Origin of the sequence: Larkinella soli (genome assembly GCF_003703975.1) — a bacterium.
In the GTDB taxonomy this organism is placed as follows: domain Bacteria; phylum Bacteroidota; class Bacteroidia; order Cytophagales; family Spirosomataceae; genus Larkinella; species Larkinella soli.
Genome location: NZ_QTJY01000015.1, coordinates 57,672 through 115,342 on the forward strand (window position 1 = coordinate 57,672; position 57,671 = coordinate 115,342).

49 protein-coding genes and 1 pseudogene (2 of these 50 cut by a window edge) are annotated in these 57,671 nt (G+C 58.2%); 26 read left to right on the forward strand and 24 right to left on the reverse strand.

Translation table 11 applies throughout. The annotated features are described in order from the left end of the window. From DX909_RS22720 to DX909_RS22770, 11 genes are all read right to left on the reverse strand, one after another. Window positions 1-278, reverse strand: the 5' portion of a protein-coding gene (locus DX909_RS22720) for a hypothetical protein (protein WP_128547525.1). It extends 52 nt beyond the left edge of the window; 278 of the gene's 330 nt are visible here — the first part of the coding sequence; it begins with the start codon at window positions 276-278; its stop codon lies off the left edge, out of view. A gap of 89 nt (window positions 279-367) precedes the next feature. Further along, the gene (gene argH, locus DX909_RS22725) at window positions 368-1,702 is read right to left on the reverse strand and encodes an argininosuccinate lyase (protein ID WP_128547526.1); all 1,335 of its coding nucleotides are present in this window, start codon (window positions 1,700-1,702) and stop codon (window positions 368-370) included. A gap of 58 nt (window positions 1,703-1,760) precedes the next feature. After that, complete coding sequence (locus DX909_RS22730; RefSeq protein WP_128547527.1) at window positions 1,761-3,005, reverse strand: MFS transporter; 1,245 nt, start codon at window positions 3,003-3,005, stop codon at window positions 1,761-1,763. A 61-nt stretch (window positions 3,006-3,066) separates the two neighbouring features. Continuing rightward, window positions 3,067-3,705 carry a 3-keto-disaccharide hydrolase gene (locus tag DX909_RS22735; RefSeq protein ID WP_128547528.1) on the reverse strand — a complete coding sequence of 213 codons (639 nt, stop codon included), beginning with the start codon at window positions 3,703-3,705 and terminating at the stop codon, window positions 3,067-3,069. 68 nt (window positions 3,706-3,773) lie between these two features. Beyond that, on the reverse strand, window positions 3,774-4,358 hold the full coding sequence (locus tag DX909_RS22740) for a PD-(D/E)XK nuclease family protein (RefSeq protein ID WP_128547529.1): 585 nt from the start codon (window positions 4,356-4,358) through the stop codon (window positions 3,774-3,776). 15 nt (window positions 4,359-4,373) lie between these two features. Then, window positions 4,374-5,351 carry a type I phosphomannose isomerase catalytic subunit gene (locus DX909_RS22745; RefSeq protein WP_128547530.1) on the reverse strand — a complete coding sequence of 326 codons (978 nt, stop codon included), beginning with the start codon at window positions 5,349-5,351 and terminating at the stop codon, window positions 4,374-4,376. Between the two features lie 21 nt (window positions 5,352-5,372). Beyond that, on the reverse strand, window positions 5,373-6,455 hold the full coding sequence (locus tag DX909_RS22750) for a M20 family metallo-hydrolase (RefSeq protein ID WP_128547531.1): 1,083 nt from the start codon (window positions 6,453-6,455) through the stop codon (window positions 5,373-5,375). Window positions 6,456-6,502: 47 nt separating this feature from the next. Then, a complete protein-coding gene (locus DX909_RS22755) occupies window positions 6,503-7,390 on the reverse strand; it encodes a S1 family peptidase (protein WP_128547532.1) in 888 nt (295 codons plus the stop codon). A gap of 130 nt (window positions 7,391-7,520) precedes the next feature. Then, window positions 7,521-8,306 (reverse strand): DUF937 domain-containing protein, encoded by a 786-nt coding sequence (locus DX909_RS22760; RefSeq protein ID WP_128547533.1) that lies wholly within the window; start codon window positions 8,304-8,306, stop codon window positions 7,521-7,523. Between the two features lie 92 nt (window positions 8,307-8,398). Further along, on the reverse strand, window positions 8,399-9,298 hold the full coding sequence (gnd, locus tag DX909_RS22765) for a phosphogluconate dehydrogenase (NAD(+)-dependent, decarboxylating) (RefSeq protein ID WP_128547534.1): 900 nt from the start codon (window positions 9,296-9,298) through the stop codon (window positions 8,399-8,401). A 231-nt stretch (window positions 9,299-9,529) separates the two neighbouring features. After that, window positions 9,530-10,699, reverse strand: coding sequence for an alpha/beta hydrolase family protein (locus DX909_RS22770; protein WP_128547535.1), 1,170 nt, complete (start codon window positions 10,697-10,699; stop codon window positions 9,530-9,532). A 204-nt stretch (window positions 10,700-10,903) separates the two neighbouring features. Here DX909_RS22770 and DX909_RS22775 point away from each other — a divergent pair, with 204 nt between their 5' ends. After that, complete coding sequence (locus DX909_RS22775; RefSeq protein ID WP_128547536.1) at window positions 10,904-11,170, forward strand: hypothetical protein; 267 nt, start codon at window positions 10,904-10,906, stop codon at window positions 11,168-11,170. 33 nt (window positions 11,171-11,203) lie between these two features. Here DX909_RS22775 and DX909_RS22780 read toward each other — a convergent pair whose 3' ends face one another. Continuing rightward, the gene (locus DX909_RS22780; protein ID WP_128547537.1) at window positions 11,204-12,604 is read right to left on the reverse strand and encodes an RtcB family protein; all 1,401 of its coding nucleotides are present in this window, start codon (window positions 12,602-12,604) and stop codon (window positions 11,204-11,206) included. A gap of 60 nt (window positions 12,605-12,664) precedes the next feature. Then, complete coding sequence (locus tag DX909_RS22785; RefSeq protein ID WP_128547538.1) at window positions 12,665-14,143, reverse strand: gluconokinase; 1,479 nt, start codon at window positions 14,141-14,143, stop codon at window positions 12,665-12,667. Window positions 14,144-14,289: 146 nt separating this feature from the next. On the opposite strand from DX909_RS22785, the gene DX909_RS22790 reads away from it, so the two are divergent. Both DX909_RS22790 and DX909_RS22795 read left to right on the forward strand, forming a co-directional pair. Then, the gene (locus DX909_RS22790) at window positions 14,290-14,871 is read left to right on the forward strand and encodes an SET domain-containing protein (protein ID WP_128547539.1); all 582 of its coding nucleotides are present in this window, start codon (window positions 14,290-14,292) and stop codon (window positions 14,869-14,871) included. A gap of 79 nt (window positions 14,872-14,950) precedes the next feature. Further along, window positions 14,951-16,531 carry an FG-GAP repeat domain-containing protein gene (locus DX909_RS22795; RefSeq protein WP_128547540.1) on the forward strand — a complete coding sequence of 527 codons (1,581 nt, stop codon included), beginning with the start codon at window positions 14,951-14,953 and terminating at the stop codon, window positions 16,529-16,531. Between the two features lie 66 nt (window positions 16,532-16,597). On the opposite strand, the gene DX909_RS22800 is transcribed toward DX909_RS22795, so the two are convergent. Beyond that, a complete protein-coding gene (locus tag DX909_RS22800) occupies window positions 16,598-17,092 on the reverse strand; it encodes a hypothetical protein (RefSeq protein ID WP_128547541.1) in 495 nt (164 codons plus the stop codon). A gap of 286 nt (window positions 17,093-17,378) precedes the next feature. Between DX909_RS22800 and DX909_RS22805 the strand changes: the two genes are divergently transcribed. The 9 genes from DX909_RS22805 to DX909_RS22845 all read left to right on the forward strand — a co-directional run bounded on the left by DX909_RS22805 (window position 17,379) and on the right by DX909_RS22845 (window position 28,651). Beyond that, window positions 17,379-18,095 (forward strand): porin family protein, encoded by a 717-nt coding sequence (locus tag DX909_RS22805; RefSeq protein WP_128547542.1) that lies wholly within the window; start codon window positions 17,379-17,381, stop codon window positions 18,093-18,095. A gap of 8 nt (window positions 18,096-18,103) precedes the next feature. After that, entirely contained in the window at window positions 18,104-19,978 is a 1,875-nt protein-coding gene (locus DX909_RS22810; RefSeq protein ID WP_128547543.1) for a M43 family zinc metalloprotease, read from the forward strand. Between the two features lie 31 nt (window positions 19,979-20,009). Continuing rightward, complete coding sequence (locus tag DX909_RS22815) at window positions 20,010-21,425, forward strand: alpha-L-fucosidase (protein ID WP_128547544.1); 1,416 nt, start codon at window positions 20,010-20,012, stop codon at window positions 21,423-21,425. Between the two features lie 149 nt (window positions 21,426-21,574). Beyond that, entirely contained in the window at window positions 21,575-23,338 is a 1,764-nt protein-coding gene (locus tag DX909_RS22820; RefSeq protein WP_128547545.1) for an FAD-dependent oxidoreductase, read from the forward strand. Window positions 23,339-23,346: 8 nt separating this feature from the next. After that, window positions 23,347-25,344: an FAD-dependent oxidoreductase gene (locus tag DX909_RS22825; protein WP_128547546.1), complete on the forward strand. Its 1,998-nt coding sequence runs from the start codon at window positions 23,347-23,349 to the stop codon at window positions 25,342-25,344. A 76-nt stretch (window positions 25,345-25,420) separates the two neighbouring features. Continuing rightward, the gene (locus DX909_RS22830) at window positions 25,421-26,194 is read left to right on the forward strand and encodes an SDR family NAD(P)-dependent oxidoreductase (protein ID WP_128547547.1); all 774 of its coding nucleotides are present in this window, start codon (window positions 25,421-25,423) and stop codon (window positions 26,192-26,194) included. A gap of 66 nt (window positions 26,195-26,260) precedes the next feature. Beyond that, a complete protein-coding gene (locus DX909_RS22835; RefSeq protein WP_128547548.1) occupies window positions 26,261-26,785 on the forward strand; it encodes a hypothetical protein in 525 nt (174 codons plus the stop codon). Between the two features lie 209 nt (window positions 26,786-26,994). Continuing rightward, complete coding sequence (locus DX909_RS22840) at window positions 26,995-27,657, forward strand: 3-keto-disaccharide hydrolase (RefSeq protein ID WP_229311159.1); 663 nt, start codon at window positions 26,995-26,997, stop codon at window positions 27,655-27,657. Between the two features lie 112 nt (window positions 27,658-27,769). Further along, window positions 27,770-28,651 carry a hydroxypyruvate isomerase family protein gene (locus tag DX909_RS22845; RefSeq protein ID WP_128547550.1) on the forward strand — a complete coding sequence of 294 codons (882 nt, stop codon included), beginning with the start codon at window positions 27,770-27,772 and terminating at the stop codon, window positions 28,649-28,651. A gap of 91 nt (window positions 28,652-28,742) precedes the next feature. Here DX909_RS22845 and DX909_RS22850 read toward each other — a convergent pair whose 3' ends face one another. After that, complete coding sequence (locus DX909_RS22850; RefSeq protein WP_128547551.1) at window positions 28,743-29,150, reverse strand: hypothetical protein; 408 nt, start codon at window positions 29,148-29,150, stop codon at window positions 28,743-28,745. A gap of 106 nt (window positions 29,151-29,256) precedes the next feature. Between DX909_RS22850 and DX909_RS22855 the strand changes: the two genes are divergently transcribed. Both DX909_RS22855 and DX909_RS22860 read left to right on the forward strand, forming a co-directional pair. Beyond that, window positions 29,257-30,165: a LysR family transcriptional regulator gene (locus DX909_RS22855; RefSeq protein WP_128547552.1), complete on the forward strand. Its 909-nt coding sequence runs from the start codon at window positions 29,257-29,259 to the stop codon at window positions 30,163-30,165. Window positions 30,166-30,230: 65 nt separating this feature from the next. Next, complete coding sequence (locus DX909_RS22860; protein ID WP_229311156.1) at window positions 30,231-31,616, forward strand: APC family permease; 1,386 nt, start codon at window positions 30,231-30,233, stop codon at window positions 31,614-31,616. Here DX909_RS22860 and DX909_RS22865 read toward each other — a convergent pair. From DX909_RS22865 to DX909_RS22885, 5 genes are all read right to left on the reverse strand, one after another. Next, window positions 31,588-35,643: an AAA domain-containing protein gene (locus tag DX909_RS22865; RefSeq protein ID WP_128547553.1), complete on the reverse strand. Its 4,056-nt coding sequence runs from the start codon at window positions 35,641-35,643 to the stop codon at window positions 31,588-31,590. The two genes, DX909_RS22860 and DX909_RS22865, sit on opposite strands and share 29 nt — an antisense overlap. Before the next feature lie 49 nt (window positions 35,644-35,692). Beyond that, complete coding sequence (locus DX909_RS22870; protein ID WP_128547618.1) at window positions 35,693-36,772, reverse strand: TerC/Alx family metal homeostasis membrane protein; 1,080 nt, start codon at window positions 36,770-36,772, stop codon at window positions 35,693-35,695. A 242-nt stretch (window positions 36,773-37,014) separates the two neighbouring features. Continuing rightward, complete coding sequence (locus DX909_RS22875) at window positions 37,015-37,857, reverse strand: FKBP-type peptidyl-prolyl cis-trans isomerase (protein WP_164851376.1); 843 nt, start codon at window positions 37,855-37,857, stop codon at window positions 37,015-37,017. Between the two features lie 168 nt (window positions 37,858-38,025). Next, a complete protein-coding gene (locus DX909_RS22880; RefSeq protein ID WP_128547555.1) occupies window positions 38,026-39,090 on the reverse strand; it encodes an MBL fold metallo-hydrolase in 1,065 nt (354 codons plus the stop codon). A gap of 72 nt (window positions 39,091-39,162) precedes the next feature. Then, window positions 39,163-40,149 carry a fasciclin domain-containing protein gene (locus DX909_RS22885; protein ID WP_128547556.1) on the reverse strand — a complete coding sequence of 329 codons (987 nt, stop codon included), beginning with the start codon at window positions 40,147-40,149 and terminating at the stop codon, window positions 39,163-39,165. A 181-nt stretch (window positions 40,150-40,330) separates the two neighbouring features. Between DX909_RS22885 and DX909_RS22890 the strand changes: the two genes are divergently transcribed. The 11 genes from DX909_RS22890 to DX909_RS22940 all read left to right on the forward strand — a co-directional run bounded on the left by DX909_RS22890 (window position 40,331) and on the right by DX909_RS22940 (window position 52,990). After that, window positions 40,331-40,927 (forward strand): 3-keto-disaccharide hydrolase, encoded by a 597-nt coding sequence (locus DX909_RS22890; RefSeq protein ID WP_128547557.1) that lies wholly within the window; start codon window positions 40,331-40,333, stop codon window positions 40,925-40,927. 149 nt (window positions 40,928-41,076) lie between these two features. Further along, complete coding sequence (locus DX909_RS22895) at window positions 41,077-43,233, forward strand: TonB-dependent receptor (RefSeq protein WP_128547558.1); 2,157 nt, start codon at window positions 41,077-41,079, stop codon at window positions 43,231-43,233. A 59-nt stretch (window positions 43,234-43,292) separates the two neighbouring features. Next, window positions 43,293-43,937, forward strand: a complete 645-nt coding sequence (locus DX909_RS22900) for a hypothetical protein (RefSeq protein ID WP_128547559.1) — start codon at window positions 43,293-43,295, stop codon at window positions 43,935-43,937. After that, the gene (locus tag DX909_RS22905) at window positions 43,934-45,076 is read left to right on the forward strand and encodes a sensor histidine kinase (RefSeq protein WP_128547560.1); all 1,143 of its coding nucleotides are present in this window, start codon (window positions 43,934-43,936) and stop codon (window positions 45,074-45,076) included. Before DX909_RS22900 ends, DX909_RS22905 begins: the two co-directional genes overlap by 4 nt. 39 nt (window positions 45,077-45,115) lie before the next feature. Next, window positions 45,116-45,367: a hypothetical protein gene (locus DX909_RS22910; RefSeq protein WP_128547561.1), complete on the forward strand. Its 252-nt coding sequence runs from the start codon at window positions 45,116-45,118 to the stop codon at window positions 45,365-45,367. Further along, the gene (locus DX909_RS22915; protein WP_128547562.1) at window positions 45,367-46,137 is read left to right on the forward strand and encodes a LytR/AlgR family response regulator transcription factor; all 771 of its coding nucleotides are present in this window, start codon (window positions 45,367-45,369) and stop codon (window positions 46,135-46,137) included. The genes DX909_RS22910 and DX909_RS22915 overlap by 1 nt, the downstream gene beginning before the upstream one ends. Window positions 46,138-46,376: 239 nt before the next feature. Continuing rightward, window positions 46,377-47,117 (forward strand): undecaprenyl pyrophosphate synthase, encoded by a 741-nt coding sequence (gene uppS / locus DX909_RS22920; protein ID WP_128547563.1) that lies wholly within the window; start codon window positions 46,377-46,379, stop codon window positions 47,115-47,117. 103 nt (window positions 47,118-47,220) lie between these two features. Beyond that, a complete protein-coding gene (bamA, locus tag DX909_RS22925) occupies window positions 47,221-49,800 on the forward strand; it encodes an outer membrane protein assembly factor BamA (protein WP_128547619.1) in 2,580 nt (859 codons plus the stop codon). 52 nt (window positions 49,801-49,852) lie between these two features. Then, window positions 49,853-50,491, forward strand: a complete 639-nt coding sequence (locus DX909_RS22930; RefSeq protein WP_128547564.1) for an OmpH/Skp family outer membrane protein — start codon at window positions 49,853-49,855, stop codon at window positions 50,489-50,491. 9 nt (window positions 50,492-50,500) lie between these two features. Continuing rightward, a complete protein-coding gene (locus DX909_RS22935; RefSeq protein ID WP_128547565.1) occupies window positions 50,501-51,148 on the forward strand; it encodes an OmpH/Skp family outer membrane protein in 648 nt (215 codons plus the stop codon). Window positions 51,149-51,499: 351 nt separating this feature from the next. Beyond that, window positions 51,500-52,990 carry a hypothetical protein gene (locus DX909_RS22940; protein ID WP_374755873.1) on the forward strand — a complete coding sequence of 497 codons (1,491 nt, stop codon included), beginning with the start codon at window positions 51,500-51,502 and terminating at the stop codon, window positions 52,988-52,990. A 204-nt stretch (window positions 52,991-53,194) separates the two neighbouring features. On the opposite strand, the pseudogene DX909_RS22945 reads toward DX909_RS22940, so the two are convergent. Continuing rightward, a pseudogene (locus DX909_RS22945) lies at window positions 53,195-53,849 on the reverse strand (lipoprotein signal peptidase); the annotation flags it as partial. Between the two features lie 147 nt (window positions 53,850-53,996). Further along, window positions 53,997-55,208, reverse strand: a complete 1,212-nt coding sequence (locus DX909_RS22950) for a proline dehydrogenase family protein (RefSeq protein ID WP_229311157.1) — start codon at window positions 55,206-55,208, stop codon at window positions 53,997-53,999. 244 nt (window positions 55,209-55,452) lie between these two features. On the opposite strand from DX909_RS22950, the gene DX909_RS22955 reads away from it, so the two are divergent. Beyond that, the gene (locus tag DX909_RS22955) at window positions 55,453-56,556 is read left to right on the forward strand and encodes a chorismate mutase (protein ID WP_128547569.1); all 1,104 of its coding nucleotides are present in this window, start codon (window positions 55,453-55,455) and stop codon (window positions 56,554-56,556) included. 102 nt (window positions 56,557-56,658) lie between these two features. On the opposite strand, the gene DX909_RS22960 is transcribed toward DX909_RS22955, so the two are convergent. Both DX909_RS22960 and DX909_RS22965 read right to left on the reverse strand, forming a co-directional pair. Continuing rightward, window positions 56,659-57,603: a DUF4249 domain-containing protein gene (locus tag DX909_RS22960; RefSeq protein WP_128547570.1), complete on the reverse strand. Its 945-nt coding sequence runs from the start codon at window positions 57,601-57,603 to the stop codon at window positions 56,659-56,661. Window positions 57,604-57,610: 7 nt separating this feature from the next. Then, a protein-coding gene (locus tag DX909_RS22965) for a TonB-dependent receptor (RefSeq protein WP_128547571.1) crosses the window boundary here: on the reverse strand, window positions 57,611-57,671 show its 3' portion. Its footprint extends 2,363 nt past the window's final position; the window shows 61 of its 2,424 coding nt (coding positions 2,364-2,424); its start codon lies off the right edge, out of view; its stop codon occupies window positions 57,611-57,613.

Here is a 57,671-nt window from a genome sequence, read left to right on the forward strand (position 1 = left end):
TAGAAGCCGCCGAAGATGTATTTCAGTTTCTGGGCCGACAGAATTGGAATGATCACCAGCAGGAAGCAAAGCATCGAGGTCAGAAACTGCCAGTCGCCCCCGCCGTAGTACGCCATCGTCAGCAGCACGGCCGGCGACAGGATACATCCCTGAATCATCAGGGCGGTGGCGGCCCAGCCGATCCGGGTGAATTCGGATTTTTCCACAAACTGGTTGTATTGGTCCAGCCAGTTGTTCGTATGTACTTGAGATCGGGTCGGATGCAGGACGGTTGCCATGATTGTGTTCGTTTTCGTTTCGATTGGATACACAAAACTACGCCGTCCGCACCCCGCCCGGGATGACCGCCGTCAGCGGTTCAGGTGATTTACCTCAACAGCCGCTCCACAGCCTCCGATACCTTTTCCGCACCGAAGCCGTTCAGCGTTTCGTCCATGTAGGCCGTGATCCGGTCGTTGCCGAGGTTGCCGATGCTGCCTTCGTGGGTGTGATGCAGGCTGCGCGGGGGGGGATAGGTGCCGTCGCCGATCTCCTTCCCGACGATCCGGTAGGCTTCCCGGAACGGCACGCCCTGCAGGACCAGTTCGTTCACCCGCTCGACGCTGAACAGCAGATCGTATTTCGGGTCATCGAGCAGGCCGGGTTTGACCTGGAGGTGTTCCAGCATGAAGTCCGTGATGTCGAGGCAGTCCAGGATTTCCTCGAAGGCCGGCATCAGCACCTCCTTCAGAATCTGCATGTCGCGGTGGTAGCCGGAGGGCAGGTTGCTCAGGACGAGCGTGACCTCCATCGGCAGGGCCTTCAGGCGGTTGGTTTTGGCGCGGAGCAGCTCGGCCACGTCCGGGTTTTTCTTGTGGGGCATGATGCTCGACCCGGTCGTCAGCGCGTCGGGGAGCGTCAGGAAAGCAAAGTTCTGGCTGTTATACAGGCAGATATCCATCGCCATGCGGGAGAGCGTCGCGGCAACGGCCGCCAGCGCGGTGAGGGCGGTCTGCTCGGTTTTTCCCCGGCTCATCTGGGCGTAGACCACGTTGACGTGCATGCCCTCGAAACCCAGCAGTTCGGTGGTGAGCGTGCGGTTCAGCGGGAACGACGATCCGTAGCCGGCCCCCGAGCCGAGCGGGTTTCGGTTGGCCAGGCGGTAGGCGGTCTGAAGCGTCAGCATATCGTCGGCCAGGGCTTCGGCGTAAGCCCCGAACCACAGCCCGAACGACGACGGCATGGCAATCTGGAGGTGCGTATAACCCGGCAGCAGGTCGTTTTTATGCTGCTCCGATCGGGCGATCAGTCGGTCGAACACGCGCCGGACGGCTTCGGCCACGCGCCAGAGCCGGTCGCGGGTGAACAATTTCAGGTCCACCAGCACCTGGTCGTTGCGCGACCGTCCGCTGTGAATCTTCTTGCCGGTATCGCCCAGCTGCCGGGTCAGCATCAGTTCCACCTGGGAATGAACGTCTTCCACGCCGTCTTCGATCACGAAATCGCCTTCGGCGATTCGGCCGTAGATGGTTTTCAGTTCCGTCCGCAGGGCTTCCAGCTCGGTGGTTTCCAGCAGCCCGATGGTTGCGAGCATGGTGGCATGGGCGAGGTTGCCGAGGACGTCGAACGGGGCCAGGTAGAGGTCCATCTCACGGTCGCGCCCGACGGTAAACCGCTCGATCTGTTCGGCGGTCGAGGTATTTTCTTTCTGCCAGAGTTTCAAGGCAACGGGGGATAATGGGTGATTTCGGGGGCCAAAGTTCGGAAGGAATCCGTTGTAATCACGACGGTGTGGCAATTTTGTTAAAGCCTGTTTCTACTTTCACCCGGCCCGCCAGCCACCACAACAGGCCGGCGGAAATCGTACAGAGGACCGTGGCCCCGTACCAGAGCGCCGGGTAGCCCGACGACTGCACCACCTGCGAACCCACCGCCGGGGCGGCAATCTGGGCGATGGCATAGGCCATGCCGTGCAGCGCCAGGTACTGGCCCCGGTTATGGTCCCGGGCCCTCTCCACGGTAAACGATTGCATGAAAGGCATCGACAGCATCTCACCTACGGTGTTGACCAGCGTCCAGACCACCGCCAGACTGGGCCATGGCCCCACGTTCAGCAACAGAAACGACAGCCCGACGAGCAGCACCCCGACCGCGATCACCGCGCTTTTCCGGTGCGCAAACCGCTTTTCGATGCCGTACACCAGCGCCATCTCTACAAAGGCGATCATCAGCCCGTTGAGGGTCATCAGCATCCCGATCTGAGCCACGGTCAGGTTCATTACCTCCTTAAAATACAGGGGAATCATGCTGAAGAACTGCATAAAGCTGACGGCGAACAGGATGGTGCAGACTGTAAAGACCAGATACACGCGGTCCCGGTAAGGTGACCCGACCGCTGCCGGCTCCGGGCCCGTCGGCGTCTCTGCCGGTTGCGAACGCTCCGGCGGGCGGAGGTACAGGCGCAGCACCCCGGCCGCCAGGATGCACGTCAGCCCGTCGACCCAGAACAGCAGGCCGTAGTCGATGGCCGCCAGATAGCCGCCCAATCCCCCGCCGACCGACCAGCCGAGGTTGATCGCCAGCCGGTTGAGCGAATAGGCACGGGTGCGGGTGGCCGGGGTGCTGTAGTGGGCGACGGCCGAGGAAACGGCCGGCCGGAACCCTTCGCCCAGCAGGGTATAGCAGAACACCACCGTACACATGGCCTGAAACCCCTGAACGAACTGGAGCGCAATCAGGAAGCCGCCCGAGATGAGCAGCGTAAACAGCTGAACCGGATAAAAGCCGATCCGGTCGGTCAGCCGCCCGCCGAGGAACGTGCCGGCCAGCGCACCGAAGCCGTAGACGGCCATCACGATCCCGGCGTCCGTTACGCTGTAGTGCAGCCGCTGCGTCAGGTACAGCGACAGATACGGCAGCACCATCGTCCCGCTGCGGTTGATCAGCATCACCGCGGCCAGCAGCCAGATCGAGGGCGACAGGCCCCGGTAGGCATCCCGATAAAGACGTAGACTTCGGCCAATCATACCGCAAAGGTCGGCGGACGGCGCTCAGCAACCAAGCAGAATTGCGGCAACGGTTTTCCGCTTACTGCCGGCTGAGGTCCTGAAGCCGGATGTTGCGCCAGCGCACCTCCATCGGCCGCTGCACTTTGGTACCGTGTACCTGCAGGGCGATGAATCCGTCGGTGGCGAGGGTGTCGGTATAGTCGGTGGTTTTGACGCCGTTCAGGAAGATGCGGACGGTTTTGCCGACGGCTTCGATCCGGTACTGGTTCCAGTCGAACTTTCGGAAGGCTTTCTGGCCTTCGGGATTGGCTTTGAGGTCGACCAGCCAGCCGCGCCGGGCTTCGTCGTACAGACCGCCACTCCAGGCCCGGGCTGAGGGGTCGATTTCGGCCTGATAACCGTGCACACGCCCGTTTTTGTAGTCCGGCAGGCTCTGGCTGCGGAACTGAATGCCGGAGTTCATGCCGGTATCGACCTTCACTTCCAGTTCGAGAATGAAATCCCGGTAGTTTTTATCCGTACAAAGGAAGGTGTTCTGCGAACCCGGCTTCGAAATGCCGACCACTTCGCCGTTCTCGATCCGGTAGTCGTTCTTGACCTGCTCTCCGCGGATGGTCCAGCCCGAAAAGTCGCGGCCGTTGAAGAGTTTGATCCATTTTTCTCTGCCGAAAGCAGTCAGAAGGGTAACCAGAAGGGCGAGGGCGAGGACTTTCTTCATGGCGGAAAGGCGGTTTTGGAGCGGATGCGGTTTGGGTTTATTCCGGTAAGGGCATCCGAATCACCGGTTTACTCATGTTCGGCCGCAAAAATCTTCCGGTCCGTGATCAGTTCGCGGTGTTCTTCCAGAAACTGTTTGAAAAGCCGGATTTCCTCCAGCTGCCTGTCGATGGGGTGCGTCAGCGAATAGCTTTCCACATAGACGTCCTTAAAATCCGTGATGAGGTATTCCATCAGCCGGATGCCCCGTTTTTTCAGGGCGTGGAGGTACAGGTTCTGGTGGTTGAACGTGTAGCGCGGGTGCTGATAGGAGGAGGTGGTTTTGATGTCCACGGCCTTGAACTTGCCGATCAGATCGACGTACCCGTAAAACAGCACGTCGTCGATTTCGTAGGCGCAGTACACCTGCGTTTCGACGATGGGGCGGGGGAGGTGCCGCCGGAATTTTTCCAGGATCTCAGGGCTGAAACGGTCTTCGTGTTCGCCCTTGACGACGGCGTCCTCAAACCGGGAGCCGCGTTCCTGGGCCTCCGAGGTGGGACCCGGAACGCGGTTGATGGTGTCGACCAGCTCCTGCATCGAAACGTACCCGCTGTTCAGATACCGGGAAAAGACGTTCAGCAGGGTCGGATAGAATTTATAGCGGATCGGCATGGCGAAAAAGAATCATTAGGGAACGTATGATTCCAGCACGGTCATATCGCCGTCGGGGAGCAGCGTGACCTGCCGGGCGGAAGCCGGAATCAGGGCGCACTGGCCCATTTTCAGCGGAATCCGGTAGCCGCCCTCGGCTTCGATGGTCAGCGAACCCCCCACACACACCAGAATCACGAACGAATCCAGATGCGTGTAGTCGTGCATCACCTCCTGATCGAAATTCAGGACGTTGGTGACGAAATATTCACTCGTGACGACGTTGACGCTCTGGTTCCGTTTCGGTTCATACTGCGTCTTGTAATGGTCGTAGTGCGTATAGTCGATGGCGTCGACGGCCAGATCGGTGTGCAGCTCGCGCTTCCGGCCCTTGTCGTCGACCCGGTCGAAGTCGTAGATGCGGTACGTAATGTCGGAGGTCTGCTGGATTTCGGCCAGCAGGATGCCTTTTCCGATGTAGTGCACGCGCCCGGCGGGCAGAAAGAATACGTCGCCGGCCCGGACGTCCTCGATATTCAGAATGTCGTTCAGGGTGTTGTTCTCAACGGCTTTGACGTATTCGTCCTTCGTCACGGAGCGGTTGAAGCCCGAGTTGAGTGTGGCGGTTTCGTCAGCTTCGAGGATGTACCACATCTCGGTTTTGCCGAAGCTGTTGTGCCGCTCCTTCGCCAGCCGGTCGTTGGGATGCACCTGAATAGACAGGTCGTCGTTGGCGTCGATGAACTTGACCAGCAGCGGAAACTCGTTGCCGTAGCGTTCATAAACGTGTTTCCCGACCAGTTCCTCGCCGTATTTTTCGAGCAGTTCCTGTAGGCTCTGGCCCTTCAGCGCCCCCTCCTTCACGACGGAGACGTTGCCCTGGACGCCGGAGATTTCCCAGGTTTCCCCACAGTTGGGCAGGGGTGAAAAATCTTTGCCCAGAACGGTCCGGATTTTCTGGCCTCCCCAGATTTTGTCTTTGAAAATGGTTTCGAAAGTGAGCGGATAGAGCATAGTCGTTGAGGTCGTTCCCAATTATAAAATTTGTTCGAGCATTCGGATATACAACTCGACCCCCTGTTCGATTTCCCGCAGGTAAATAAATTCGTCGGCGGTATGCGAGCGTTCGGAGTGGCCGGGGCCGCATTTGAGCGAGGGGCAGTTGAGCAGGGCCTGGTCGGAGGTGGTCGGCGAGCCGTAGGTCTCCCGGCCCAGGGCGATGCCGGCCTGCACGATCGGGTGGTCGATCGGGATGCTCGACGGCTTCAGCCGGATCGAGCGCGGCTGCACCTCGGAGCGGATGTTCTTCCGGATCGTGTCGATGACTTCCTCCAGGGTATACTGCTCCGTCACGCGTACATCCAGCGTAAAGGCGCAGGCATCGGGCACGACGTTATGCTGTGAACCGGCATTGATGATCGTCACCGACACCTTGACCGGGCCGAGCGTCGGCGAAACCTTCGGGAAGGGGTTGTTTGTCAGCCATTCGATGTCTTTGATGGCCCGATAAATGGCGTTGTCGCCCTCGTTGCGGGCCGCGTGGCCGGACTTGCCGCGGGCGGTGCAGTCCAGCACGAGCAGGCCCTTTTCGGCCACCGCCAGCTGCATCTGCGTCGGCTCGCCCACGATGGCGAAGCTGATCGGCGGCAGGTCGGGCAGGATCATCTCCAGCCCTTCCCGGCCCGAAATCTCTTCTTCGGCCGTGGCCGCCAGCAGGAGGTTGTAGGCCAGGTCTTTCTTGCTGTAAAAGTGGCAGAAGGCGGCCATGAGCGACACCAGGGAGCCGCCCGCGTCGTTGCTGCCCAGCCCGAACAGCTTTCCTTCGCGTTCGACGGGTTTGAAGGGGTCGAGCGTCCAGGACGAATTCGGTTTGACGGTATCGTGGTGCGAATTGAGCAGAACGGTCGGTTTGGCCGGGTCGAAATGCCGGTTCTGCGTCCAGATATTGTTTTTGACGCGCCGGTAGGGAATGGCCCGGTGCTGAAAGAATTCCTCGATCAGCAGCGCCGTCCGGTCTTCTTCCCGACTGAACGAGGGCGTGGCGATCAGTCGCTTCAGGAGTTCAATGGCTGATTCGGTCTGTGTCTCCAACGAGTAGGCCGTTAGTTGTGAAATCATTTCAGATTCAAAGCTACAAGTTACATTTCGGGATAGGAACGGTGGGCTTATCCCTCTTCATAAAATTTAATCTTCAGGTCCCGCAGAAACTTTTTGATGATGTCTACGTGGACACACTGCCCGACGTTCAGGAACGGGTAATTCGAGACGCGGGTTTTGCGGCCGTGGACGATGACCTCCCGGTCTTCGATGTCGAAGCCGAGGTGCAGATGCCGGGTGACGCTCTGCATACCGTAAATAACGCCTTTGGTGTCGAACAGCGGGCCGCCACTCTGTCCGCGCAGACCGGGTGTACTCATTTCGATGCCGACCACCTCGCCGTTTTCGGCCCGCAGCCGCGTCACGATGCCGTCGATGGGGAAGCGGGGCGTCAGGCTCTTGCCTTCGGACGTCCATTCGATGTCGTCGGTATCGGGGTTGTACCGGAAGTTGTTGAACTCCGGGAACGGGTAACCCAGACGGCAGAGCGTCCGGCCCGGTTTGATCCGGCTGCTGTCGCGCAGAAACTGGGCGCAGGAAGTATACTGAATCTGGTTGTACCCGACGAACTGAATCACCGCCAGATCCTGGGTCGGGTGAAAATGATACCGAACGTCCTGATACTGATCCACGCAGCTAAAGAACAGGTTTCGCATCCGGATCACGGTTTCCGGCTTCATGCCGAACTTGTTCTCCAGCTCCTCCGCCCTCCTCTGGCCGTTCCGGTCGCGCGGCAGCGCCCGTTGTTCACCCTTGAACTGAAGGTAATGCCGGTGAATGGTATTGGCTTTCTGCAACTGGTCCGCGACGTGCGCGCAGGTAATGGCGCAGGCCTGTTCGTTGACGAAGAACATCGTGGAACAGGCGGGAATGATTTCACTGCTTCCGTAGAACCGTACTATCGACAGAATCGGACGCACATACGGGTCGACCCGCTCTATGGCTTCAACATACATAAGTACGGCAAAGGTAATTGTTGAATGATGGAATTGTTGAATGATTGAATGCGCGCAGCAAATTTTAGCCTTGCGAAGCCCATTCAATCACTCAACCATTCAATCATTCAGCAATTCAATAATTATGCCGTCATCGGCGCTCCGTGGCCGTCGTATCGTTGAATCCTTCGGTGCCGGACTGAGGTTCACGGCATTTCTGAACGAGCATGATGATAATCAGGAGGCCGAGGGCGGCCAGCACCCAACGCTGCCAGTTGTTTTCCCGCCGTCGGTCGACCTCCGGGCTTTTCGGAATGTCGAGGTTGCCGGGGACGTTGACGGAGTTGTAAATGGCCTGCGGCCCGTCCGGTCCTCCTTCGGGTGTGTGGAGCCTGTCGAAGTCGAGCATGGCACCCAGGCCCTCCAGCCCCGCCGGCAGGCTCGTCCGGATCGTGTCGGCCTGCCCGGCCAGCAGCGTCCGCAGGTTATCGGCCGACAGCCCCTTTTCGGCGTATTGCTGCCCCAGCACGTTCATCATGACCGAACCGGCCAGGCCCATCAGCGACAGGGCGGTCGGCTCCTGAACCCCGCTGTAGGCCGCAATGGCTCCCGCGACTTCGTCCGCATCGTCGCCGAACACCTCGTCGAGCAGGCTGCTGCCCGAGGCCACGGCCGCCTGGGTGTTGATCCGGGAGTCGGTTACCTGACTGACGTCCAGGGGCGTATTGGCGTAATTACCGTCTTTCAGGACGTCGATGACGTCGGAGGCACCGCGGGCGTCATGCACCCGGCGGGCCAGCCCCCCCAGGACGGCCGGTACCGCGCCCGCAACGGCTTTTCGAACGGAAGCCGGATTTTCACCCAGTCTGGTGCTCAGTTGGTCGATTACTGAAGGGGTAAACTGGTCCTGCAAAAAAGATAACAGATTGACCGCCATGGTTGAGAGTACGTTGCTTGATACGACTATCAACCCGCCCGCCGGGCCTTTGTTCGGTCATCTTACCCAATGACCCCGCCCGACGGTTCCGTTTATTTGTTCTTCTCGACGGCATGACCGCCGAATTCGTTGCGCAGGGCGGCCACCACTTTTCCGGCGAAGGTGTCCTCCTGCAGCGAGCGGTAGCGCATCAGCACCGACAGCGCGATGACCGGGGTCGGAATGCCGAGATTGAGGGCGGTTTCGAGCGTCCATTTGCCTTCGCCCGAGGAGAACATGGTGCCGCGCAGTTCGTCGAGGTGCGGGTCTTTCCGGAAGGCGTTCTCGATCAGTTCCATCAGCCAGCTCCGGACCACCGAGCCGTGGTTCCAGAGGTTGGCGACGGCCTGGAGGTCGAGGTCGAAGCCGCTCTTTTCCAGTACCTCGAAGCCCTCCGCGATGGCCTGCATCATGCCGTATTCGATCCCGTTATGCACCATTTTGGTAAAGTGACCGCTGCCGGCCCGGCCCGTGTGCAGATAGCCTTCTTCCACGGAAATTTGGGTGAAGACCGGGGCCAGCTTCTCAATGGCTTCCGGGTCGCCCCCGACCATCGTGCAGGCCCCGTTCAGCGCGCCCGAGATGCCCCCGCTGGTCCCGCAGTCGACAAAATGGACGCCGTGTTCCTTCAGCGTGTCATAGCGCCGGATCGAGTCCTGGTAGTGCGAGTTGCCGCCGTCGATGACGATGTCGCCGGCCCGAAGCAGCGGCAGGATTTCGGCGATGACGTCGTCGACCAGCTTTCCGGCCGGAATCATCAGCCAGATCACCCGGTTTTCGGGCAGGGCCTGAAAGAGTTCGGGGAGCGAACCGGCGGGAGTGGCTCCCTGCTCCGCCAGCAGGCTGACCAGCGACTGGTTGACGTCGTAGCCGACGACCTGATGACCGTGGCGCAGCAGGTTGACGACGAGATTGAACCCCATTTTGCCGAGGCCGATAAATCCGATGTGCATGATTTGTAGTGAGGAGTCACAAAGTTATGTTCGGCAAAAGTAAGGGAAATGGAGGTTCGATGTTTCCCGCTTTCTAAAAACAGAAAGCCTGGTCATCCTGCCGGGCCGACGCCATCCGTTCACGGGCGGCTACTCATTGGGTAATTCGGAGAAGGAATCAAATGCCTTCCGGCCGGAAACCCGAGCAGGGAAAGTGCCTGAAGGCACTTAACTCCTTCCCCGAATCACTGGTCAGTGGGAGAGAGGAGTGGAAAAGTGATCGGCCAGCCAGGTGACGAGAAGCCGCAGGGCCGGGGCCGAGAAGGTTTCGGGCAGGTCTTTTCCTTCTTCCATGAAACCGGTCGGCGTGGCCTGGAACATATGGTTCAGCCCGGGCAGCAACTCGACCTGATAGTCGCGGTTCGTTCCGGCCCGGAGTGACTCCTTCAGCCGGCGGACCGCCGTTTCGGCCGGTATCAGAATGTCTTTTTCCCCGTTCATCGCCAGCACCGGACAGGTTACGGTTGTTAGCTGGTCGGGGTGAGGCTGAAGCGCATCCTGATGAAAGAGTTCATTCGATAGGTCCTGTACGCGAACCTGCATTTCTTCCTTCCAGCCCGGCTGCTCGGCGGCCGGTACCTGAGCCAGTTCCCGGGCCGCCAGCCGGGTCAGAGCTTCTTTCCGTTTTACGGCGTCGCCTTCCTCCCTGACAATGCCGAGGGCTTCCCCGATAAACCGCCGGGCTGCCTGCGTGGCCGTTTCCGAAAACCCTTTCAGTTTGAGCTTCACCAGCAGTTGACCGGCCACGATCTCGCCCTTGCTCATGGTCGGGGCCGCTGCGGCCAGCAGCACGAGGAACGCAATCTCACGGGGGGGCCGGTTCGCCAGATTCAGGGCCGTACCGGTGCCCTGGCTGTGGCCCAGCAACCCGATCCGGCCGGGGTCGACCTCGGCCCGCGACCGCAGGAACTGGACCCCGGCCTGCGCATCGGCATCGAAATCGGCGTCGGTGAGTTCACGAAGCGGTTTGGAACCCGGCGTCGACTGGCCGGCGCCCCGGTCGTCGAACCGCAGCACCGCAAAACCGTGGCGGGTCAGCTGGTCGGCCAGGACCAGAAACATTTTGTGGCCGTAGAAAGGCATGTCGCGTTCGCTCTGGCCGGAGCCGGAAATCAGCAATACCGCCGGAAACGGGCCTTTCCCCTCCGGCAGCGTCAGGGTTCCGGCCAGCTGCACCGATGCGTCTGTCGGGTTAGGATACCGGACGTCGAGGCTGCGGTAGGGCAGAGGTTGGCTGGGGAGTTGGGTGTAGACCGATGGCTGGCCAAAAACCGGTATGCAGGCGAGCAGAATGAAGCCGGTGAAGCCGGACAGGAGGACGCGCCGGAAAAACCGCACCGACGTCGGGTGAAAAGTCGTCATAAGGGTCACAGAAGGTTAGGTGTTGGTTGAAATTCGGGCGGATATACACAATCGCCCTGGCAAATTTGGCGACTCCGGCCATGCGGCACAATCGCATGAAGATGCGAATTGCAGGAGGGAGATTCCCTAAATAACCGCCGTCCGGCCCCAACAATGCCGGAAGAAAATCGGTTGTATCGGAGTTGAATCAAACTTCTGTGAACGATGGATGAGGAAGAAAAAAAAATAATCGATGCCAAACAGGCCATCAGCCCCGCCGGTCTGGGCGACCGTTCGATGAAAGGACTTACCGGTCAGGGGGGCGAACTTCCCGATGAAGACATTCAGGATGTTCCACCCACCGAACTCGAAGATAAATACCTAGATGGTGAGGGGGACGACGTGGCTTCTAATGTTCGCCAGACGCATCAGAACCGCAATCGGGACGGGAAACCGCAACTGGATAAACCTTCCTACGGGGGAGGTCACTGACGAAAAAGGGACGCTTCGGCGTCCCTTTTTATTTTACTCATCCATCCGGACGATTTTAGGCTGAAACGTGCCGAGGACGTCCACGAGGTCTTTCTGGAAACTCATAACCTGATGGATGTCTTTGTACACCATCGGGGCCTCGTCCAGCCCTCCGCCCATGAGGGTAATGCCGTTCTCCTTCAGCATCTCGGTTACATGCGTCCAGAGCAGGCTGTTTTTGGCGGCCGCCCGCGACATCCGGCGTCCGGCCCCGTGGGAGGCCGAATCGAGGGAGGTGGGTTCGCCCCGCCCGCGGACGATGAAACCCGGCTGCGACATCGATCCCGGAATGATGCCCAAAACGCCCTTCCCGGCCGGCGTGGCGCCTTTGCGGTGAACGATCAGTTCCCGCCCTTCATGGGTTTCCTTCCAGGCGAAATTATGGTGGTTTTCGACCATCGCCGTCGGCTTTTCGCCCAGCGCCCGGGCAATCTTGTGGTGAATCTGGTGGTGACAGGCCGAGGCATAATCGCCCGCCAGGTTCATGCAGGCCCAGTATTCCTGCCCCGCTTCCGTATCGAGCGACAGCCAAGCCAGGTGTTTGGCCTCGCGCGGCAGGGGCGTGGCGTCCATCGCCACCTTCGTGAAGTGGTTGGCGATGGCGGCCCCCAGCCCCCGCGAACCGGAGTGCGACAGCAGGGCCAGGTATTTTCCCGGCGGAAGGTCGAGGTCTCTGCTTTGCTCCGTGATTTCGACGATACCGAATTCCACGAAATGATTTCCTGACCCTGAGGTGCCGATTTGCCGGACGGCTTTGTCGTGCAGACCCCGCAGCAGCGGTATTTCTTTGAACTCCCTCCGGGCGAGGACCTCGTCGTCCATCGGTTTGCTGAACTCGCGTCCGGCTCCGAACAGGGTGTCGCGTTGCAGGATGTTCTTCAGCTTTTTGTTCTCGCCGTAGATCAGGTGTTCGGGCAGTTCGAAGACGCTCAGGCACATGCGGCAGCCGATGTCCACCCCAACGCCGAAGGGAATAACCGCGTTGTCGGTAGCGAGCACCCCGCCGATGGGCAGGCCGTAGCCCTGATGGGCGTCGGGCATGAGCGCCCCGGCCGCCGTGACGGGCAGCCGCATGGCGATTTCCATCTGGTTGACGGCCCCGGCCTCGATGTGATCGGCCCCGAACACCGTGTACTCACGCCGTTCGGTCGCCAGCGGAATCTCATCCGGGGTCCGGGTTTTGGGCTTTTCCACCAGCAGGGCCGCAATGGGGCCGAGGGTGTCGTTTTTGAGGTAGTCGTTCGGGTCTTTCAGCACCTTCTCCAGCAGGTCCAGCGCTTCCCGCTGTTTGGTGTGCTTGAAGTTGCTGTTCATCACGCGCATCGCGACGGAGATCACTCTGCCTTCCGGATAGCCGATTTTCCGGAGGTCCTTGCCGGTTAGTTTCAGTCTCATGGTCAATCGAAAAAACTAACGTATAAACCCGACAGGGAGAAGACTGTTGGCGGCCGGTGACTAAACGGGCAGGGCTTTCTCGAATCGGCGGTAGGCCTGGCGATAAATCCTGTGGCACTCGGGATTCGGTTGGTAGGTCCGGCCGAAGCCGACGTGCCGGGTGGCGTCGATCAGCGAGGAGGCCCGCCCGGTAGCTTTCATTACCAGCAGAATCGCGCCGATGGCCCCGCTTTCGTTGCTTTCGTTCAGCCGGACCGGCACCCCGAAGATGTCGGCCATCATCTGCACCCACATCGCCGACTGGGCAAAACCGCCGTTGGCGTGGATGACGCGCGTCGGGCCGGTATGGCGGGACAGCAGCCGCTCGATGCGCAGCAGGTTGAACAAAACTCCCTCCAGGGCCGCCCGCACGAAATGCGCCCGTCCGTGCTGCCAGTCGACGTTCAGGTAGGAGCCGCGCACCCCGGCGTCCCAGAGCGGAGCGCGTTCGCCCTGGAGGTAGGGCAGAAACAGCAGCCCGTCGCAGCCCGGAGGTACGGTGGCGGCTTCGTCCAGAACGTCGGCGGTTTCGGAACGGGTCAGTTTTTCGGAAACCCACTGGAGCACGTTGGCCCCGTTGTTGGTCGGGCCGCCGACGACGTAGTAATTCTGCGTGCCGACCGCTTCGGCGTCGAGAATATAGCTGAACAGCCGGCCCTGGCTCTCGCGCAGGGGTTTGCGGGCCGTCCGGCGGATGGCCCCGCTGGTGCCGATGGTGATGGTGGTAATACCGGCTTCGACGGCCCCGGCGCCGAGGTTGGCCAGACAGCCGTCCGAGGCCCCGATGAAAAGGGCCGTCCCGGCGGGCAGACCGGTATCATCGACGGCTTTGGCCGGGTCGAAAGGCACGCTGTGGGTGGTCGGGACCGGCTCGGAAAGCTGTTCACGCTGCACCCCGGCAAAACGAAGGGCCGGCGGATACCACTCCAGCCGCTGGCTGTCGAAAAGGCCCGTGGCGGTGGCCATCGAGTAGTCGATCTGGTAGAGGCCGGTCAGCCGGTGCCAGACGTATTCCTTCAGTGAAATCCAGCCGCCCGCCCGCCGGAGGAGACGCGGATTGTGTTCGCGAAACCAGGCCAGTTTGCAGAGCGGAATCATGGGGTGAAGCGGGGTGCCGGTCCGCTGGTAAATGTCCTTTCCGTTGGCTTCGGTGCCGTTGCGGAGGGCGTTGGCCTGCTTCTCGGAACGATTGTCGGACCAGATGATGCCGTTGGTGAGCGCCTTTCCCTGCTCGTCGACGGCCAGAATGCTGTGCATGGCCGAACTGAACCCGACGGCTTCGACCGTCACCGACTGCACGGCCAGTTCGCCGTTCACCTCCCGGAGTACCTGCACCAGACGGTCCCATACCTCGGCCGGCACCTGTTCACAGTAGCCGGGCCGGGGGTGGTAGGTGGTCAGCGGTTGGGACGCATGGGCGATAATCTGCCCGGTTTCGGGTTGAAAAGCGAGGGCTTTCACGTTGGTCGTGCCGATGTCGACGCCGAGAATGCAGTTCATGAGGGCTGAGGGGCTGGTGTTGCCGGTGCAAAGAAAGAGTAAAATCCTATTCTTTACGCACCGGACGAAACCCTTTCCGACCGCTTTAGTTAAGCGGAAGAACTTATCAACGCAGACGAATACTCTTTTCCCTGAAGCGATACCCGATGATTCACCCCGATACGTACCTGAAACCTACTCCCAAAGGCCTTGGAATTTTTGCCGGACGCCCTTTCCGCCGGGGCGAAATTCTCTGGATAACCGATGAAATGGACGCCCGGATTTCGCTTTGCGACTATGCCGGACTGAGCGAACTCGAACGCCGGAAGGTCAATGTCTATTCCTATCTCGACAGCAGTAACCGGATCGTGATGCCCTGGGATGAGGGTAAATACGTCAACCACTCCTGCGACCCCAATTCCACCAGTCTGACCGAACTCGACAGCATCAGCATCGCCCTCCGGGACATCGCGGCCGACGAGGAGATCGTGGAGGACTATTACTCTTATTGCGGCCATTTCGAAAGTTTTCAGTGCCGGTGTGGCGCCCGCCACTGCCGGGGTTACATCCACGACGGCAAAACCTTCGAACCCGGCCTGCGCATCCCGCTCCGTGAGGTCGCACCCCTGCTGCTGAACCTGCCGCAGCCGCTGCTAGCGATTCGTTCCGAGGAGAAAAACCGGCTGCTGGAACTGCTGCAAATGACGCATCACGGAGCCGGTGCCGCCGTAAGCCCGGGTTCCCTGTAAGAAGCGGAGGAATTATAGGACGCAGGTTTGAAAAACAGGCATTTTTGTCCTAAGTTTGTTGAATGCCTGTTACCGGATTATGTACTTTCGTAACCCTATTCCTTTCTTTTTCTTACTGATTTTTGCCGGTCTGCTGACCGGCTGCGGTTCCAAAAAGCCGGCGGGTTCACCCCCGGAACCATCGGGGCTGGACGGCGCCGAACTGGCCCGGATCAATTGCTCCAACTGCCACCTGATGCCGCAGCCCGACGAGCTGCCCCGCTCTCTGTGGGCGCGGAAGGTGCTGCCGCAGATGGCCCTCCGCATGGGGTTCTTCGCCGATTCGCTTTCGCCCTACAACCAGATGCGCGATCAGGACGAAATCGAACGGGTGATTCACTCCAGCGCCTTCGCCGACGCCCCCCTGGTGCATCCCGACGACTGGCAGAAGATTTCCGACTACTACCTTCAGAACGCCCCTGAGCAGCCCAAACCGCAGATTGCCAAACCGCCCGTGGCGTCCGACCTGCCGCTGTTCCGGCTCCGCAAGCCCGCGCAGGCCGTCGATAACCTTATTACGCTGCTGAAATATGACTCCGTCAGCCGGAAGATTGCGGTGGGAAGCCGTCGGGGCCGGTTGTGGTTTCTCGACCCGGCTCTGAACAAGGTCGATTCGGCCGTTACGGTCTATCCGGCCTCCGGTCTGCGGACCCGCCCGGACGGAACGATGGACGTGGTGACGATGGGCGAAATGGACCCCAATGACCGCCCGAACGGCGAGATTATCGAACTGCACCGCAACCCGGCCAACCGTCGGCTGGAGCGGTCGGTGCGGCTTCAGAAGCTGCAACGGCCCGTCGAGGCCATCTACACCGACCTGAACGGCGACGGCCGGGAGGACATTCTGGTGTGTCAGTTCGGGTATTACCTCGGCCGGCTGAGCTGGTTCGAGAACAAGGGGCGGACGTATGAGGAGCACAGCCTTCAGGAATGCCCCGGCGCGCTGCGGGCCGTCGTGAAGGACATGAACGGCGACGGTCATAACGACATCGTGGTGCTGATGGCGCAGGGCGATGAACAGGTGGCCGTGTATCAGAACGAAAAGGGCGGCCGCTTCTGGAAAAAAACCGTGCTTCGCTTCCCGCCGGACTACGGTTCGAGCAACATCGAGATTGTGGATTTCGACGGCGACGGCGACCCCGACATTCTGTATACCAACGGAGACAATGCCGACTATTCCTACTCGCTGAAGCGCTACCACGGCGTCCGGCTGTTCCGCAACGACGGTTATTTCCGGTTCCGGCAGGCCTGGTTTTACCCGCTCCACGGCGCCATGAAAGCCGTCGCCCGCGACTTCGATCAGGACGGCGACCTGGATGTGGCCGCCATCGCCTTCTTCCCCGACTTCACGAAAAAGCCGGTCGAGAGTTTCGTTTACCTCGAAAACCGGGGCGGGGCCGGTCTCCGGGCCTCGACTTTCCCCGACGCCGACCAGGGGGCCTGGCTAACGATGGATGCCGCCGACGTCGACCAGGACGGCGACGAAGACATCCTGCTCGGCTCCTTCGCCTTCCGCGTCACGCCCACCCCGAAGGAACTGCTCCAGCGCTGGCAGCAGTCGAAAACCGGGGTGCTCCTCCTTGAAAACCGCACGAACCCGAAGCGGGTTGCTGGGAAATAAGACCCGCAGGATGAAATAACCCTCCGTCAATTGAGCAGAGCGATACTGAACAGCCTGTTGTTGCTATCAAACAGCAGTTCCATTCGAGTATCGAGTCTGGTAGCTCCGTTTTTTTAAGTAAAAAATACTGATTGCCTTAAAACTTTTACCTCTGGATTGGCCGGAACTTTGAAACATGGGAAAGCCGAAAAATTTGTCCACTTTAGCGAACCTGATTGGTTCGCCTATCTTAAAGGTTGGGCCATTGACCGTGCCGACCGATATTCCGGGGCTAACGATCTCAAAGCTGACCAGCTCTTCATCAAGAAAGGCGATTTGATTGCTCCCATAATTATATACCTGAATCGTGTCGTCATCAATTTCCGAAAAGCAATGGCCAATCCGGGAGGGCCGCCCGAAGACCTGAATACATTTGGTTGGGGATTCTCCCCAAACTAATCCGATAGAAGGTTTAGCGGGCTTGATAAGGGCTACTTTTGAAATGTCAACTGGAGTTTGTGCATGCGCTGTCCATGTGGTTATGCCGGTTAAGAAGATTAAAACTGCTGTTTTTATTTTCATTAGGTTGGCTTCCGGTGTGTTTGCAGGATAGGGGTAGCCTCGGATGATTACCCCTGGCCCCCTACAGGGGGTAGTATTCCCCTTTATGGAGTGAAAGGTCCTGCTTTGGACTCCGAACCATCCAATAAGTCACACCATCCCGCGTGACGAGATCGACCCTTCAAATCCGGTATTACATTCTAAATCCTTCCCGCCAGTGACTTTGAAATAAAATGATCGTCCTAAGGAGGTTTGCCGCCGGGCTGTCCGGTGGTTTCTCCGGACGGTTATTTTGCCTTGAAGTTGAATGAGACGATTTTTATCGATTGATCGGCGTGTTTTAAGCGGTTTTCTGCTTCTCATTGTCTGTTCTCCCCATTTCTGCTTCGCCAATGCATCGGTTGCCTTTCCGGACTCATCCGGAACGCGCGTGGATTCCATTGCATCGTCTGCCTTCCCACGGTTTCGATTTCAGCCTTTCCTCAGCATCCTGGCGCCAGGATTCAGCCACAGCGGGCGATTGTCGGTTCCAAATCCCTTTCTAAACAATCCCCTCTTCGGCTTGCAGGCCGGTGTCGGTCTGGAGATCGGCTATTCGCGCCGGATGGCCGCCCGGCTGGAACTGTCGTATGTCCGTAAAGGAGCGCGGGAAGTGTTCGGGCAACGCACCGACCGGCTCGAAGCCACCACAAAACTGCATTACGCCCAATTGAACCTCATGCCGCTGATTCTGAAGCCGGAGTGGAAGCGGTTTCCGGTGACGGCCGGTTTCGGAGTCTATGGAGGGTGCCTGCTTAAAATGAGCCACCGCTATACCGTAAATCACGGCGCCGTATTCTCCAATGTTCTGTTGTCCGACAACTTCAGATCAATGGATTTCGGCTGGACGCTGAGTCTCGGTTACCAGGGCTTCCGGCTCCCGCTGGAGCTGCGTTTTGAAGCCGGTTTTCGCCCTATTCTGCCCTCCCATGGACTTCAAACCCCTCTTTATAACCGGGTGCTTGCCCTTCACTTAACCATCTGAGCCGACGCATGAAATCCAGACAAATCCTGCCGTTACTCGTGCTGACGGTACTTGCCCTGACGACCTGCCGCCGGGAACGCGATGTTCTGCCTTTGGAAGACTATTACGGCTATCGGACAACCGGCAACGTGACTATTCGGCGGCTTGGGAACGGCGGCCCGGAATATTACCTCGGTATCGACCAGGATTCGCTGCGATTTACCGCCGAAGCCAGGGACATGGACTACAAGCAGGTACCTGCTCCTCTGTTCAGCTATTGGGTCGACGGAAAACCCATGCCGAATGGAGCCTTCCTGCCGACGAAAGCCGGAAAATATAACTTTCGGGCCCGGCTGGGCCCGAAAGAAAGCCGGCCGGTGACGGTTGAAGTCATCGATCCGGCTTCTTTGATTAGCCGCCTGTATCTGGGGATTCGTTCGGGTAATCCAGGGATTGCCTTTTCCGATGGTTCTTCCCGTTTTGAATTTTTCGGAGTAGCTGTGGGGCTGAATGGAACCTCGCTTCCATTCGACTTTAGGCCCGGTATCCGGCTGTACGTCGACGGCCTGCCTCAGCCGACGCTGGAGTTCATTCCAACGCAGGAAAAGCGATACCGGGTCAAATTGAAAGGTTTTGGAAAAGAGAGCAATGAGATCTGGATCGACGCTCACCCGCCGGATTATTATGTCACGCAGGTGCGTCTGAGCATGGTGCAGAACGGGCCGGAGTTTCAGGCCGACGAGATTTCAAAAGCCGATTTTCGCGTCGAAACGCTGAGCCGTGAAGGGCGGTGGGTTAACTTTTCGGCCCAGCCGCAGCGGGAATTTTTCGTCGACGACCGGCTAAGTCCGGGCCTATCCTTCAAAACCCGTACGCCGGGAGTTTACCGGTTCAAAGCAAAGGTGTTTAGCAGGGAGAGCAATGAATTGACTCTGAGCGTATTACCACCGTCGGAAAGCGCCATTATCACCATTCCGATCGTTTTCCACCTGTTCAATGTGGCTATTCCGCAGGCAAAACTTCAGGCGCAGGTCGACATTCTGAACAAGGTCTTCCGGGATCAGTGGAACCCGAACAATAACCCTAAGGCTGAACGGCATGCCGACCTCCGGCTTCAGTTCGTGCTGGCCGACACCGATCCGAACGGTCGGCCCATGCCTCAGCCCGGCCGCGATTACATCGATCTGGGCCGGGCGCGATATTCCCAGAAAGAAATCAGCGACAAGCTGGGTTGGGATCATTATTGGAATCCCGATTTCTACCTCAATATCTATGTGGCGAACTACACGGATACCTACCTCGCTTCTCTGAAAGGTACGTGGGCCGGGCTGGGAAGCTATCCGTGGACCCGCGTGGCCCTGCCCGGTATTATTATGGTTTCAGGCAACCCGAAACCCGACTTCCTCTACGCATTGTATGTGATCCCGGACGTATTCAAGGATAATTACGTCACCCAGACCGTGATCGCCCATGAAATCGGCCACCTGCTTGGCCTGAGACATGCCTTCAATGAGGCCAGCTGCGAGCAGGACGAAGATTATTGCGACGACACACCGGCGTATCCTCGTCACCAGTACATCCCGGAAAACCTCGGTACCCGGCGGATCGGCTGCGACGGCATGGCTTTTTCGGCCACGAATTTTATGGACTACTATTACGGGTATGAAAATTCGTTTACGCTCGATCAGGCGTCCCGCGTGCGGCACATCCTCAACTACGGCCTCTGGCTGCCGACGCCGGCCAACGGACGCTCCAATTCGCACGGCCGAATCACCGGCGCGCCCGGTTTCGTTAAACGCCCTCCCGTGCTGCGTCCGGTAGACTGGGTCGCCTGCCCGGCACCGGAAGCCCGGCCTTTCGGTTTTCTCCGGCGGCCGGCCGATTTCGACCTACTGAAAGAGTAATCCGGTTAGATTTAGGTCTTATGGCAGATGTATGAATAAGACCCTACTTACTCTCGGAATAGGGCTGCTGGGGAGCGCAGCCGCCCTGGCCCAATCCGACATTCCGGCCAATCCGGTGAAGCCGACGCCCCAGCAGCTTCGCTACCAGCAGCAGGAACTGATCGGGTTTCTGCACCTGACCGTCAACACCTTCACCGACCGTGAATGGGGGACCGGCCAGGAAGACCCGGCCATTTTCAACCCCACGCAGCTCGACGCCCGGCAGTGGGTTCGTGTGGCGAAGGATGCCGGCATGAAAACGCTCATCCTCACTGCCAAGCACCACGACGGGTTCTGCCTCTGGCCCTCGAAATACACGGATCATTCCGTCAAAAGCAGCCCCTGGAAAGGCGGGAAAGGCGACGTGGTCCGCGACCTGGCCGACGCCTGCCGCGAAGCCGGAATCAAGCTTGGCCTCTACCTGTCGCCCTGGGATATGCACGAACCCAAGTACGGCACTTCGGAATACAACCAGTTTTATCTGAACCAGTTACGCGAGCTGCTCACCAACTATGGGCCGGTGGCCGAGGTCTGGATGGACGGGGCGAAGGGCGAGAACGCTAAAAATATGTCCTATGATTTCGACGCCTACCGGGCGCTGATCCGGCAGTTGCAGCCGCAGGCCGTCATCTTCTCCGACGTCGGGCCGGGCGTGCGCTGGATCGGAAACGAAAAGGGCTTTGCGGGCGAAACCTGCTGGTCGACGATCAATACCGAGGGCATGGACATCGGCAAGGCCGACAGCAAATACCTCAACACCGGCGACCCGAAGGGCGACGAGTGGATTCCGGGCGAATGCGACGTTTCGATCCGGCCCGGCTGGTTCTACCACCCGGCCGAAGACGCCAAAGTCAAAACGCCGAAACAACTGGTCGATGTTTATTACAAATCCGTCGGTCGGAATGGAACCCTGCTGCTCAACCTGCCGCCCGACCGTCGGGGCCTGATTCACGAAAGCGACGTAGCCGCCCTGAAGGGTATGCGGGCTATTCTGGATGAGACTTTCCGGGCCAACCTGGCCGGCCGCAGAACCGCCAGGGCCTCCGCTTCGACGCCTGCCTTCCCGCCCCGGAACCTGACCGACGGCAACGCCGACACCTATTGGGCGGCTTCCGCCGGACAAACCACCGCTACCCTTGACCTGGACCTCGGGCGCGAGACCACCTTCGACCGGATTGCTTTGCAGGAGCCGGTGCGCTTGGGGCAGCGGGTGTCGGCCTTTCGGGTTGAAGCGGAGCAGAACGGGCAGTGGAAGCCGGTCGCTTCTGGTACCACCATCGGTTACAAACGTCTGCTGCGACTCGACGCTCCGGTGCAGGCCCGGCGGATTCGGGTCGTGATCGAGCAGGCCAATAACACGGCGGCTCTGTCCGAAATCGCTGTTTACAAGGCTTCCCCGAACGAATGATGAAGAAGGACTTTTCGGAAAGCACGAAGACTAAAATAGTTCGATAACGTCCTGGATTCTTTTCAGAACCTGGAACTGGTGGTATCAGGGCAAGTAAAATACCGCCCCCGGTTTTCTTTCGCTACTAAATTCTTCCAACTGAAGCCCGCATGCCAGCCTCCCGTCGTCATTTCCTGAAACTCACCGGTCTAAGCGGTCTCGGACTCACCGCCGGCCTCCCCCAACTCTACGCCCGGGCGGCCGGTCCGCCGGCCGAAACCGACTACGACCAGATCATCGTCGGCGGCACCCCGGCCGGGATCATGGCCGCCGTCGCAGCCGCCCGGATGGGCAGAAAATCGCTGATCCTGGAGCGTTCCGCGTATATCGGCGGCCTGCCCGCCAACGGCCTGGGTGCTACCGACATCGCCACCCGGGGTGCCACGGGCGGGCTGTTTCTGGAGTTCGTGCAGCGCATCAGAAAATTCTATGTCGACCAGTACGGGGCCGACTCCCAGCAGGTGAAAGACTGCTCGGAAGGATACCATTTCGAGCCGTCGGTAGCCGCCCGGATCTTTGATGATTTCATCCGGGAACACCCGGCCGTAACGGTGCTGACGATGCGGCAGTTCGATTTCGAGTCCGAAAACCTGACCATCAGCCGGAACCGGATTCAGGCCATCCGGGTGCTGAACCGGCAGTCGAAGCAGACGGAAACCTACCGGGGGCGGTTTTTCATCGACGCCACTTACGAGGGCGACCTGATCGCGGCTGCCGGGGTGCTGTTCTTCCTTGGCCGGGAAGGCAGGACGGAGTACGGGGAGGTCGGGGCCGGGCGGGTTTACAAATACTGGGGCGGCAAGGAAGGTGAAGGCTCCACGTTTCAGGGCGATAACGCCGTGCAGTCCTACAATTACCGCCTTTGCCTGACCAACGACCCAAATATCCGGGCAGCCATTCGGAAACCCGCCCGCTACAACCGGGAAGAATACGTGTCGCTGATCGAGGACGTCAAAACCGGCCGGCATACCGGCGTGGAGGCCCTGAAACTGACCGATGCCCAGCGGGTCGAGAACCTGCGCCGGGCGAAGGAAGGGCTGCCGCCCGAGGTGCCCGGCATGCCGGTGGGCATTGCCCGGCTGACCAACATGGTGAAGCTGCCGAACCGCAAGAACGACGGCAACAACCAGCACTTGGCCTTTCTTTCTACCGACCTGCCGGAAGAAAACTGGCCCTATCCGACCTCCGGCTGGGAATGGCGCGACCGCTTCGCCCGGCGGCTTCGGGAGTATACCGAAGGCCTTTTCTACTTCGCCCAGAACGACCCCGAACTGCCCGAGTGGTTCCGGAAAGAATGTCTGGAATGGGGCTGGGCCAAAGACGAATACGTCGACAACGGTAATTTTCCGCGACAAATCTACGTACGGGAAGGGCGCCGGATGAAGGGCAAATATCTGTTCAAAGCGCAGGACGCCCAGCCGGTGACGCCCGGCGGCCGGCCCCCGTTGCACGCCGACAGCATCACGGCCAGTCACTACGCCCTCGACTCACACGCCGTCCGGAAGCGGGAGGCCGGAAAAATTCACCTCGACGGCTTCCTGAGCTACCCGTCGGCAGTCTATACGGTTCCCTTCGGCGTCATCGTACCGGACTCACCCCTCGAAAACCTGCTGGCTCCGGTGCCGGCTTCGGCCACGCACATCGGCTTTTCGACGCTCCGGATGGAGCCGTGCTGGATGGCGCTCGGTCAGGCGGCCGGGACGGCGGCGGCGCTCTGCGTCCGGCAGAACACTTCGGTTCACGCCCTCGACGTGCCGACGCTCCAGAAGGCACTGATTCAGCAGAAAGCCATTCTCGTGTATTTTAAGGAAGTACCGCCCGGCGACCAGAAATTCGAAGCCATGCAGTGGGAAGCCCTCAACCGAAAGAAATAGCCAAAACCATGCGATTTCTGAAACTCCTTTGCTTGACCTTTCTGAGTTTTCCGGCCCTCGCCCAGCAGCAGCAGGTGGACATCTGCGTGTACGGCGGCACCTCGGGGGGCGTCATGGCGGCCTACACCGCCCGGATGATGGGCAAATCCGTCCTCCTGATCGAACCCGGGCGGCACCTCGGCGGCATGAGTTCCGGCGGGCTGGGCTATACCGACATCGGCAACAAATACGCCATCAGCGGCCTGGCGCTGGATTTTTACCGGCGCATCGGGCGGCATTACGGCCGGTTTGAGCAGTGGACCTTTGAGCCGAAAGTCGCCGAAGCTCTGTTCAACGATTACGTGAAACGGGCCGGGGTACCGGTCGTGTACGAACGGCGGGTCATCGGGGTGAAGAAGGCCGGGCCGGCCATTCAGGACATTACGCTTGAAAACTCCGCCCGCCCGGGTTCGACGGCCCTGACGGTTCGGGCCAGCATATTTATTGACTGCTCCTACGAAGGCGACCTGATGGCGAAAGCCGGCGTCTCCTACGCGGTGGGCCGCGAAGACAACCGCCAGTACAACGAAACCTACAACGGCGTGCAGCTCATGACGGGCCACCAGCTCCCCGACGGCATCGACCCCTACCGAACGCCGGGGAATCCCGAAAGCGGGCTGCTCTGGGGCGTCAGTGCCGAAAAACTCCTGCCTGCCGGCTCGGGCGACCGAAAGGTGCAGGCCTATAATTACCGCATCTGTTTGACCCGCAACCCCGCCAACCGCATTCCGATCACCCGCCCGGCCGACTATGACTCGACCCGGTATGAACTGCTGATCCGGCTGATCGAGAAAAAGCCCTGGAAAACGCTGAACGACGGCTTTATCTGGAGCCTCATGCCCAACGACAAAACCGACATCAATAACCGCAACGGCTTCTCGACGGACATGATCGGTATGAACTGGGACTACCCGGAGGCCTCCTACCAGCGCCGGGAAGAAATCATCCGGCAGCACGAGAGCTACACCAAAGGGCTGCTTTATTTCGTCGGGCACGACGCCCGGGTGCCGCAGGCCGTGCGGGAGCAGATGCAGCAGTGGGGCTACCCGAAAGACGAATACACCGACAACGGCCACTGGTCCCCGCAGCTGTACGTCCGGGAGGCCCGTCGGATGATCGGCGCTTACGTCATGACGCAGGCCAACTGCCAGGGCCGGGAGGTCGTGGAGGACGCCGTCGGGATGGCCGCCTATACCATGGATTCACATAATATTCAGCGCATTGTCATCGAGAAGGACGGCGTGCGGATGGCGAAGAACGAAGGCAACGTGGAGATCGGCGGGTTTCCGCCCTATCCGATCGCCTACCGCTCGCTGACGCCGAAAGCCGCCGAGTGTACGAACCTGCTCGTGCCGGTCTGCCTCTCGGCCACGCACATCGCCTACGGGTCGATCCGGATGGAGCCGGTGTTCATGGTGCTGGGGCAGTCGTCGGCCGTAGCGGCCGCGATGGCGATTGACGGCAAAACCGGGGTGCAGAACGTGGATGTGAAAAAACTTCAGGCCCGGCTGCGCGACAATCCGCTGGCCGACGGCAGCGCCCCCGATGTGCTGGTAGACAACGATAACCGGGAAGCCGTGACTCTGACCGGCAACTGGCAGACCGAAAAGAAGGGCGGCTACGGCCCCTCGCTGCTGATCGACGAGCGCCCGGGCGAGGGAGCGAAAACGGCGGTCTTCACCCCGAATCTGACGCGGGCCGGCCGGTATTCGGTATATACCTATTTCCCGCGTCTGAAAAACGAGACCTCCGTGACCCATTTTACGGTTTTCGACGGCAGGCAGGCGAAGGAGGTGCCCATCCGCACGGCCGAGGTGGTGGTACAGGGCCAGACCTCCGGGGAGTGGGTGTCGCTGGGTACCTATGACCTGCCGCAGGGCCGGAAAGCCTCGGTGACGGTGTCCGGTAAAGAGGCCGACGGAGTCGTGGTGGCCGATGCGGTGCTATTTGTACCGGCTGGAAAATAAGGCGGTTTTTAAAATGATTGAGTAAAGAAAGTCGAATATACTCTTTTATCGTGAGATATTACTTAATTTTACTCTCATGATATTAGACTTATTCTCTCTTCAGGGTAAAGTTGCCCTGGTGACCGGCGTCAAACGCGGCATCGGCCGGGCTATGGCGACCGCGCTGGCCGAAGCCGGAGCCGACATCATCGGCGTGTCGGCCACTCTCGAACCCGGCAGTGAGGTGGAAGCCGCCGTAACGGCGCTGGGGCGGAAATTCTACCCTTTCCCGGTCGATTTTACGGAGCGGACGGCCTTGTATACGTTCCTCGAAACCGTCCGCAGCGAATGTCCGCCCGTGGATATTCTGATCAACAATGCGGGCAACATCCGGCGCAAACCGGCCGCCGAACACCCGGACGAATACTGGGACGAAATCATCGAGATCAACCTCAATGCCCAGTTCGTGCTGAGCCGGGAGATCGGGGCGGAGATGCTGGCGCGTGAGGTCGGCTATAATCGGAAAATCATCTTTACGGCCTCGCTGCTGACGTTTCAGGGCGGGGTCAACGTGCCGGGGTATGCAGCCAGCAAGGGTGCCGTCGGGTCGCTGACGAAAGCCCTCGCGAACGAGTGGGCGGGGCGGGGCATCAACGTCAACGCCATTGCTCCGGGCTATATCGCCACCGACAATACCGCGGCCCTGCGGGCCGATGCCGACCGTAACCCGGCTATTCTGGCCCGCATTCCGGCCGGCCGCTGGGGAGAGGCCGACGATTTGAAAGGGGCCGCCGTCTACCTGGCTTCAGCCGCTTCCGATTACGTTCACGGAACCATCCTGACCGTCGACGGGGGCTGGATGGGGCGATAACCGGCTTAACCCGAAACACTCCGGACGGTTTTGGAGTTAAACGCTGAAACAAACCTCACCAGCGTAATGGAAAATAACGAAAGAAACGTGATCGGGAATCACGATCGGAACAGCGAACGACACGATCAGAATAACGAACGATTCGATCCGCAGGCGCGGGACCCGGAATATTACTCACGTGATCCATATCAGCACGGCACTTCAGACTTCGGCGCACCGAGCGAAGGCGTCGGGGCCGGTCAGTTCCATTCGGTTGCCCCGAAGGATCAGGGCGACGAAGCCCGTGAAACCAGCGCCGATAAGGATCTGCATAACGTCGATCACGAATACGAAGGCCGCCCGGACAGCCTCGGTACGACCGAGGAATGGGACGTCGATCCGAACGTAATCGCCAAAGACCGCCGGGATGCGGCCCGCCAGCCGGAAAGCGTCGACAGCGGTCTGCCGAGCAGCGTGGAAGGCATCCCCGACAACCCGTCCGACGAGGCCCTGTTCGTCCGGAAAGACGCTACTTTTCTGGAAGAAGGGGACGACCCGGGTGCCGGCTACGACCCGCATAAGGTAGGTTATGACGACAAAGACAAGGAATAGAAGATCCCCCATACATACCGAGCGGCCCGCCCTTCCCGGCGGGCCGCTCGTTTTTTATCCAAAATAGTTGGCGTATCCCGCCGGGTTTTCTAATATTGCTACGTTGTAACCCCGACTGAGGGCGATACTGAACCCAACTATTTTCTTTCTGTATGCATATCCCTGTCAAAATGCTGGCACGCGTCGCGCTGCTGGCTCTTACGCTCAACATGGCCGGCACTCCGTCGGCCGATGCCTTCAAACCGAAGAAGGCCAAATGGATGAAACTGTTCGACGGCAAATCCTTCACCGGATGGCATAACTACCTGAAACCAAATCAGAACGTTTCCGACAAGTGGAAGATTGAAGACGGCGCCATCGTACTCGACGGCCGGGGCGGTGGTGACCTGGTGACCGACAAGGAATACGGTAACTTCGAACTGGAACTGGAATGGAAGATCTCCGAGGGCGGCAACAGCGGGATTATGTACCACGTGCATGAAGACCCCAAATTCCGAGCTACCTACGCGACCGGCCCCGAAGTGCAGGTCCTCGACAACGAACGCCACCCTGATGCCAAGGCCGGCCGCAACAACAACCGCACCGCCGGTTCGCTCTACGACATGCTGCCGCCCTCCGACCTGTCGGCCCACAAACCCGCCGGAGAGTGGAACAAGGTGCGGATCGTGGTCAATAACGGCAAAGCCGAGCATTATCTGAACGGAAAAAAGATCGTCGAATACCCGACGAGCGGGCCGGAATGGGATAAAATGGTGAGCGAAAGCAAGTTCAAGGGGTGGGAAGGCTTCGGTAAATACAACACCGGCCACATCGCCCTCCAGGACCACGGCGACAAGGTGTGGTACCGGAATATTCGAATCAGAGAACTTTAAAATAATTGGATGATTGAATGATTGAATGGTTGAATGAAGCTCCGCAATGCAGAAAATGGCAGCGTAACATTCAACCATTCAATCATTCAATCATTCAACAATTCCTAACTTCATGACCTCTCCTTCCCGCCGTTCGGCCCTGAAATCCCTGGCCGGCACTGCCCTGACCGTTTCTGCCCTCGACTCTTTTGCGGCTCGTATGGACGCTATGGAACAAAATACGCCCCCGGCCCTGAAAGGCCGCATCCGACACGCCGTATGCCGCTGGTGCTACGGTAAAATCCCCCTGGAGGATTTCTGCAAGGCCGCCAAGGAAATGGGCATTCAGGGCATCGACCTGACCGGCCCGGCCGAATGGCCCGTCCTGAAGAAATACGGTCTGGAATGCTCGATGGCCCAGGGGGCCGGCAAAGGCATCAACGACGGCTTCAACGACCCGAAGTTTCATGATGAACTGGTCGCCAGCTACGAGGCCATCTTCCCGAAGCTGAAGGACGCGGGCATCAAAAACGTGATCTGCTTCTCCGGCAACCGGCGCGGCATGTCTGACGAACAGGGCATGAAAAACTGCGCCGTCGGGCTGAAGCGCCTGATGAGCAGCGCCGAGAAACACGGCGTTACCATGATCATGGAACTGCTCAACAGCAAGGTCGACCACAAGGATTACATGTGCGACCATACCGCCTGGGGCGCCGAACTCTGCAAGATGGTCGGCTCGGAAAACCTCAAGCTGCTGTATGACATTTACCATATGCAGATCATGGAGGGCGACATCATCCGGACCCTGAAGGCCAACACCCAGTACATCGGACACTACCACACGGGCGGCAACCCGGGCCGGAACGAGATCGACGACTCGCAGGAGATCTTCTACCCGGCCGTCATGAAAGCCATCCTCGATACCGGATACAAAGGCTTCGTGGCTCAGGAGTTTATCCCGAAACGCGACCCGCTGACCTCTTTAAAGGAAGGCGTGCTGATCTGCGACGTTTAATTTAAAACGACGGTGCCGCCGGTTTACGCCCGGGATTTCCCTTGAGCGCAGATCGGCGGCACCGTCGTTTGTTTACTGTCCGGGCGGTTTCTTACCGGATGTAGGAGATATACCGTTTCGGCTCATTCACCGGCGGGGCTGCGATTTGCACCTGCCGGATGACCTTCTGCTTCCCGGCCGCGATGATGAAGCGGTATTTCCCCGGCCCCAGTTCCTTCAGATCGAATTTACGCCAGAACCTCGACTCCTTCCGGCTCAGCGATTCTTCGTACAGCACGTTGTTCCGCTCGTCCTTTAGCTTGATGCTGACCACCTTAGGCGCATAAACATCCACGAACAGGTTGATCCGGTCTTTCAGGTCCGGTACCATGCCGACCGCAAAGAAAGCATCGGCTGCGGTCGAATCGTCTGTTCCGTTGGGATTGGCCTGGGCGTGGGAAGTCAGCGCCAGAACGCCGGCCAGAAGCGTGATGAGTAGTTGGTTGGCAATCGTTTTCATGATTTTTCCGCCGGTGCGGTGGTGTTTGATTTTGATTCAAAGGTCCGCGTTTTTGACATATTAGAAAAGCGAATTATTTTTGTCGAAATCATGAATAATATTCATCATGGAGATCCGGCATTTACAGATGGTCAGAGAGGTGGCCGCCTGCGGTAACCTGACCCGGGCCGCCGACCGGCTGTTCCTGACCCAATCGGCCCTGAGCCACCAGTTGAAGGAAATCGAGGGCTATTTCAACACCCAACTGTTCATTCGGGACAAAAAGCAGATGCTGCTGACCGAAGCGGGCGCGGTGGTGCTAGAAGCCGCCGAGAAGATTCTGGAGGTGGTGGCCGACACGCGGGCGAAGGTCAAGGCTCTGACCGACCAGGACGCCGGCGAGGTCCGGCTCTGCACCGAATGCTACACGTCCTACCACTGGCTGTCGGGTTTCCTGAAGTCTTTCCGGGACGTGCATCCGAGGGTGGATGTCCGGATCGACATCGAAGCGACCCATTTTGCCGGGCAGCACCTGCTGGAAAACAAGATCGACGTCGCCATCACGGAAGACAACGAGAACCCGAAGTTCAGCTACACCCCGCTGTTTCAGGACGAGTTCATGGCCGTCGTGGCGCCCGACCATGCCTGGGCCGGCCGGCCGTGGGTGGAATACGCCGACTTTGACGGGCAGAACTACATCATGTACAACATCCCGGACGAAGAAAGTACCATCTTCAGTACGATCTTCAAAAACCGCCGTCCGCAGAAAGTCTATAAAATGACTCTGACCGAAGCCATTCTGGAGATGGTCAAGGCCGGTATGGGCGTGGCCGTGCTGCCGAACTGGGTGATCAGCCCTTATCTGAAATCCGGGGAACTGGCGGCCGTTCCGCTCACCCGGAACCGCTGGCTGCGGACCTGGTATGCGGCCTCGCTGAAAAACAGACAATTGCCGGCCTATACGTCTGCCTTCATCGATAAACTGGCCTGCTATATGCGCTCGCTCGACGGTTATGCAGTCGCCGGCCTGAGTTGAAAGGCCCGAACTTTACCTTCTGAAAGCCGGTTTCCCGAATACTATGCATTTTAACTGCCCTCGCTGTGTCTTCCGCTCCTGATTCCGCCCCGCTGCCCCGGCGGCTGGGTTTATTGCAGGCTACCGCCCTGAATATGATCGATATGGTCGGGATCGGCCCGTTCGTCGTCCTGCCGATGGTCATTCATACGATCGGCGGTCCGCATTTCATCTGGGCCTGGATTCTGGGGGCGGTCATTTCGCTCATCGACGCGCTGATCTGGTCGGAACTGGGGGCGGCTTACCCTCTGGCGGGCGGCAGTTACAACTTCCTGAAGATCGCTTACGGCGAGCAGCGCTGGGGCCGGATGCTCTCTTTCCTGTACGTCTGGCAGACGCTGATTCAGGCTCCGCTGGTGGTGGCTTCCGGGGCCATCGGCTTTGCGCAGTATGCGTCCTACCTGATGCCGCTGGGCGATTGGGAACGCAAGGCGGTTTCGGGGGGCGTGGTCATTCTGATCACCCTGCTGCTTTACCGCAAGATCGACTCCATCGGCAACATCAGCCTGCTGCTCTGGGTCTGTGTGCTGGCGACGCTGGGCTGGATCATCTGGGGCGGTCTGACCCGCGGTCAGCAACCAATCTCGCTGAGTTTACCGGCCGGGGAGTCGCTGACGGGCCTGCTGGGCGCCGGTCTGGGGGCGGCTTCCGTCAAAACCATCTACTGTTACCTCGGCTATTACAACGTCTGTCACCTCGGCGGGGAGATCCGGAACCCGGAGCGGAACATTCCGGTCAGTATGCTCATTTCGGTCGTCGGAATTGCGGTGCTGTATCTGTCGATGAACTGGAGTGTGGTGCGGGTCATTCCGTGGCAGGAAGCGCAGAACAGCGAGTTCATCGTCAGCGCGGTCATCGAGCGGCTGTATGGCCCGCAGGCGGCTTCGGTGGCGACGTTCATGGTGCTGATCGTGGCCTTTTCCTCCCTTTTCGCGGTATTGCTCGGGTATTCGCGCGTGCCGTATGCCGCGGCCGCCGACGGTCAGTTTTTCCGGATTTTCGCCAGGCTGCATCCCACCCGGCAGTTTCCTTACGTTTCGCTGCTGTTTCTGGGCGGTCTGGGTTTCGGATTCAGCCTGCTGTTCCGGCTTTCGGACGTCATCACGGGCATTCTGGCGATGCGGATCGTGGTGCAGTTCATCGGGCAGGCCGTGGGGCTGATCCTGCTGCATCAACGCAAAAAAGCCGTTTCCTTCCCGTTCCGGATGCCGCTCTATCCGCTGCCGGTTCTGATCGCCATCGCCATCTGGGCTTTCATTTTCGTTTCCACCGGCTGGTCGTTCATGCTCTCGGGCATGGCCGTCATCATGCTGGGCGTCATCGCCTTCCTGATCACCGCCCGCATCCGGAAACAATGGCCGTTCGCGCCGGCCGACGAGCCGGTCATGCCGCTGGCTGATCCGAAGTCGTAGCGACGCGCCCCCGCCAGTATTCCCGGCTGTAGACCCGCCGGAAGGGCCAGTTTTTCATTTGCAGCGCAAAAGGCATGTAGGCGTGGGCGTCTTTCGGCGCACTTTCGAAATACAGCTCGTCGTCGGTCAGGACGAGTCCTTCATACTGGTCGTATTTTTTGCGGGTCAGGTCCGCAAAGGGCAGTTCTTCCACCAGTCCGCCTTCCGGGTCTTTCAGCTTGTCCCGCAGCATCTGCCCGCCCGGGCTGCGCTCGATCCGGCGGGGCTGGGGCTGATAGTCGCCCCGGGCCACCGACAGCGCGTATTCGAGGTAGCGTTTCAGCGTCTTCGGCCCTTCGTTGGCGGTATTTTCGACGGCCATCTGTTCGGGATAGATGCTGGTCACCACGTAGACCCGTTCGCGGGCGCGGGTGACGGCCACGTTCAGCCGGTTTTCGCCCCCTTTGGTGTTCAGGCTTCCGAACTGGGCCGACAGCCGGCCGCGGGAGTCGGGCGCGTAGCCGACCGAGAAAATGATCACGTCCCGCTCGTCGCCCTGCACGTTTTCGATGTTCTTGACAAACAGCGTCTCCTCCGCCGACGGGCGCTCCGCGGCTTTCGCCGAGGGCAGGGTTTCCAGCAATTCCTGAATGAGCTGCTGCTGCGGAAAGTTGAACGTCACTACCCCGACGGAGCGCCCCGGCATTTCCTCCGCCAGCGCCCCGATCAGCTCGACCACCGCCCGGGCCTCGGTATCGTTGGTGTTGTTTTCCCAGGTACCCTTGACGTTCAGATACCGGATGGCCGGCTCCCGGCGGTTCAGCTGGTGGAAATCCGGCAGCAGGTGCAGGGAATTTTTGTAGAAAGTCCGGTTCGAGAAATCGATCAGGTCGATGGAACGGCTCCGGTAATGGCCGCGCAGCTGCGTCTGCGGCAGATAGTGCGTCGCCAGATCGAGCAGGGATTCCACCTCCAGTTCGGCCGGGGTATCCTCCTGCGGCTCAGGTTCGAAGCGGATGCGGTAAAGGTCGCTGGGCTGAAGCTGGCGGCTGTCGCCGGTAATCACTACCTGCCGGGCGCGGAAGATGGACGGGATGCCGTTCTCGGAGAAACACTGCGAGGCTTCATCGAAAATCACGAGGTCGAACAGTTCCTTCACCATCGGGAAAATGGCCGACACCGACTCGGGCGAGGCCATCCAGCATGGAACCAGCCGAAACACCTCTTCCGAATGCTGTTCCATAAGCTTCCGGATGGGCCAGACATTCCGCTTTTTGGTCACCTGGTGGTTCAGTTCGCGGTAGGTAGTCAGGTTATTCAGCCGGTTATAGACCAGGTTGCGGTAGGTCTGCTCGCGCAGTTTGACCAGCAGGATTTCGCGGCTCAGCGTCTGCTTCTTCCGGACGCTCTCCTGCAGGCTGGTTTCCAGCTGGCTGATCTTCAGGGAGGAAACGCCCCGCAGGATCGGCTTCCGGGCCTCGATATGCTCGATCCAGGCCAGGTGCAGACTGTTCAGGAAACCGCTTTCGGCTTCGGCCGCCCCGTCGGTTTCCCGCGTGAGGGTGCTCAGGCGGTCGAGCACGGTGCGTTCGGCTTCGGAAAAGCTCTCTTTCAGCCGGTCGGCTTCGATGAGCAGGTCGATGTCCCGGTCGATGGTCTGCGCCAACCGCCCGGCCAAAGCCGGTTCCTGCCAGAGCCGGGTGATCTGTGATTCGCCCAGAAACTGGCGCCAGCGGCCGGTCTGCCCGGAAACGCTGCGACCCAGTTCCAGCAGCCGGCGCAGCGTCCGGTCGAAGGCCGCGCTGGTTTCCAGCGTCGGTTCGGGCAGCCGGGTTAGCCAGGAGATGGATTCCATCCGACGGAACAGTTCGACGGTCTGCCGGGCCAGCCGGGCAGTATGCACCGCGTTGTCGGCCATGACCGGCTCCCCTGTTTTCTGCTCCGCCGACTGCCGCAGCAGTTCGAACCGGATCCGGCGCCGGACTTTTTCCAGCAGCACGGGCAGGGTTTCGTCGGTCAGCGGCAGGCCGTTGGCGGCTGCGGTCTGCTGAAGTTCGGCCTTCTCCTTCCCGAACCAGGACCAGAGCGTCCGGCCGATCAGCGAGGAGCGGGTTTCGATGGCTTTTTCAATCTGCCGGGCCAGGTTCGGAAGCGCCGACACCGGGGCGGCTTTTTCGATTCCGGACCCACTCAGACAGTCCCGGAATTCTTCTTCGGCCTTCTCCCAGTCGGCGGGTTCGGTCGGGCGCAGGGGGTGGGCCGGATTTTTCATCACGCGCCGGAGCCATTGCCAGCGTTGTTCCGGCAGGGCGGGGTCGGCCGCGTGTCCGGTTTCGGAGCGGGGGTTTTCCAGTAGTTCAAGCAGGGTGGTCAGTTCCCATTCGTCTTCCTGAAGGGCCTGCCAGTCGGTAAGGGTGTAGGGGTGCCGGGTCAGGGCCTCGGCTTCTTCCGATACCGAACGGACAAAACCGGGCGCTTCCGTCAGCATCCGTTTCAGCTCCGGCAGCCGGGTGAGCTGAAAACCGGCGAAGGAGGGCCGGTCAGGCGCCTGGCGTTCGTTCCAGGGGTGATCGGGGCCAAGTCGGTTTTCGTAGGCGGTATATTCCCGGAGACGGCGCAGGAAGTCGTTGATCAGGTCCGGACGGAACTGCCGGTACACATCGGTCAGGTCGACGGCAGGGGCGGCCGGGTCGCTGCTCAGGTAAAGCTGTTTGATGGACACGCCCGCTTCCGTTTCGTCGAAGAGGGCTTCCTTGAAGTTCTGAAGTTCTTTCAGCGTCTGATCGATCCGGCGGCTTTCCTGGTCGAAGGCACGTTCCAGCAGGATCGTGTCGAGGCCGTTATTCTGTTTGCGGTATTCCTCCACCTGCTCGATCTGGTCGGCAATCTGTTGGTAGAGCGTTTTGCGGTCGTTCTTGAAGTCGTGGACCAGGGCCGAGAACGGCTGCATCCCCACCTGCCGGAGCCGTTCGTATACGACGTCGAGGGCAGCCCGTTTCTGGCAGACCAGCAGTACTTTTTTTCCCTGGGCGGCAAAGTCGGCCATGAGGTTGCCGATCAGCTGCGATTTTCCGGTACCCGGCGGCCCCTGCACGACCATCGACTCCCCGGCTTTGACACGCCGGATGGCCTCTTCCTGCGAGGCATCGATGGGCAGCGGGGTGTGCAGGTTCTCTTCCCGAATCACCGCCGGCGGGCCCGCCGGCAGGGGAGACAGCCCGAAGGGCAGCATCCGATCGTCTTCGGGTTCCGCTTCATCCGACGGATTACCGGTATTTTCCAGCAGGATTTCATAATCCGGTACGAGGTAGGAGCCGGCCTGGGGAAAGATGCCCAGCACGGCTTCCGGAAACAGCTTCAGTTCGCCGTTGCGTTCCAGCTGGTCCAGATCGGTTTTCTTCAGCCGGTTAAACCACTGTAGCTGGTCGGTGAAGAGATCCTGATTGAAATTGATTTCTAAGGGGCTGGTTTTCAGCCATTCGTACAGCTGGGTCCGGAAAACGGTGGCGTCCCTGTCGAATTCGTCCAGCGTTTGTTCCAGCACCTCGTCGGCCAGCCGGACCTGGTTGTAGTAAGCGTAGGCCATCAGGAAGCTGCGGTTGAGCGTGATCGGCTCGTCGGCCCGGCGGACCAGCACCCAGCGGGTGCCCTGCTGCTCCAGATGCACCGGAAAAAAGGCCAGCGGGCCGTGCAGGGGCGTGCCGTCGGCCAGCTTGCCGCGAAAGAACGGGTAGCCGACGTACAGGTCTTCGGCTCCCCGTTCCTCCTCGATAAACCGCTCGGTCCGGGCGATTTTCCGCAGTTTCCGGCTCACCTCGTTCACTTTTTCCATCCGGGGGTCGAGCACGTCGCAGAGCGGAATGGTCGGTCGGCGGGCGATCAGCTGGCGGACCAGCTCGAACGAGGGCGTATTGTTCAGAAAATCAAGTTCATGCAGGTCAATAAACTGTTCGGCGGGCAGAGTCGTCAGCAAAAGCGACCGGTTACGGCTGCTGAGGTTGGTCAGGCGGCCGAGGTACGCTTTGAGAACTTTCCTGGAAATGTGCATAGGGAGCGAAGATAGGAAAGATAGAAACACGGTTGGCCCGTGTTTCCGTCTACACCTGAACTTCCTCCGGTTTTTCCTTCTTCTTTTCCGGGATCAGCCAGGAGGCCAATACACTAACGCCCAGAATGGTAAGAATGACATACAGCGAGTAAACCGTCTCGAAGCCGATCTTTTCAAGCCAGGAGTGCAGCAGCATTTTCAGACCGATGAAGGTCAGCAGGACGGCCAGCCCCACCTTCAGGAAGCGGAACTTGCTCATGATGCTCGACAGGAAGAAGAACATCGATCGCAGCCCCATGATGGCGAACACATTCGAGAAAAAGACGATGTACGGGTCTTTCGTGATCGAGAAAATGGCCGGAATCGAGTCGACGGCGAACACCAGGTCCGTGAAGGCCACCACGATCACCACGATGAACAGGGGCGTCACGAACAGCTTGCCGTCGGTTTTCCGGCGGACGAAGAAGTGGTCGATGACATTGCGCCGGTAAACGTTCAGGTATTTGGCCGTAAACTTCACGACGGGGTGATTTTTCGGCTCCATCTGCTTGTCGTCGTCCTTCTCGAAAAAGAGGTTGACGCCCGTATAGACCAGGAAGGCGCCGAAAAGGTAGATGATCCAGTCGAACCGCTGGAGCAGGGCCGACCCCACGAAGATGAAAATGAATCGGAGAACGATGGCCCCGAGAATTCCCCAGACCAGGATCTTCTTGTAGAACTTCTGCCGGACTCCGAACGACGCGAAAATCATGATAAACACGAAAATGTTGTCGGCCGAGAGGGAGTATTCCACCAGATAACCCGTGATGTATTCCAGCGCCATGTTGTTCTGGAAGATGGCCAGACTCCGCTCGAAGTTGCCCGGCACCAGATCGACCTGCGGAGCATACCGGCTGCGAACCTCCTCCAGGTGCGCCATGTCCACGATGCCGTGGATAAGATACCCGTAATTTTTAATGAAAAAATAGAAGGCGATGGACAGGGCGACCCAGACGGCGCTCCAGATACCGGCTTCCTTAAAACTGACGACGTGACTCTTCTGCTTCGTGAAAGCGCCGAGGTCCAGGGCCATCACCAGCAGGACAAATACCGCAAAGCAGGCGAAAAATATGGTTTCGTAACTCATAATCAGTGCGAACATCTTCCGGGCGGCCATGCCCGGGTTATAACGAAAGGAATCAGGTGGATGAAAAACTGGAGATCCGGACACGGCCGCCCGGATTAAAAAAGCGCAATATAGCTCTATTCTCCTAACAGCTTGTTACACCGGTTGATTCCAATCAGTATACTTCCGGGGAAAGGATTTGTTTTAAGGAAAAATAAAAGGGGCCGAAGCCCCTCTTTTGCGGTATGAACGGATCAATCAATTCGTTACTTGGCCGATTTGACCGTAATCTCGAACGCCAGCGGTGAATACGGCGGCACGATATACAGTCCTTTGGCCTGGTCGTAGCTGCCCTGCATCCCGTACCCGACCGACGACGGGAAGGTCAATACCGCCTTGTCGCCGACGTTCAGGTTCCGCAGCCCTTCGCTGAAACCGGTGATGTACTGGCCGGTGGCCAGATTCACGACGAGCGAGTCGCTCTTGTCGAAGGGCGTCGTGCCGCGCAGCAGGTTGGCTGTATAGGCGACCGTCACGGTCTGGCCGGCCTGTACTTTCGGGCCGGTGCCTTTGGTCAGGCGGTAGATGCGGATACCGGAGTTGGTCTTGAAGTCATAGGCCGGCAGTTTCTTGATCGAAGCGTAGTCTTCGAGCTGCTCGTCTTCGGTACGGGAGCGTTTCAGCACGACGTCGAAAATCACCGGGCTGTAGGCCGGCATCTTGCCGTTGCGGGTGTCGTTGCCGAAAGCAATATCGGAAATCATGAAGAAGGTGCCGCGCTGGCCTTCCTTCATCAGCAGCAGCGCCTGTTGCAGACCCGCAACGACCACACCGTTCAGGAAGGGCAGATACACCGGCTTGGCGTCGGTGGCGCTGTCGATTTTTATGGCTTTATTACCGTCGATGTAGGATAAGGTATACGTAAACTCCACTTCCTCGCCGAGGGTGGCTCCATGAGCGGAGGCCGCGGCCGGCGGAGTAATGATGTAATGCATCCCATAGCCTGTTGAAGTGACCTTGTCGAGAAGCTGATTGGCCGTCAGATAATCCTTGATTTGCTGCTCGTTCCGGGCGGCCTGTCCTTCACTGGGATCCTCCGTATTTTTCATACAGGAAGCCAGTCCGATAAGAGCCAGAAACGCAATTACGAAATTGAGATGTTTACTTACCATTGTATTTAGTTAAGAAATAGATTTTCAGCACCCGGACGGAGTAAGCCGGCGTACTTTTCTCCAATGACCCCTCTGCCCGGAAAACCGTTGCAATTTACAACAAAATTACGGGATCATCTGCCCCTGCCCTTCCGGGAGTGCGCGGAAAACGCTGTCAGGTAATTGATTAGCGGATAGGGCGTTGCGAAGCTGAAGGATCGGCTCGTCCTCCCCGTCGTCGGCCAGCGGGAAGGTGCCGTAATGGATGGCGACGCTCTGCTGCGAACGTACCTCCTGATGAATCTTTACGGCCTCGGCCGGGGAGCAGTGAATGGGCGCCATGAACCATTCCGGCCTGAAGGCGCCGATGGGAACCAGCGAGAGCCGCATGGGACCGTATTTCTCACCGGTGGCTTTGAAAAAGGAACCGTAGCCGGTATCGCCCACGAAATAGAGCTTTCCGGCCACCTGGCTGTCGATGACGAAGCCGCACCAGAGGGTCGCGTTCCGGTCGAAGAGGCCCCGGCCCGAAAAATGCTGCGCCGGAACGCAGTGAATGGCGGTGCCCGGTCGGTAGGTCAGGGTCTGGCTCCAGTCCATCTCGGAGACGTTACGGCAGCCCTTTTGTTCCAGAAAGGCCCGGACCCCCAGCGGGCAGTACACCTTCGGCTCATCGCGCCGGCACAGGTTCCGGAAGGTTTCGATATCGAGGTGGTCCCAGTGGTTATGACTGAGCAGGATGATGTCGATTTTCGGCAGGTCGTCGAAGCGGATGCCGGGCGGCCGGTTCCGTTTCGGCCCGGCCCACTGCACGGGGCTGGTGCGGTCGTACCAGACCGGGTCGGTCAGGACGTTGAGCCCGTCGAACTGAAGCAAAACGGTGGAATGGTTGACAAACGTCACGCGGAGGTCCCGCCCGTCGACGCGCTTCGGCGGGGCAGGTCCGGGCGGCACATCGTGGAACGCTCCCCAAGGCTTTTTCTCCCGGTCGGACAACATCCAGGTGATAACCTCCCGGAAGCCTTTTGCATTGATGCCGTTGTAGTTATTGAATTGTTTTCCGTCGAAATGGTCGGTGACCGGGCCGCGGTAGGAGGGAGCGGAGAAGAGATATCCCAGCAGAGCGCCGACCAGCGCCGTCAGGGCAATAATAATCAGAATACCCAGCAGCACCTTGACGATAATCGGCATAAAGAAAGAAGTTTGGGAGTTGATCGATTTTTAAATCGATCAACTCCCAAACTTACAACTTATCTCTTCAACTTACGGCAACAGCACCCGGTCGATCTTGTGCACGACGCCGTTGGTCGCCAGAATGTTGGCTTTAGTGACGGCGGCTGCCGTGGTGATGCCCGGACTCTTGACCGTCACGCCGTTGGCCGTGCTGACGGTCAGCTTGCCGGTACCGTAGGCCGTTACGTCACCGTTGGTCAGGTCGCTGGAGAAAATGCGTCCGGCTACGACGTGGTTCGCCAGAACGTTCGTCAGCGTAGCGATGGGGGCGGCATTGATGGCGGCCGCAGTGGCAAAACCGGCGGCCCGGAAGGCGGCATTGGTCGGAGCGAAAACCGTGTAGGGCGACGTGCCGGTCAGAACAGCGGTCAGAGCCGGGTTACCGGCGGCTACGCGGGTGGCGGCCGTGGCCAGCAGCGAGAGGCTGGTGTCGGCGGCTACGACCGCGACCAGACCACCGCCGTTTGCCGTCGGGGGCGGCATCAGCACCTGGTCGATGACGTGCATCACGCCGTTCGATACGGCCACATCGGCCGCGACGACTTTAGCACCGTTCACAAATACACCGCCGGCATTTTTGGTAACATATAACGGAACGGCCGTTCCGCTGACCGAAAGGTTGCTCTGAACGGCGGTATTGCTTCCGGACGGCAGGGCCGAGGAGGTCACCGTCGAGGGCAGTACGTGGTATTGAAGAATGGGGGTCAGCTGAGCAGCGGTCAGTGCGTTGACGGCGGCTGCGTCGGCGAAACCGGCCGCCCGGAAAGCCGCATCGTTCGGGGCAAAGATGGTCAGATTCGGATTTTTCAGGGCGTCGGTCAGGCCGGCCTTGATTACCGCTGCTTCCAGAATCGTAAAGTCATTGCTTCGAATCACATAGTCGGCGATGGTTTCCGGCTGGGCGGTGTTATCGTCGTCATCGTCGTCATTACAGCTGGTGGTGAAGGCAAGGAGGGCCGTTAAAGCCGCAAGGGTCAGCGCACGTGACCGCAGGAGGAATAAGTGCGGTTTGTTCATGGAATACATACAGGTTTATTGTTGAGATTAAAAAGTCGGGCGCGTGATTCAGGTTGTGTTATCTTTATGCCCGGCCAAGTTGAAGAACGGCTGTTCAGCGATTTTGTTTAAGAAGTCGTAACAAAGCCTTCAACAATTTGCCGTAATAGTATCAATTCCTTAAAAAACCTTTTCCCGACTCATGAAACAATCATTGCTGGCAGTGCTCCTCCTGGCCGCCCTCGGTTTTGTTGCACCGACCAAGAAAGTCAAGCTGTTCAACGGAAAAGATCTGACCGGCTGGAAAATTTACGGTACCGAAAAGTGGTATGTCGAAAACGGCGAACTGATCTGCGAGAGCGGCCCCGACAAAGGCTACGGCTATCTGGCTACCGACAAGTTTTACAAAAATTTCGATCTGACCCTGGAGTTCAAACAGGAGGCCAACGGCAACAGCGGGGTCTTCTTCCGCTCCACGATCGAAGGTACCAAAGTCAGCGGATGGCAGGTGGAGGTGGCTCCGCCGAACCATGACACCGGCGGTATTTATGAATCCTACGGCCGCGGCTGGCTGGTTCAGATCCCGGACGCCAAAGAAAATTTTCTCAAGGCGGAGCAGTGGAACAAGATGCGCATCCGGGTCGAAGGCGACCACGTGCAGACCTGGCTCAACGGCCAGTCGATGGTGGACCTGAAAGATGAAAAGATCGGCAAGGGCGACGGTTCGGTGGCTCTGCAGATCCACGACGGCGGGGGCATCCGGGTCCGCTGGCGGAACCTGGTTCTGAAAGAAATCTAAGAGACGCATTTTCATCCGGATTCCGGGCCGGTTCACTCCGGAAAAACCGGTTTTAGTCGATTCTGAACGGGCTTTCGTCGGAAACGGCTCCCGGACGGCGGGCATGACGGATAGCTTTGAATCACCAAACGGTTCGCAGGCTATCCGTCATGAAACTCGTTCTCCTCCTATCCGCACTTCTGCTTCCGGCTTTCGGCCGGGCCCAAACCACTCTGACCGGCCAGGTCACCGACCGCAGGGGTAACGCCCTGCCGGGCGCCAACGTCTACATTAAAGGTACTTACGACGGCGTCAACACCGATTCGACCGGCCACTTCCGGTTTCAGACCGAACAGCGGGATACGGCCACCGTCGCCGTCAGCTTCATCGGGTACGAACCCCATCAGCAAAAAATCCGGCTCGACCAGCCGGCCCTCCAGCTGACCTTCCGGCTGGAGGAGGCCGCCAATCTGCTCAACACCGTCGTCATCACTGCCGGAACCTTCGAGGCCAGCGACGAAAAGCGGCTCACGGTGCTGAAACCGATGGATATTTATACCACGGCCGGGGGCGGGGCCGACATCAACGCGGTGATGAACCTGCTGCCGGGTGCGTCGCGGGTGGGCGAGACGGAGGGCCTGTTCGTGCGGGGCGGCTCGGCGGGGGAGACCAAAACCCTCATCGACGGAATGGTGGTCCAGAACCCGTTCTTCGCGAGCGGGCCGGACATTGCAGCCCGAAACCGCTTCCCGGCTTTTCTGTTCCGGGGCACGGCTTTCAGCACGGGCGGCTACTCGGCCCAGTACGGGCAGGCCCTGTCGAGCGTGCTGCTGCTCAATACCACCGACAAAACCGGCGTCAACAACGGGATGAACATCAACGCCAACCTCGCCGGGGTGGCGGTGTCGGGCTATGTGAAGGACAAGCTGATCGTCGGGGCGCAATACACCAACCTCCGGCCGTTTATCGGACTGACGAAGATGAACGTCCGCTGGCTGCACCCCGCCGAGGCCGTCGGCGGGTCGGTCATCTACAAAGGGGAGGTCGGCAGGAACGGCCTTTTCAAGAACTATACCACTTATGGCGACAGCTATACCGCCATGGAGTTCCGGGATTTTACGTCCGATTACCGCCCGGTGGCCTACAAAGTCCGGAACCGGAATTTCTTCACGACCAACACCTACCAGACCTCCTGGGCCGAGGGGGCCTGGAAACTACAGACCGGGGCTTCCTACAGCTACAACCGCGACCGCATCGGGATCGACACGACCGACGTGGAACGGACCGACGAGCGCCTTCAGGGCCGGGTGATCCTGTCACGCATGGTGTCGAAAGACGTCACCGTGATGGCGGGCGGGGAACTGCACGGCTACCAGTATGAGAACCGATACGGCTCCCGGCAACAGACGCTGACCGACGTCTATTCGGCGGTTTTCACGGAGGCCGAGGTCTATGTCAGCCGGAAACTGGCCGTTCGGCTTGGGTTTCGGGGAGAGGGCAGTTCGCTGATCGGGCGGTTCAACGTGGCGCCCCGGCTGTCGATGGCCTACAAGACGGGTGCCTACGGGCAGGTTTCGCTGGCCGCCGGGCAGTTTTTCCAGACGCCGGACAACAAATATCTGCTGACGAACCGCTCATTGGGCTTCGAACAGGCCCGGCACCTGATTCTGAACTACCAGGTCATCAGAAACGAACGCACCTTCCGCGTCGAGGGCTATTTCAAGAAGTACCTGAACCTGGTGCGGGAGCGGGCGGCCGGGCGGTTCGACCCGAATCCGTACCGGTATCCCGGCAGTTCGACCGACAACGGCGGCCACGGCTACGCGCAGGGCATCGACCTGTTCTGGCGCGACCGGAAATCCTTCAAAAATATCGACTACTGGGTGTCGTACTCGTATCTGGATACGAAGCGGGTGTTCGCCAACTATCCCGTGAAGACGATGCCGACCTTTGCCTCGACCCACACGGCCTCCTTCGTCTACAAGCATTACGTCTCCTTCCTGAAGTCGAACCTCGGGGCTTCCTGGGCCGTCGCGAGCGGGCGGCCCTACTATAATCCGCAGAGCGAAACCTTCCTGACCGACCGGACAAAACCTTTCAGCAGTCTGGCCCTGAGTGCCAGTTACATCACCACGATCAAACGAAACTTCTTCGTCATCTACGCCAGTCTGGACAATGTGCTGGGGACGCGCAACATCTACGGCTACCGGTATTCGCCCGACGGTTCGCGGAAGTATCCGATCATTCCGCCTTCCTACCGCACGTTCTTCATCGGTGTCAGCATGAACATCGGCCGGAATCTGGCGGTACCGGAGGAGGCAAAATAAACGGTCTGATTTTCAATAAATTATTTCTAATTTTTCAACCAATTAATTTGTCTGAAACCATGAAAAGAATCCTGCTTCTCCTGACCCTTGCCCTGACGGTGGGCGCCGGCGCCCGTGCGCAGAATGAAAAGTACGTGAAGGCGATGGAAGCCGCCATCGCCAAAGTGAAGTTCATGGCGCCTAAGGAAGAACTGCAGCAGCTGGCCGGGCAGTTCGAGCGCATCGGCAGCGCCGAAACCGGCGAGTGGCTGCCGGCCTATTGGGCGGCTTATACTTACGCCATTCTGTCGGTGAAGGAAACCGAAGCCGCCAAAAAAGACGCCTACCTCGACAAGGCGGGTGAATTGCTGAAGGCGGTTTCGAAGCAGCAGGCCGACAGTGACGAAACCATGGTGCTGGCGGCCCAGATTGCCGGCGCCCGCCTGTCGGTCGATCCTGAAAACCGCTGGCAGCAGTACGTGCCGGAATTCCAGGGTTATCTGGAGAAGGCCAAAGGGAAGAATCCCGACAATCCGAGGATTTATGCTTTGCAGGGACAATCGCTGTTTTACACGCCCGAGCAGTATGGGGGCGGCAAAACCGCGGCCTGCCCGATGCTGAAACAGGCCGCCGAAAAATTTGCTACCTTCAAACCGGCATCGACCATCCACCCCAACTGGGGCCAAGATACCAACCAGTACCTGCTCAGTCAGTGCAGCCAATGAAGTTAAGCAGAAAATCAGCGCGCCGAAGCGTATTCGACACCAACAATGCCCGGGACTGGGTGCTGGCCATCGGGGTCATGACCCTGATGGTCTACGGGCTCAGCGGGATCATTTATTTCACGCTGGAATTGATCCAGCCCAAAACCGAAGTCAAGGGCGTCACGCTGCTGGTGCTGGCCAGCAACCTGATCAACTCGGTTTCGGTGCTGCTGGCCTGTCTGCTGTTCAGCCGGTTTGCGCATCGTTTCCGGCCGGGCTGGCGGCAGCATCTGGTGTTGTCCGGCCTGCTGCTCGTGACCATGATGATCGTCAACAACCTGATCTGGCGAACCTGGCTGATCAAATACATCAATGTCGAGGACATACCGCGTTCCTCCCGGAATAACATCTCGATCTTGTACGTGCTGTCGCCGATTCTGGTCGGGAACGCCTTCTTTTACTTCCAGCAGAAGGCCCGCACCTTCACCCGGAAGATCACGGATCAGGAATACCAGCTGCTCCAGATGCAGCAGCAGAAAACCCGGGCGGAACTGGAAGCGCTCCAGGCCAAGATCAACCCGCATTTTCTATACAACGCCCTGAATTCCATCGCCAGCCTGGTGCACGACGACCCGGACCGGGCCGAGCGCATGGTGCTGCTGCTGTCGAAGCTGTTCCGGTATACGACCGGCCTGAAAAATCAGTATTTCAATTCGATCGCCAACGAACTGGAGATGGTCCGGACGTATCTGGACGTGGAGCAGGTTCGTTTCGGTGACCGGCTGAGTTACCGCATCGACCTCGCCGACCCGAAGCTGAACGAGGTTCAGATTCCGCAGTTTCTGCTTCAGCCGCTGGTCGAGAACGCCATCAAGCACGGTATTTCCAAAATTGCCGGGCCGGGCGCCATCATCGTCCGCATCACCGAGGAAGGCGGCAGGCTCCGTTTTCATATACATGACAACGGCCCGGCCTTCCCGGTCGAACTGGTGGCCGGCTACGGGTTGCAGAGCGTTCAGGACAAACTCCGGCTGCTGTACGGCGAGGAGGCCCGGATGCTGGTGCAGAACCAGCCGCTGAAGGAAGTGATCGTCGAACTGAAACCGGGTGCCCGGCCCGTACAGCCGGTCGTACCGGACCTCAAAACCGCCGGTGCCTGAGTGCCGAAGAACTGCCGGGACCTCAAACTCTATTTTCCAATGAAAGCATCGACCGAACGTAAAATCATACGCTGGCTGCACCTGATCGCCGGCATTCCCATTCTCGGCTACATCTACGGGCCGGTGGCCGGGATACCGGAAGCCGCCCTGATGGTGAAAGCCGTCATCATGCCGCTGGTCATTCTGTCCGGGCTGTGGCTGTGGAAGGGCCAGTGGGTCCGCAAATTCTTCGTAAAAGCCGGTTCGAACGCCCAGGGATCGCACCGCCGTCCGTTAAAACTGAAAGTCTGATGACGACTTCCCGATTTCCGCTCCGAACCCTGCTCGTCGACGACGAACCGCTGGCCCTCAGCCGTCTCCGGCGGCTTCTGGGCCGGTTTGAAGATACCTTCGAGATTGTGGGCGAGGCCGTCAACGGCCTGGAGGGCCTGAAGGCCGTGAGCGTCCTGGAGCCGGACATCGTATTTCTGGACATCGAAATGCCCGGCATGAACGGTTTCGAGATGCTGGCGAAACTGCCCTACCTGCCGATGGTGGTTTTTGCCACGGCCTATGACGACTACGCCGTCCGGGCGTTCGAAGAGAACTCCATCGACTACCTGCTGAAACCGGTCGAGCCGGAGCGGCTGGAAAAGACCGTCGATCGGATCCGGAAAACCCAATCGTCTCCGGCCGGTCCCGGCCCCGATCTGCGGCACGTACTGGAACTGCTGAAGCCGAAACGGGAACTCCATTCGATCAGTGTCCGGACGGGCGACCGTATCCTGCTTGTCCCGCTGGCCGAGGTCTCCTATTTTGAAGCCGAAGACAAATACGTCTTTCTGCATACGACCGACGGGCAGCAGTATCTGACCAGTTATACCATCAGCACCCTGGAGGAGAAACTGCCGGATACCTTCGTTCGCGTAAGCCGCTCGACGCTGCTCAATTCCAGGCACATCCGGGAGATCCAGAAGTATTTCAGCGGGAAATTTCTGGTGATCATGCGCGATAAAAAAGCGACGCAGCTCATCAGCGGAAGCGCCTTCAACGATAACCTCCGGGCGTTGCTTGAATTATGAATTTGAGGCCGTTCCAGCCTGATAAAGAGAATAGATGACTGAAAAAGGCGGAAAAGGTGCAAAGGCTGTGCGTTTTCGAAACGCTTCGCAGCCCGGCAGCCTTTTCTGCCTGTCCCCCTTTTGCCTGCCGCCTGCGTTTTTTTGAATCTTTAACATTTTCCTGTGAATGCTTATTGGGGTACTTTCAGTAACTTTGTGGTTCTAAAAAACTTAAAGTTTGTTAAAACCGATCCGGCTGAATGAAAGAACTCATTGACCTGAGCAATCTGCCCCGACACATAGCCGTTATTATGGACGGAAACGGACGCTGGGCCAAACGGCAGGGCGCTGCGCGGGTATTCGGCCACCGGAATGCCATCAAATCCGTCAGGGAAGTCACCGAAGGATGTGCGGAATTGGGCGTGAAGTATCTGACTCTCTATACATTTTCTACCGAAAACTGGGCTCGTCCCAAATACGAAATCGACGCTCTGATGCAGTTGCTGGTACACACCATCCGCTCGGAAATCCCGACGCTGATGGAAAACAACGTGCGTCTGTCGACCATCGGAAGCATCGATACGCTGCCGGGTGACTGCCGGTCGGAGCTGTCCGAAGCCATGCGGATGACCGAGCAAAACGACGGTCTGAACCTGATCCTGGCCCTGAGTTACAGCGGAAAATGGGACATCCTGGAAGCCACGCGCAAAATTGCCCGCCAGGTGGAACAGGGAACGCTGTCGCCCGATCAGATCGATGAGGAACTCTTCTCCCACTCACTGGCGACGGACGGCATCGACGATGTCGACCTGATGATCCGGACGGGTGGGGATCACCGGATCAGCAACTTTATGCTCTGGCAACTCGCTTATGCCGAGTTATATATCATTGAGAATGTACTCTGGCCCGATTTTCGCAAGCCCCATTTGTGGGAAGCCATTCTGGCCTATCAGAACCGTGAACGACGCTTTGGAAAGACCAGCGAGCAGCTGGTAAAGTAGTTGGCCCGAACGCTTTTTCGTTTTCCAGTCAGTTGGGTAACACATGAAATCAACTCCTACCACATTGGTATCCTTGAGTAACAAAATCATTTTTGGGGGCGTGATGGCGGTAGCCATGATTCTGCTGCTGGCTTTACCCGGCCAGGCGCAGATCCGACCCGGTTTCGGTGGCGGACGCATCACGTCCGGCCAGGCGTCGCCGGCCCCGAACGCTCCCATCGAGATCAATTATAACGATCCGAAAGAATACGAAATCGCCGGACTGAGCGTGACCGGAAACAAGTACCTCGACCCGAACTCCCTGCTGTCGCTGACCGGCCTGAAGGTGGGCGACAAAATCCGGATTCCGGGGGAAAGCATCAACGGCGCCATCAAGCGGCTGATGAGCCAGGGCCTGCTGGAAGATGTCGAGGTGCTGGTGACGAAAGTGGAAGGCAACCAGCTCACCCTCAACGTCGCCATCAAGGAACAGCCCCGTCTGTATAAGGTCACCTTCGTCGGTATCAAGAAATCCGAGCAGGACGCCCTGAAAGACAAGGTCAAACTGAACCTCGGACGCCTGATCTCCAATACGCTGATCAAGAACACGCAGCTCAGCGTGAAGAAGTACTTCATCGAAAAAGGCTTCCTGAACACCAAAGTCCAGATCACGACCGTCCCGACCGACAGTACGCGCAACCAGGCCACCATGCGGGTGGCGATCGAGAAAGGGGACAAGGTCAAGATCAACAACATCGAAATCCGCGGCCGTGAGCAGGTGGAAGAGTCCAGGATCCGTCTGAAAATGAAGGGCACGAAGCAGAAGCGCTTCGGCCGTTTGTTTACGCCTTCCAAGTTCATTCCCAAGAAGTTCGAGGAAGACAAGCAAAAGGTCATCGAATTCTATAACAAGGAAGGTTTCCGCGACGCGGCCGTTACTTTCGATTCGGTCTACGCGTACGACAACAGCAGCGTCAACATCGTCATGAACATCGACGAGGGCCGGAAGTACTTTATCCGGTCGATTTCGTGGGAGGGTAACTACCTTTACACCGACGAGCAGCTGACCGAAGTGCTGGGCCTCAAGAAAGGCGATCTTTACAGTAAGGAAGATATCGAAAAGCGGAAGAACGGCAATCCGGGCAGTGACCTCAGCTCGGTATACATGGACCGAGGCTACCTGTATTTTAACGCCGACGACGTCATCCGAAGCGTGGAAGGCGACTCCATCGACGTCGAGTTCCGGATTTTCGAAGGCAAGCAGGCCACAATCAACCGCATCATCCTGAACGGAAATACCAAGACCAGCGACCACGTCGTGCTTCGTGAAATCCGAACGCTGCCCGGTCAGAAATTCAGCAAGACCGACATCATCCGGACCCAGCGCGAGCTGGCGACGCTCGGCTATTTCGATCCCGAGAAGATCGGGATCAACCCGGTTCCGCAGCCCGACGGTACGGTCGACATCGAATATACCGTCGAGGAAAAACCGAGCGACCAGATCGAGCTTTCCGGCGGCTGGGGTGGATACGTCGGCTTTGTCGGAACGCTGGGCCTCGTGTTCAACAACTTCTCGGCCCGCAATATTATGAACCTCAAAGCCTGGCGGCCGCTGCCGGCGGGCGACGGCCAGAAACTGGCGCTGCGGTTCCAGGCCAACGGCCGCCAGTTCCAGACCTACTCCCTGACGTTCACCGAGCCCTGGCTCGGCGGCAAGCGCCCGAACGCCTTCTCGCTGAGCGTGGCCCGGACGATCTACCGGATCTCCGACTACACGAACCTGTACACCAACCCAACCCGCTACGGGAAGGATTTTATCGGGTCGTACGGCAACACGATGATTTCGCTCGGTCTGGGCCGCCGTCTGCGGTTCCCGGACGACTACTTCCAGCTCAGCAATTCGCTGACCTACCAGCGGTACGAGCTGAATAACTACGATATCTTCGGGATCGGTCTGCGGAACGGGATCTCCAACAGCATCACGTTCAACACGACGCTGGCCCGAAACAGCATCGACAACCCGCAGTTCCCGCGGGGCGGTTCGTCCTTCTCGCTGAGCGGTACGCTGACGCCCCCGTATTCGGCCCTGGGCAGCAAGGCGTTCGAATCGACCGTCGAGAACCGCTACAAGTGGGTCGAATACCACAAATGGATGTTCGACGCGAGCTGGTTCGCCACCGTCACGGGCAAGCTGGTGCTGAACGCCCGGGCCCACATGGGCTTCCTGGGCCGGTACAGCGCCAAAACCGACTTCAGCCCCTTCGAACGGTTCGTTCTGGGGGGGTCGGGTCTGGCCGGTACGGGGCAGTTCGCTCTGGCGCAGGACATCATCGGTCTGCGGGGTTATAACGACCGCGACGTCTACACGGGCATGAACGGCATTACGCCGACGGCCCAGGAACGGGCGCGGGGCGGTCTGGCCTTCAGCAAATACATCATGGAGCTTCGTTACCCGGTATCGCTCAACCCGTCGGCCACGATCTTCGTGCTGGGCTTCCTCGAAGCCGGGAACAACTGGGGGAGTTTCAGCAACTTCAATCCCTTCGATCTGAAGCGCTCCGTCGGCGCGGGGGCCAGGATCTTCATGCCGGCTTTCGGTCTGATCGGGATCGACTACGGATATGGCTTCGACCGGATGCCGGGTGCCCAGCGTCCGGGACCGGGTGGGCAGTTCCACTTCACCATCGGGCAGCAAATCAGATAAGAAACCGGCCGGTCTGACGTTTGAAAACTATTGAACGTCAGCAAAAAATGTCATGAAAAAAGGAGTAATTTTTGTAACTTTGCTTTTCTTTTCGGCGCTTGGACCCGTTCAGGCTCAGAAGTTTGGTTACGTCGATTCGGAATTCATTACCAGCAAGATGCCTGACTACCAGAAGGCGCTGACCGAAATCGACAAGTTTGCCGACAAGTGGTCGAAAGACATTCAGGACAAGTACACGGAGATTGATAAGTTGCAGAAAACCTATCAGGCCGAGGAAATCCTGCTGACGGAGGATATGAAGCGGGACAGACTGCGGATTATCAGCGAAAAAGAACGGGAGGCCCGGGAATACAACAACAAGGTGTTCGGTTACGAGGGGATGTTGTTCCAGAAAAAGAAAGAGTTGATGAAGCCGGTCACCGAGACGGTGATGCGGGCCATCGATAAGATTGCCGCCCAGAAACGACTCGATTTCGTATTCGATAAAGCCAGCGAGGGCGTGGTGATGCTTTACACCAACCCGCGGCATGATTATACGGATTACGTTCTGGAGGAACTCGGGCTGGCAAACGATCAGAAGAACGGGAAAACGGCCGCCGTCGATGCGGCCGGCACGCCGGCGGAACCGGAATTAAACCCGGCAGGTCCGTCCAGGTCTAATGCAAGCAAACCAACAAAACAACCAAAATAACAAGTTCGAATGAAAAATAAACTCATTGCACTGGCAGCAGCTCTGCTATTGGGTAGTAGCCAGGTGTGGGCGCAGGCACAGCAACCGGCCACCCCGGCGGCTGCAGTAGCTTCTGTGAAGATTGGTTATACGAATATGGAGTACATCCTGCAGAATATGCCGGAATTCAAAGATATTCAGAACCAGATTACCATCCAGCGCACGCAGCTGGAGAATAACTTCAAGACGATGTCGAAGGAGTTTGAAGACAAACTGGCCGCTTACGAGAAAGGACAGGGCCAGATGTCGGAGGTGATCAAAGCCGATAAGGAGAAGGAACTGCAGGGTCTGCAGCAGCGCATTCAGGAGTTCCAGCAGAACTCCAGTGTCACCCTCCAGACCAAATACAACCAGCTGGTCAACCCGGTGATGGAGAAAATCCAGAAGAACATCGACGCCGTTGCCAAAGAAAGCGGTTATACCTACGTGTTTAACCTCGACGCCGGTGCCGGTACGATTCCTATTCTGCTGTACGCTCCGGAAGACAATAACATTACGGATCTGGTATTCCGGAAAATGGGTGTAAACCCGCCGTCGAAGCAGGCCGCTGCCCAGCCGAACGCCAATCAGGCCAAGCCGGCTCCGCAGCAGAATGCTGCCGCTCCGAAAAAGAACTGATCTGACGTATAAGTACCTTCGAAAGCCGCTCCAATCGGAGCGGCTTTTCGTTTTTCTGCCCCGGAAGCGATTCGGAAAGGTAAACCTATTATGACAAGTTTGTATTAAATAAGTACAATTCTATATTTTTATTTGTTATCGCTGAATCAATTTTACCGATGTTTTTCTTCCGCCTAAAATGTATCTATTAATTTTACGTTACACTTAAAACCATCGGTGGGACAATTTATTATGTACCAAAAGATAGGGAGCATTGTTGCCTTTGTACTGTTCTTAACCAGATTGACATGTGTTGCTCAGGAATCCAGGTCCCTTCAAATCGTCCTACCCCAGCAGCCGAACTGGAACGTTGTGCCTGAGGGCCATACGATCGACGTCACGCTGAAAGTGACCGGTACCCGGTCCGACTCGATTACCTATTTTATCGAACAGGGGCAGATGGAGGGCATGGCGCTCGACTCCACCGGTCATTTCCGCTGGACGCCCGGCTTCGACATTGCCGACCGGATTACGACGGTAAAGACCATTCCGGTGATTTTCGGAGCCCGGACCCGGCAGGGCGAAACCACTACTCAATCGGTCGATTTCAGGGTGCAGCATGTCAACCGGCCCCCGGTCATCGGTGATCTGCGGCCTTTTTACGTTCGCTATAAAACGCAGAATATTTATAAAATGGACGGTAATGTCGTTCGCGACGAAGATAACGACCCGCTCGTTTTCATTCCCATTACCGACCAGATGCCGGAAGGCTCCAGACTGTCCGCACAGGGTGAACTGACCTGGCAATTGTCTCTGAACCAGTTCAATCTGCTGAAGAACAACAAGTCACAGTACATCGAATTCTGGGTGGAAGACCAGCCCGCCAAATCCCGTACCAAAGGACGGTTGAAAGTCGAGGTAACGCAGATGGATCTGCCGCCCGAAATTGCCGTCGTGCCGGAAGACCCGCGCATCCGGATCAAGGAAAATGCCACTGTAAATCTTAAATTTTACCTGAGCGACCCAAACGGTGACGATGACCTGACGACCTTCGACTTTCTGTCCGAAAGCCAGGATGTACCGAAAAGCTCCCTCAGAAAGAACGCCCCGACCAACTACGAATTCATCTGGAAGCCGGGGTATGATTTCGTCAAGGATCCGTATGACTCGCTGGCGTTCCAGATCGTGTTTTTTACGCTCGACAAGGCCCAGAACCGTGCCGAGCGCCGGGTGAATTTTACGGTGTACAATGCCGTCAACGAGGGAGAAAAGGACCGTTATTATTACATCCAGTACCGCCAGGCGATGGTCAATGCCTGGAACCTGCTGGAGCAGTTGGGCGAGAAAGAGGAGGAACTGAAGAGAAGTTACCGGAAAGCGAAAAAGGGCAAGCGCAATCGCTCCGTCGCCAATGCCTCGCTGGGGGCCGTCACAGGCGTTACCCCGGCCATTACCTCGGCCAAATCGAGCCCCAGCGCCCAGCAGAATCAGCGGTTGATTTCGGCCATCGGCGGAACGGCCGTCATGACGATGGGCACCCTGGAAGCGACCGAAGTTATCGGAAAGTCGATGAAGGACCTGCTCGACCGCTTCAACTACGTCATGAGCAAAAAGAGCGAACTTCAGAACAAGGGCGACGTATTCGCCCGGGAATTTGCATTGAAAGCCACCCGCCGGAATCCGGACTTTATTAAAAAGCTGGATGATTTCCGGTCGTCGATGAGCCTTTCCGGTCTGGTGGCGCTGGAACTGGATGCCGGCTGGGAAAGTAAGAAGGAGGCCACCGACAAGGCCCTGAAACGGACTTTCAAAGACTTTACGCCCCTGGAGGAAAATGAAGCCGCAAGCCTGAACCGGCCCTGAACCGATTCCTTACCGGCATAAAAAACCGCCCTGGTAAGCCAGGGCGGTTTTTTGTTCAGGAGAGATTGCCTTCTTCCGGGGTTCGGGGGCGATGGACGGCCTCCGGATCGTTCGATGACTGCAAAACGGGTGGTGTCTCCGGTTCCTCCGTACTGCCCGGGCTGCGTTTCCGGTCCTCATGAGCAGTCTCGTCGGTCGAGGCTTCCAGTTCGGCCGCCGGCAAAACGGATGCGTCGGTCGGCGAGGGGTCTTCGGGCAGCAGGACGTCTTCTTCAGGCTGTTCACGGAAGAAGCGACGCTGGAAGAACAGGATGATGCAGACGCCGACAAAAATACACGAGTCGGCGATGTTGAAGATGGGGGTGGAGTAATACTGACCTCCCCAGACCGGAACCCAGTCGGGCAGGAACCCTTCCCAGACATCGACGAAGATCATATCGATCACCTGGCCGTGAAACCAGGGGGTGGTAGAGCCATAGGGGGCATTGTCGAGCAGAACGCCGTAGAAGGTGCTGTCGATGACGTTGCCGACAGCTCCGGCCAGAATCATGGCCATGGCCCACAATAGCCCGTTGGGAGCCCCGCGATGCGCCAGATGTACCAGGTACCAGCCGATCCCGGCCATGGCCACCAGCCGGAAAAGACTCAGAAGCAGTTTCCCATATTCATGCCCGAGCTGCATGCCGAAGGCCATACCCGGGTTCAGAACGTAATGCAGTTTCAGCCAGTCGCCGATCAGCCGGATCTGCCCGGCAAACCCCGGTTCCATGTTAAAATGGACCAGCAGTTTAACGGCCTGATCGAGGATAATCAACGCCAGAGCGAAGAGGAAAAACTTCAGCGGGCTTTTTTTCACCATGACTCAAAAAATAAAATCACCCGGGTGGTCCGTGTCGGCCAGCGACCAGCCGGGTGAAAGTTCGGGAGTTTATGTGTTTAAGGGTTGAGAAGTCGATGAAGGAAAAGAACGCTTTAACTCCCCAACTCCTCGACCCTTAAATTAAAATCACTGTCTGCCGGCATTTTTCCGGCGCTTCAGTTCGCTTTTTATCAGCCGATATTCACGGCTGCTCTGGCCGGAAATCGATTTGTTCTCTTCAGCCCGGCGGAACAGGTACGGCATGACGGCTTCGACCGGCCCGTAGGGAACGTACTTGGCTACGTTGTATCCGGCATTAGCCAGGTTATACGAGATGTTGTCGCTCATTCCCAGCAGTTGGGCGAACCAGACGTGCGGGTCGCCGGGGTTGATTTTCAGTTCCAGCATTTTGCGGATGCAGTACTGAGAGCTGTATTCGTTATGGGTTCCCAGGCAGAAGGAGATCGTGTCGCGGTATTCGAGACAGAAGTCGATGGCCTGGTTGAAGTCGCGGTCGGTTTCCTCCTTCGTAGGGTGGATCGGGTCCTGGTATTCGCCTTCGTGGGCCCGGATGCGTTCTTTTTCGATATAGGCACCCCGAACCAGTTTGACGCCCAGGTAGTACCCCTTTTTCCGGGCGGTTTCGGTGGCCTTCTTCAGGTTCTCGAAGCTGTCCCAGCGATACATCTGGTAGGTGTTATAAACGATGCACTGGTGATGGTTGTACTTGTCCATCATCTCATAGGTCAGCTCGTCGATGGTTTCCTGAATCCAGCTTTCCTCGGCATCCACGAAAATCCGGACGTTCCGTTCACAGGCATGGCGGCAGAGCGCATCGACCCGTTGACGAACGCGGTCGTAAGCGGCCTGCTCCTCTTCGGTCAGCGTCTCACCGCTCTGCACTTTTTCGAGCAGTTCGGTCGAGGCAATACCGGTGATTTTAAAAACGGAAAAAGGAATGTCTTTGGACTCGCCGGCCCGGTCGATGGTTCTCAGGATTTCCTGAACAGTTTCGTCGAAGCACTTTTCGTTGTCCTCTCCTTCCACGGAATAATCCAAAATCGTTCCGATATTACCGTCGTGCAGTTTCTGGATCGTTTTTTCGCAATCCCGGATGGTTTCGCCCCCGCAGAATTGTTCAAAAATGGTGCTCTTGATGAGTTTTTTTACAGGAAGTTGAAGCTTAAGTGCCAGTTTTATAAAAAAAGTACCTAAATTTACCACCCAGCCTCGATTCATCAACGCAAACAACCAATACGTTTTCAGAAGTTTCCCGTTGGACTGGGAGGAGAAGGCAATCGACGTGTCTTCAAACGAGACGGGCTTAATCGAATTTGCCCGTTTGACGGTCGTTGGCATAGAAGATTTACTTCGGTTTGACATAGTCACTGTCTTATGCACCGACTTGTGACCCGAAAGTTAAAACTAGTTTTCGGGATTCCTAACAACAACACTAAACTACTTTTTCCGTGTGTTTGTTGCCGATGCAAAATGGGATGCAAAGTTAGCTGAAAAACAGTTAGTTTCCAGCTAATATACAAAAAAAAGTAACCAAATAGTTCCTGTATACTAATAGCAGTTATCATCTGAATCGAGTACAAGTATGAAGCCAAGTTTAGAAGTCCTGCCGTTAAACAGCTGGATCGATACCAATGGAAAGCCGCTGATTATTGCAGGGCCGTGCAGCGCGGAAACAGAAGAGCAATTAGTGGAAACGGCCCGCCAGCTGAGCCGGCTGGGCACCGTCCACGCCATTCGTGCCGGCGTCTGGAAGCCCCGGACGCGGCCCGGTAGTTTCGAGGGAATGGGGAAAGAAGCCCTGCCCTGGATTCAGCGCGCGAAGGAAGAAACCGGTCTGCCGTTTGCCGTGGAAGTCGCTACGCCCGAGCACATCGAACTGGCCCTAAAATATGGCGTCGATATCCTGTGGGTAGGGGCCCGGACGACCGTGAACCCCTTCAACGTTCAGGAGATCGCCGATGCCCTGCGCGGAGTCGACGTGCCTGTGCTGGTCAAAAACCCGGTCAACCCGGATCTGGCCCTCTGGATCGGTGCCTTCGAGCGGATCGCCGGCGCCGGCATTACCAAACTGGCCGCCATTCATCGGGGCTTCTCCACCGGCGAAGCTTCCAAATACCGCAACATTCCGCTGTGGCAGATGGCGATCGAACTGAAGTCGACCTTCCCGGACCTGCCCATCATCGGCGACCCGAGCCACATGGCCGGCAAGCGCGCTTACCTGCAGGAACTGGCCCAGATGGCGATGGATCTCAACTACGACGGTCTGATCGTCGAGTCGCACATCGATCCCGACAAGGCGTGGAGCGACGCGGCCCAGCAGCTGACCCCCGCAGCTTTTGGTGAAATGCTTGAGCATCTGCACATTCGTAACGTGGATTCTCCGAACGTCGACTTTAAAGGCGCCATGGAGCAGATCCGTCAGAAAATCGACAATGTCGACCGGCAGCTGATCGAAGTACTGGCCGCCCGGATGGCCCTGGTCGAGAAACTGGCCGAATACAAGAAGGAAAATAACGTGACCATCTTCCAGCCCGACCGCTGGAAAGAAGTCCACGAGTCCCGCGCCAAGCTGGGCAAAAAAATGGGTCTGTATCCCGAACTCGTGGAAGAGATCTACAAGATCATCCACATGGAGTCGATCCGGAAGCAGACCGAAGTCATGAACAGCAACGAGCAGAGCGCCTGACCTGAATCGGGTTCAGCCTTCTGAAGGGATTATGATGCAAAACCGGTGAGGGGTCAGGCTCCTCACCGGTTTTTGGTTTAATAGGGAAACCGGTTTGCCCGTTTACTTCAGCGTAAAGGAGCGGGTCGAGCGGTTATAGGCCCCGAAGCAGCCCAGTCCCCCTTCGATGTTGGTGGGGATCAGGATCGGTTCGGCAAAGGGATTGCCTCCGGTTTGGTCCTGGCGAAATACCGCTTCGTGATACCGGTAGTAGTTTTCGTCCGTATGAAGCAGGTCAATTTCCAGTTCGGCGTTTTGGTAAACGGATAGAAACTGAGCCAGTGTAGTCTGGTTGTCGTTGTTTCCAATGTTGAATTTCCCTCGGGGTGAAGCCAGAGTCGTACCGTCGTTCCCGCGGTCGTCGATCAGATCCCGGGTTTCCCGATTCCGCCGGAAATCGATAAGGTTGCTTTGCCAGCGAATGGTCGTCGTATCTCTTGGATTGATTGGTGCAGCCCGGTACTTGAAAATACCGCCGACCCGATAAAAGTTTTTCTCTCCTGACGGGTCCAGCCAGCGCAGCCGGACCAGAAACTCCTTTCCGGAAAAACCATTCCGGAGGGTGAGGGCCGAATCCAGCACGATGTCGTCGGGAATGACGGGATGTGGTACCGTACACTTCGCCTGTACTTTTCTTCCATCGGCAATTCCGACATTCAGGGTGTAGGTTTTTCCGGCCTCGATGGGAAACTCCTTCGGGTCGACATAATAGTAAAACCCACCCGGCACGTTGCCCTCGCGGATTTTGAAGCGGACGGAACGGCTTCCTTCGGAAAGAGTGATCACCGCGTCTTTTCGGCGGGTATCATAGCTGACGTTTTCACCCAAAACCGGCCGGGAAAGCGCAACGTTAGCTACCAGAATCGTATCCTGCGGGGCAAGGAAACAGGTGACCACCAGCTTTTCGCTGCCGGCGTTCACCAGGTCCGGATCGACTTCCTGTTTGAGGCTGTCGCAGGCCGTCAGCCATCCCGCCAGACCGAGCAATACAACAATATATCGTTTCATAACCGGCTCAGAACTTGAAATTATAACTTACCGACGGCACGACCGGAAACACCGAATACCGGTACAGC

Bases quoted from the DNA above. Each gene is read 5' to 3' on its own strand.
- DX909_RS22730 (WP_128547527.1), bottom strand. From the start codon at position 3,005: ATGATTGGCCGAAGTCTACGTCTTTATCGGGATGCCTACCGGGGCCTG.
- DX909_RS22735 (WP_128547528.1), bottom strand. From the start codon at position 3,705: ATGAAGAAAGTCCTCGCCCTCGCCCTTCTGGTTACCCTTCTGACTGCT.
- DX909_RS22740 (WP_128547529.1), bottom strand. From the start codon at position 4,358: ATGCCGATCCGCTATAAATTCTATCCGACCCTGCTGAACGTCTTTTCC.
- DX909_RS22745 (WP_128547530.1), bottom strand. From the start codon at position 5,351: ATGCTCTATCCGCTCACTTTCGAAACCATTTTCAAAGACAAAATCTGG.
- DX909_RS22750 (WP_128547531.1), bottom strand. From the start codon at position 6,455: ATGATTTCACAACTAACGGCCTACTCGTTGGAGACACAGACCGAATCA.
- DX909_RS22755 (WP_128547532.1), bottom strand. From the start codon at position 7,390: ATGTATGTTGAAGCCATAGAGCGGGTCGACCCGTATGTGCGTCCGATT.
- DX909_RS22760 (WP_128547533.1), bottom strand. From the start codon at position 8,306: ATGGCGGTCAATCTGTTATCTTTTTTGCAGGACCAGTTTACCCCTTCA.
- gnd (WP_128547534.1), bottom strand. From the start codon at position 9,298: ATGCACATCGGATTTATCGGCCTCGGCAAAATGGGGTTCAATCTCGTC.
- DX909_RS22770 (WP_128547535.1), bottom strand. From the start codon at position 10,699: ATGACGACTTTTCACCCGACGTCGGTGCGGTTTTTCCGGCGCGTCCTC.
- DX909_RS22775 (WP_128547536.1), top strand. From the start codon at position 10,904: ATGGATGAGGAAGAAAAAAAAATAATCGATGCCAAACAGGCCATCAGC.
- DX909_RS22780 (WP_128547537.1), bottom strand. From the start codon at position 12,604: ATGAGACTGAAACTAACCGGCAAGGACCTCCGGAAAATCGGCTATCCG.
- DX909_RS22785 (WP_128547538.1), bottom strand. From the start codon at position 14,143: ATGAACTGCATTCTCGGCGTCGACATCGGCACGACCAACGTGAAAGCC.
- DX909_RS22790 (WP_128547539.1), top strand. From the start codon at position 14,290: ATGATTCACCCCGATACGTACCTGAAACCTACTCCCAAAGGCCTTGGA.
- DX909_RS22795 (WP_128547540.1), top strand. From the start codon at position 14,951: ATGTACTTTCGTAACCCTATTCCTTTCTTTTTCTTACTGATTTTTGCC.
- DX909_RS22800 (WP_128547541.1), bottom strand. From the start codon at position 17,092: ATGAAAATAAAAACAGCAGTTTTAATCTTCTTAACCGGCATAACCACA.
- DX909_RS22805 (WP_128547542.1), top strand. From the start codon at position 17,379: ATGAGACGATTTTTATCGATTGATCGGCGTGTTTTAAGCGGTTTTCTG.
- DX909_RS22810 (WP_128547543.1), top strand. From the start codon at position 18,104: ATGAAATCCAGACAAATCCTGCCGTTACTCGTGCTGACGGTACTTGCC.
- DX909_RS22815 (WP_128547544.1), top strand. From the start codon at position 20,010: ATGAATAAGACCCTACTTACTCTCGGAATAGGGCTGCTGGGGAGCGCA.
- DX909_RS22820 (WP_128547545.1), top strand. From the start codon at position 21,575: ATGCCAGCCTCCCGTCGTCATTTCCTGAAACTCACCGGTCTAAGCGGT.
- DX909_RS22825 (WP_128547546.1), top strand. From the start codon at position 23,347: ATGCGATTTCTGAAACTCCTTTGCTTGACCTTTCTGAGTTTTCCGGCC.
- DX909_RS22830 (WP_128547547.1), top strand. From the start codon at position 25,421: ATGATATTAGACTTATTCTCTCTTCAGGGTAAAGTTGCCCTGGTGACC.
- DX909_RS22835 (WP_128547548.1), top strand. From the start codon at position 26,261: ATGGAAAATAACGAAAGAAACGTGATCGGGAATCACGATCGGAACAGC.
- DX909_RS22840 (WP_229311159.1), top strand. From the start codon at position 26,995: ATGGCCGGCACTCCGTCGGCCGATGCCTTCAAACCGAAGAAGGCCAAA.
- DX909_RS22845 (WP_128547550.1), top strand. From the start codon at position 27,770: ATGACCTCTCCTTCCCGCCGTTCGGCCCTGAAATCCCTGGCCGGCACT.
- DX909_RS22850 (WP_128547551.1), bottom strand. From the start codon at position 29,150: ATGAAAACGATTGCCAACCAACTACTCATCACGCTTCTGGCCGGCGTT.
- DX909_RS22855 (WP_128547552.1), top strand. From the start codon at position 29,257: ATGGAGATCCGGCATTTACAGATGGTCAGAGAGGTGGCCGCCTGCGGT.
- DX909_RS22865 (WP_128547553.1), bottom strand. From the start codon at position 35,643: ATGCACATTTCCAGGAAAGTTCTCAAAGCGTACCTCGGCCGCCTGACC.
- DX909_RS22875 (WP_164851376.1), bottom strand. From the start codon at position 37,857: ATGAAAAATACGGAGGATCCCAGTGAAGGACAGGCCGCCCGGAACGAG.
- DX909_RS22880 (WP_128547555.1), bottom strand. From the start codon at position 39,090: ATGCCGATTATCGTCAAGGTGCTGCTGGGTATTCTGATTATTATTGCC.
- DX909_RS22885 (WP_128547556.1), bottom strand. From the start codon at position 40,149: ATGAACAAACCGCACTTATTCCTCCTGCGGTCACGTGCGCTGACCCTT.
- DX909_RS22890 (WP_128547557.1), top strand. From the start codon at position 40,331: ATGAAACAATCATTGCTGGCAGTGCTCCTCCTGGCCGCCCTCGGTTTT.
- DX909_RS22895 (WP_128547558.1), top strand. From the start codon at position 41,077: ATGAAACTCGTTCTCCTCCTATCCGCACTTCTGCTTCCGGCTTTCGGC.
- DX909_RS22900 (WP_128547559.1), top strand. From the start codon at position 43,293: ATGAAAAGAATCCTGCTTCTCCTGACCCTTGCCCTGACGGTGGGCGCC.
- DX909_RS22905 (WP_128547560.1), top strand. From the start codon at position 43,934: ATGAAGTTAAGCAGAAAATCAGCGCGCCGAAGCGTATTCGACACCAAC.
- DX909_RS22910 (WP_128547561.1), top strand. From the start codon at position 45,116: ATGAAAGCATCGACCGAACGTAAAATCATACGCTGGCTGCACCTGATC.
- DX909_RS22915 (WP_128547562.1), top strand. From the start codon at position 45,367: ATGACGACTTCCCGATTTCCGCTCCGAACCCTGCTCGTCGACGACGAA.
- uppS (WP_128547563.1), top strand. From the start codon at position 46,377: ATGAAAGAACTCATTGACCTGAGCAATCTGCCCCGACACATAGCCGTT.
- bamA (WP_128547619.1), top strand. From the start codon at position 47,221: ATGGCGGTAGCCATGATTCTGCTGCTGGCTTTACCCGGCCAGGCGCAG.
- DX909_RS22930 (WP_128547564.1), top strand. From the start codon at position 49,853: ATGAAAAAAGGAGTAATTTTTGTAACTTTGCTTTTCTTTTCGGCGCTT.
- DX909_RS22935 (WP_128547565.1), top strand. From the start codon at position 50,501: ATGAAAAATAAACTCATTGCACTGGCAGCAGCTCTGCTATTGGGTAGT.
- DX909_RS22950 (WP_229311157.1), bottom strand. From the start codon at position 55,208: ATGCCAACGACCGTCAAACGGGCAAATTCGATTAAGCCCGTCTCGTTT.
- DX909_RS22955 (WP_128547569.1), top strand. From the start codon at position 55,453: ATGAAGCCAAGTTTAGAAGTCCTGCCGTTAAACAGCTGGATCGATACC.
- DX909_RS22960 (WP_128547570.1), bottom strand. From the start codon at position 57,603: ATGAAACGATATATTGTTGTATTGCTCGGTCTGGCGGGATGGCTGACG.